Source organism: Pectobacterium sp. IFB5596, from assembly GCF_021432585.1.
GTDB lineage: Bacteria > Pseudomonadota > Gammaproteobacteria > Enterobacterales > Enterobacteriaceae > Pectobacterium > Pectobacterium punjabense.
Genome location: NZ_LXFY01000031.1, coordinates 1 through 57,671, shown reverse-complemented (window position 1 = coordinate 57,671; position 57,671 = coordinate 1). Strand labels below are relative to the sequence as shown.

The 57,671-nt window shown below is 51.3% G+C and carries 53 protein-coding genes and 2 pseudogenes (1 of these 55 running past the window's edge); 32 read left to right on the top strand and 23 right to left on the bottom strand.

Annotated features, from left to right (window positions below):
- The 4 genes from A6301_RS19215 to A6301_RS19200 all read left to right on the top strand — a co-directional run.
- Positions 1-173 carry the final stretch of an MFS transporter gene (locus A6301_RS19215; protein WP_255764878.1) on the top strand. 1,012 nt of this gene lie to the left of the window's left edge, so only the last 173 of its 1,185 coding nucleotides appear in the window; its start codon lies beyond the left edge, outside the window; the stop codon is at positions 171-173.
- Between the two features lie 198 nt (positions 174-371).
- Positions 372-995 carry a hypothetical protein gene (locus tag A6301_RS19210; RefSeq protein ID WP_234258512.1) on the top strand — a complete coding sequence of 208 codons (624 nt, stop codon included), beginning with the start codon at positions 372-374 and terminating at the stop codon, positions 993-995.
- Positions 996-1,162: 167 nt separating this feature from the next.
- Positions 1,163-2,341, top strand: coding sequence for a dienelactone hydrolase family protein (locus A6301_RS19205; protein ID WP_234258557.1), 1,179 nt, complete (start codon positions 1,163-1,165; stop codon positions 2,339-2,341).
- Between the two features lie 113 nt (positions 2,342-2,454).
- Complete coding sequence (locus A6301_RS19200) at positions 2,455-4,161, top strand: hypothetical protein (RefSeq protein ID WP_234258511.1); 1,707 nt, start codon at positions 2,455-2,457, stop codon at positions 4,159-4,161.
- A gap of 106 nt (positions 4,162-4,267) precedes the next feature.
- On the opposite strand, the gene A6301_RS19195 is transcribed toward A6301_RS19200, so the two are convergent.
- On the bottom strand, positions 4,268-5,596 hold the full coding sequence (locus A6301_RS19195; protein ID WP_234258510.1) for an MmgE/PrpD family protein: 1,329 nt from the start codon (positions 5,594-5,596) through the stop codon (positions 4,268-4,270).
- 109 nt (positions 5,597-5,705) lie between these two features.
- Positions 5,706-6,689, bottom strand: coding sequence for an AraC family transcriptional regulator (locus tag A6301_RS19190; RefSeq protein WP_205540253.1), 984 nt, complete (start codon positions 6,687-6,689; stop codon positions 5,706-5,708).
- A 427-nt stretch (positions 6,690-7,116) separates the two neighbouring features.
- Here A6301_RS19190 and A6301_RS19185 point away from each other — a divergent pair.
- A pseudogene (locus A6301_RS19185) lies at positions 7,117-9,422 on the top strand (TonB-dependent siderophore receptor).
- 105 nt (positions 9,423-9,527) lie between these two features.
- Here the strand turns inward: A6301_RS19185 and A6301_RS19180 are convergent.
- Complete coding sequence (locus tag A6301_RS19180) at positions 9,528-9,839, bottom strand: metalloregulator ArsR/SmtB family transcription factor (protein ID WP_234258509.1); 312 nt, start codon at positions 9,837-9,839, stop codon at positions 9,528-9,530.
- A gap of 116 nt (positions 9,840-9,955) precedes the next feature.
- Complete coding sequence (locus A6301_RS19175) at positions 9,956-10,462, bottom strand: DUF3060 domain-containing protein (protein WP_107168111.1); 507 nt, start codon at positions 10,460-10,462, stop codon at positions 9,956-9,958.
- Positions 10,463-10,905: 443 nt separating this feature from the next.
- Here A6301_RS19175 and acnB point away from each other — a divergent pair, with 443 nt between their 5' ends.
- Positions 10,906-13,503 carry a bifunctional aconitate hydratase 2/2-methylisocitrate dehydratase gene (gene acnB / locus A6301_RS19170; protein ID WP_107168015.1) on the top strand — a complete coding sequence of 866 codons (2,598 nt, stop codon included), beginning with the start codon at positions 10,906-10,908 and terminating at the stop codon, positions 13,501-13,503.
- A gap of 249 nt (positions 13,504-13,752) precedes the next feature.
- On the opposite strand, the gene A6301_RS19165 is transcribed toward acnB, so the two are convergent.
- The 3 genes from A6301_RS19165 to A6301_RS19155 are packed head-to-tail and all read right to left on the bottom strand — an operon-like array spanning position 13,753 to position 16,068.
- The gene (locus tag A6301_RS19165) at positions 13,753-14,328 is read right to left on the bottom strand and encodes a GNAT family N-acetyltransferase (RefSeq protein WP_215483213.1); all 576 of its coding nucleotides are present in this window, start codon (positions 14,326-14,328) and stop codon (positions 13,753-13,755) included.
- Positions 14,329-14,330: 2 nt separating this feature from the next.
- On the bottom strand, positions 14,331-15,143 hold the full coding sequence (locus tag A6301_RS19160; protein ID WP_215483212.1) for a TSUP family transporter: 813 nt from the start codon (positions 15,141-15,143) through the stop codon (positions 14,331-14,333).
- Between the two features lie 10 nt (positions 15,144-15,153).
- Positions 15,154-16,068 (bottom strand): TauD/TfdA family dioxygenase, encoded by a 915-nt coding sequence (locus A6301_RS19155; protein WP_215483211.1) that lies wholly within the window; start codon positions 16,066-16,068, stop codon positions 15,154-15,156.
- Positions 16,069-17,049: 981 nt separating this feature from the next.
- Between A6301_RS19155 and A6301_RS19150 the strand changes: the two are divergent.
- The 10 genes and pseudogenes from A6301_RS19150 to A6301_RS19105 all read left to right on the top strand — a co-directional run.
- Positions 17,050-17,792 (top strand): annotated as a pseudogene (locus A6301_RS19150) (IS3 family transposase); the annotation flags it as partial.
- 165 nt (positions 17,793-17,957) lie between these two features.
- On the top strand, positions 17,958-18,317 hold the full coding sequence (gene yacL, locus A6301_RS19145; protein ID WP_025919395.1) for a protein YacL: 360 nt from the start codon (positions 17,958-17,960) through the stop codon (positions 18,315-18,317).
- A 558-nt stretch (positions 18,318-18,875) separates the two neighbouring features.
- On the top strand, positions 18,876-19,706 hold the full coding sequence (locus A6301_RS19140) for a DeoR/GlpR family DNA-binding transcription regulator (RefSeq protein ID WP_107168017.1): 831 nt from the start codon (positions 18,876-18,878) through the stop codon (positions 19,704-19,706).
- A gap of 24 nt (positions 19,707-19,730) precedes the next feature.
- Positions 19,731-20,714: a substrate-binding domain-containing protein gene (locus A6301_RS19135; RefSeq protein WP_215483210.1), complete on the top strand. Its 984-nt coding sequence runs from the start codon at positions 19,731-19,733 to the stop codon at positions 20,712-20,714.
- A gap of 4 nt (positions 20,715-20,718) precedes the next feature.
- A complete protein-coding gene (locus A6301_RS19130) occupies positions 20,719-22,239 on the top strand; it encodes a sugar ABC transporter ATP-binding protein (RefSeq protein ID WP_107168019.1) in 1,521 nt (506 codons plus the stop codon).
- Positions 22,232-23,221, top strand: coding sequence for an ABC transporter permease (locus A6301_RS19125; protein ID WP_107168020.1), 990 nt, complete (start codon positions 22,232-22,234; stop codon positions 23,219-23,221). The genes A6301_RS19130 and A6301_RS19125 overlap by 8 nt, the downstream gene beginning before the upstream one ends.
- A gap of 17 nt (positions 23,222-23,238) precedes the next feature.
- Positions 23,239-24,285 (top strand): ABC transporter permease, encoded by a 1,047-nt coding sequence (locus A6301_RS19120; protein WP_107168021.1) that lies wholly within the window; start codon positions 23,239-23,241, stop codon positions 24,283-24,285.
- Complete coding sequence (gene alsE, locus A6301_RS19115) at positions 24,285-24,977, top strand: D-allulose 6-phosphate 3-epimerase (protein ID WP_234258508.1); 693 nt, start codon at positions 24,285-24,287, stop codon at positions 24,975-24,977. Before A6301_RS19120 ends, alsE begins: the two co-directional genes overlap by 1 nt.
- Entirely contained in the window at positions 24,974-25,867 is an 894-nt protein-coding gene (gene alsK, locus A6301_RS19110) for an allose kinase (protein WP_107168023.1), read from the top strand. The genes alsE and alsK overlap by 4 nt, the downstream gene beginning before the upstream one ends.
- Positions 25,864-26,850, top strand: a complete 987-nt coding sequence (locus tag A6301_RS19105) for a ribokinase (RefSeq protein ID WP_234258507.1) — start codon at positions 25,864-25,866, stop codon at positions 26,848-26,850. Before alsK ends, A6301_RS19105 begins: the two co-directional genes overlap by 4 nt.
- 21 nt (positions 26,851-26,871) lie before the next feature.
- On the opposite strand, the gene A6301_RS19100 is transcribed toward A6301_RS19105, so the two are convergent.
- The 6 genes from A6301_RS19100 to A6301_RS19075 form a co-directional block, all read right to left on the bottom strand.
- Positions 26,872-27,561: an SDR family NAD(P)-dependent oxidoreductase gene (locus tag A6301_RS19100; protein ID WP_234258506.1), complete on the bottom strand. Its 690-nt coding sequence runs from the start codon at positions 27,559-27,561 to the stop codon at positions 26,872-26,874.
- A gap of 45 nt (positions 27,562-27,606) precedes the next feature.
- Positions 27,607-28,074: a YhcH/YjgK/YiaL family protein gene (locus A6301_RS19095; protein WP_014916607.1), complete on the bottom strand. Its 468-nt coding sequence runs from the start codon at positions 28,072-28,074 to the stop codon at positions 27,607-27,609.
- 171 nt (positions 28,075-28,245) lie between these two features.
- Positions 28,246-29,433, bottom strand: a complete 1,188-nt coding sequence (locus tag A6301_RS19090) for an exo-alpha-sialidase (RefSeq protein ID WP_215483207.1) — start codon at positions 29,431-29,433, stop codon at positions 28,246-28,248.
- A 3-nt stretch (positions 29,434-29,436) separates the two neighbouring features.
- Positions 29,437-30,852, bottom strand: coding sequence for a sodium:solute symporter family protein (locus A6301_RS19085; protein ID WP_107168027.1), 1,416 nt, complete (start codon positions 30,850-30,852; stop codon positions 29,437-29,439).
- Positions 30,853-30,889: 37 nt separating this feature from the next.
- Positions 30,890-31,774, bottom strand: a complete 885-nt coding sequence (locus tag A6301_RS19080) for a dihydrodipicolinate synthase family protein (RefSeq protein ID WP_234258505.1) — start codon at positions 31,772-31,774, stop codon at positions 30,890-30,892.
- A gap of 206 nt (positions 31,775-31,980) precedes the next feature.
- Positions 31,981-33,117, bottom strand: coding sequence for an iron-containing alcohol dehydrogenase (locus tag A6301_RS19075; RefSeq protein ID WP_234258504.1), 1,137 nt, complete (start codon positions 33,115-33,117; stop codon positions 31,981-31,983).
- Between the two features lie 235 nt (positions 33,118-33,352).
- Between A6301_RS19075 and dtnK the strand changes: the two genes are divergently transcribed.
- From dtnK to A6301_RS19055, 4 genes are all read left to right on the top strand, one after another.
- On the top strand, positions 33,353-34,681 hold the full coding sequence (gene dtnK, locus A6301_RS19070) for a D-threonate kinase (RefSeq protein WP_215483205.1): 1,329 nt from the start codon (positions 33,353-33,355) through the stop codon (positions 34,679-34,681).
- Complete coding sequence (locus A6301_RS19065) at positions 34,674-35,654, top strand: D-threonate 4-phosphate dehydrogenase (protein WP_107168031.1); 981 nt, start codon at positions 34,674-34,676, stop codon at positions 35,652-35,654. The genes dtnK and A6301_RS19065 overlap by 8 nt, the downstream gene beginning before the upstream one ends.
- A 261-nt stretch (positions 35,655-35,915) precedes the next feature.
- Positions 35,916-36,737: a DeoR/GlpR family DNA-binding transcription regulator gene (locus tag A6301_RS19060; protein WP_107168032.1), complete on the top strand. Its 822-nt coding sequence runs from the start codon at positions 35,916-35,918 to the stop codon at positions 36,735-36,737.
- Between the two features lie 15 nt (positions 36,738-36,752).
- Positions 36,753-37,436, top strand: coding sequence for an HAD-IB family hydrolase (locus A6301_RS19055; protein ID WP_107168033.1), 684 nt, complete (start codon positions 36,753-36,755; stop codon positions 37,434-37,436).
- A 44-nt stretch (positions 37,437-37,480) separates the two neighbouring features.
- On the opposite strand, the gene A6301_RS19050 is transcribed toward A6301_RS19055, so the two are convergent.
- The 6 genes from A6301_RS19050 to A6301_RS19025 all read right to left on the bottom strand — a co-directional run bounded on the left by A6301_RS19050 (position 37,481) and on the right by A6301_RS19025 (position 42,045).
- Positions 37,481-38,056 carry a TerD family protein gene (locus A6301_RS19050; RefSeq protein WP_014701349.1) on the bottom strand — a complete coding sequence of 192 codons (576 nt, stop codon included), beginning with the start codon at positions 38,054-38,056 and terminating at the stop codon, positions 37,481-37,483.
- A gap of 74 nt (positions 38,057-38,130) precedes the next feature.
- Complete coding sequence (locus A6301_RS19045; RefSeq protein ID WP_107168034.1) at positions 38,131-38,709, bottom strand: TerD family protein; 579 nt, start codon at positions 38,707-38,709, stop codon at positions 38,131-38,133.
- A 52-nt stretch (positions 38,710-38,761) separates the two neighbouring features.
- Positions 38,762-39,805: a TerC/Alx family metal homeostasis membrane protein gene (locus A6301_RS19040; RefSeq protein WP_107168035.1), complete on the bottom strand. Its 1,044-nt coding sequence runs from the start codon at positions 39,803-39,805 to the stop codon at positions 38,762-38,764.
- A gap of 25 nt (positions 39,806-39,830) precedes the next feature.
- Positions 39,831-40,286, bottom strand: a complete 456-nt coding sequence (locus A6301_RS19035; RefSeq protein WP_005975059.1) for a tellurite resistance TerB family protein — start codon at positions 40,284-40,286, stop codon at positions 39,831-39,833.
- A 23-nt stretch (positions 40,287-40,309) separates the two neighbouring features.
- Positions 40,310-41,464, bottom strand: a complete 1,155-nt coding sequence (locus A6301_RS19030; protein ID WP_234258503.1) for a TerD family protein — start codon at positions 41,462-41,464, stop codon at positions 40,310-40,312.
- Positions 41,464-42,045, bottom strand: coding sequence for a TerD family protein (locus A6301_RS19025; protein WP_107168037.1), 582 nt, complete (start codon positions 42,043-42,045; stop codon positions 41,464-41,466). The genes A6301_RS19030 and A6301_RS19025 overlap by 1 nt, the downstream gene beginning before the upstream one ends.
- 322 nt (positions 42,046-42,367) lie before the next feature.
- Between A6301_RS19025 and A6301_RS19020 the strand changes: the two genes are divergently transcribed.
- The 12 genes from A6301_RS19020 (at position 42,368) to A6301_RS18965 (ending at position 54,737) form a co-directional block, all read left to right on the top strand.
- Entirely contained in the window at positions 42,368-43,432 is a 1,065-nt protein-coding gene (locus tag A6301_RS19020) for an ATP-grasp domain-containing protein (protein WP_234258502.1), read from the top strand.
- A gap of 6 nt (positions 43,433-43,438) precedes the next feature.
- Positions 43,439-44,581 carry a phosphoribosyltransferase domain-containing protein gene (locus A6301_RS19015; RefSeq protein ID WP_205540241.1) on the top strand — a complete coding sequence of 381 codons (1,143 nt, stop codon included), beginning with the start codon at positions 43,439-43,441 and terminating at the stop codon, positions 44,579-44,581.
- The gene (locus tag A6301_RS19010; RefSeq protein ID WP_107168040.1) at positions 44,574-45,356 is read left to right on the top strand and encodes a hypothetical protein; all 783 of its coding nucleotides are present in this window, start codon (positions 44,574-44,576) and stop codon (positions 45,354-45,356) included. Before A6301_RS19015 ends, A6301_RS19010 begins: the two co-directional genes overlap by 8 nt.
- Positions 45,349-46,431 (top strand): cysteine protease StiP family protein, encoded by a 1,083-nt coding sequence (locus tag A6301_RS19005; RefSeq protein ID WP_107168041.1) that lies wholly within the window; start codon positions 45,349-45,351, stop codon positions 46,429-46,431. The genes A6301_RS19010 and A6301_RS19005 overlap by 8 nt, the downstream gene beginning before the upstream one ends.
- Positions 46,431-47,384, top strand: a complete 954-nt coding sequence (locus tag A6301_RS19000) for an HpcH/HpaI aldolase/citrate lyase family protein (RefSeq protein WP_107168042.1) — start codon at positions 46,431-46,433, stop codon at positions 47,382-47,384. The genes A6301_RS19005 and A6301_RS19000 overlap by 1 nt, the downstream gene beginning before the upstream one ends.
- A gap of 340 nt (positions 47,385-47,724) precedes the next feature.
- Positions 47,725-48,192, top strand: coding sequence for a tellurium resistance protein TerW (locus A6301_RS18995; RefSeq protein ID WP_107168043.1), 468 nt, complete (start codon positions 47,725-47,727; stop codon positions 48,190-48,192).
- 147 nt (positions 48,193-48,339) lie between these two features.
- Positions 48,340-48,978 carry a VWA domain-containing protein gene (locus A6301_RS18990; protein WP_107168044.1) on the top strand — a complete coding sequence of 213 codons (639 nt, stop codon included), beginning with the start codon at positions 48,340-48,342 and terminating at the stop codon, positions 48,976-48,978.
- Between the two features lie 27 nt (positions 48,979-49,005).
- A complete protein-coding gene (locus A6301_RS18985) occupies positions 49,006-49,650 on the top strand; it encodes a TerD family protein (protein WP_234258501.1) in 645 nt (214 codons plus the stop codon).
- Positions 49,651-50,289, top strand: a complete 639-nt coding sequence (locus A6301_RS18980) for a VWA domain-containing protein (RefSeq protein ID WP_107168046.1) — start codon at positions 49,651-49,653, stop codon at positions 50,287-50,289. It begins immediately after the preceding gene.
- A 129-nt stretch (positions 50,290-50,418) separates the two neighbouring features.
- Positions 50,419-51,459, top strand: a complete 1,041-nt coding sequence (locus A6301_RS18975) for a TerY-C metal binding domain-containing protein (RefSeq protein WP_005975029.1) — start codon at positions 50,419-50,421, stop codon at positions 51,457-51,459.
- On the top strand, positions 51,459-53,207 hold the full coding sequence (locus A6301_RS18970; protein WP_234258500.1) for a PP2C family serine/threonine-protein phosphatase: 1,749 nt from the start codon (positions 51,459-51,461) through the stop codon (positions 53,205-53,207). The genes A6301_RS18975 and A6301_RS18970 overlap by 1 nt, the downstream gene beginning before the upstream one ends.
- 30 nt (positions 53,208-53,237) lie before the next feature.
- Positions 53,238-54,737, top strand: a complete 1,500-nt coding sequence (locus tag A6301_RS18965) for a helix-hairpin-helix domain-containing protein (protein WP_107168048.1) — start codon at positions 53,238-53,240, stop codon at positions 54,735-54,737.
- A gap of 116 nt (positions 54,738-54,853) precedes the next feature.
- Here the strand turns inward: A6301_RS18965 and A6301_RS18960 are convergent, their stop codons facing one another.
- From A6301_RS18960 to A6301_RS18945, 4 genes are all read right to left on the bottom strand, one after another.
- Positions 54,854-55,732, bottom strand: coding sequence for a metal ABC transporter substrate-binding protein (locus A6301_RS18960; RefSeq protein ID WP_107168049.1), 879 nt, complete (start codon positions 55,730-55,732; stop codon positions 54,854-54,856).
- Between the two features lie 40 nt (positions 55,733-55,772).
- Complete coding sequence (locus A6301_RS18955) at positions 55,773-56,627, bottom strand: metal ABC transporter permease (protein WP_215483196.1); 855 nt, start codon at positions 56,625-56,627, stop codon at positions 55,773-55,775.
- Entirely contained in the window at positions 56,624-57,334 is a 711-nt protein-coding gene (locus A6301_RS18950) for a metal ABC transporter ATP-binding protein (RefSeq protein ID WP_107168051.1), read from the bottom strand. The genes A6301_RS18955 and A6301_RS18950 overlap by 4 nt, the downstream gene beginning before the upstream one ends.
- A gap of 140 nt (positions 57,335-57,474) precedes the next feature.
- A partial coding sequence (locus tag A6301_RS18945; protein WP_234258499.1) for a hypothetical protein occupies positions 57,475-57,671 on the bottom strand: 197 nt, incomplete at its 5' end.

Genomic DNA, 57,671 nt, shown 5'->3' with positions numbered 1-57,671 from the left:
TGCTGGTCACCGCCTGGAATATGGCGATCGCCGGGGGCGGTATCATCGGCGGTGTTTTGCTGGAGCACATCGGTGTTGCCGCATTTTCTCCAGCAATGTTCGTCTTGTTACTAGTGACACTGATTGTGGTGTGGTTCGCCAGACCACACGGTTTCCCTGCGGCACGGCGGTAAGGTGCCGGATTTTTTGTTCACGTGAGCCTGCGATGAATCAACCTATTTTCCTGTTTCGTCTGGCTGCAATGTTTATGGGGAGCGCCACGGCGTAAATTGGCTAAAATGTGCATGATGTTTGGTATGATAGTCACCAACGACGAGCAACAGGCTATGCTTACAATGTCACCAGTACTCAACGATAGCGGGAGTTTTGATATGGCGATTCTTCCAATGTCATATAGTCCCGCCACTATGGCGCGGGAATATCGGAAAATTGGCGAAACGAGTGTGAACGGTCGCGCGGTGGATATTTATATCCATAACGAGCGGCATCATGCCGTTGCTATATACGGAGAACCTGATGACGTTAACGGAGATTTACGGCATGTTGTCGTCGCAAAGATTGACCTAAAATCTCGTCACAGCAATGATGAAACCGAAACTATTTTGGCGGTTATCGGTTATTACGAAAATCTGCAACTGGTAGGTGACAGTCTTGCTCAGGTTGAAGGTGTGATTGTCACTAAACGTGAACGAAACGCCAATGTCGCGAGCGCCATGTATAAGGCGCTCATTAATGACGGCATTGTGCTGGTGAGTGATAACGTTCAATTCCCAGGTGGGAAAGCGTTGTGGGCACGTATGGCGCGTAAAGAAGTGGGTATTCAGGTATTTGTATTCGACTCAGAACAGCGTGCGTTTTGGCCGTATGACGGAGAACGAATCCGATATGATGGTCGCAGTATTCCCGAAGGCGATATCTGGAGCCTTGCACCGAATGAATCGCGAAAAGGGGTTGTGCTGGTGGCTGAACGTAAACGAGGTGAATCCGTAGCCTGATGTCATTTTGCGCCTACTGCTACGATGAATCATAATCCGGCACCGTAAAGGTGTCGGATTTTTTTGCCGGGCGCTTCGCAGAATGCGCGTTCCGTCCGTTTATTTTTAGCCGCGTCAATTACAATCAAACCTCAAAAAAGAAACGATGTTTTGTTTTTGAGGTTATGATGAATCTGAATACCTTACGCTCCTCTGTCTGGTTATTGGCGGCGTTGCTAGCCAGCCCTTCACTGATGGCGAACGATATGAACCCTTCTCCTCAAATAGCGGCGGATCAGGCGGTGACGGATGAAGGTCTGCCTTCATTTTATCCGCAGCTTAAGCAGCAGATGACCTACTCTGATTCCTGGCTATCTGGAAACTTTACGGATTTTAGTCAGTGGCAATCCCAGTCGAGAAAAACGCTGCGTTCGCTGCTTCTGACGCCAGACTCGACTAAAGACTTTGCGCCGCAGGCGATTGAAAAACAGGATCGTGGCAGCTACACGGCAGAAAAGGTCGCTTTTAATCTCACCGATGAAAGTCGCGTAGACGCGTTGCTTCTGACGCCAAAAAGCGCGGGGCCGCATCCAGCGGTCATCCTGCTGCACGATCACGGCGCGAAGTTTGATATCGGCAAAGAGAAGATGATCAAGCCGTGGGGCAATGACGAACAGCTTGCTTCCGCACAGGCGTGGGCCGATAAGTTCTTCACAGGGCGCTTTGTCGGCGATGAGCTGGCGAAGCGAGGCTATGTGGTGCTGGCCGTAGATGCGTTAGGTTGGGGATCGCGTGGGCCGATCAAATATGAACAGCAGCAGGCGCTGGCGAGTAATTTCTTTAATCTGGGACGCTCGCTCGCGGGTCTGATGGCCTACGAAGATATGCGGGCGACGGATTTTCTGGCATCGCTTGAGCAGGTCGATAAGCAGCGTATTGGTGTCGTTGGCTTTTCGATGGGGGCCTATCGTGCCTGGCAGCTCGCTGCGCTATCCGACAAGGTAGCGGCAACGGCAGCGGTGTCTTGGATTGGTACGTATGACGGTCTGATGACGCCGGGCAATAACGTGTTGAGAGGCCAGTCAGCATTCTATATGTTGCATCCGGGGCAACCGACACGCTTTGATTTCCCCGATGTAGCGAGTGTCGCCGCGCCAAAGCCGATGCTGTTATTTAACGGCGGCCAAGACAAGCTGTTCCCGACGAAATCGGTCGAAGATGCTTATGCCAAAATGCATGAGGTGTGGCAATCCCAACGAGCGGACAACAAGCTGCAAACCAAGATCTGGCCTGAGTTAGGGCATGTTTTCTATCAGGAACAGCAGGAAGAAGTCTTTAGCTTTCTGGAACAATGGCTGAAACCCTAGCCGTCAGTGCCTGAATTGTAATATGTTTTTTGATAACATCAGCTTACTGATGCATTATTCGCCTCTGCGTGCTGTAGCATTCAGGGGCTTTTTAATTTTACAGGGATGAGGCGATGAAGAAATATCTGGGCATTGTCATGATGGTGCTATGGCTGTCGGGTTGTAATGGCGAAGAAACACTTAGCGAGGGGAAATATCTGGTTGAGGACGTTCGCTTTGTGTTTGATAACAGTAAAAATCCTGAAGCCAATAAAAACAGAGATGATCTTCAGGAACATATTACGCAAAGTCTTAAACACATTAAAAACGACATCTATTTTAACCTGACACCAACGCAGGTGAGTTACTACAGTGTGGATGGCGAACATACCGAGGACATAAAAGAGAACCGAGTACAGGTAAACGGTTCGTGGCATACGCTAAAAATTACCGGGAAAAATACGGTTCAGTTCGTATCGGATAAAAGCGCTGCCTGCGGGTTTTATTACTGTGAGATCACCATGGTCTTGAAAAAGACGGAAACGCAGTCCCCCGATTTACTCAAAATCCAGCAGCGTTTTGACGATAGCAAAAAAGCCTATCAGGCGTGGCTTCTTGAAGAGAAAGAAATATTTAACCGTACGCCGATGGACGATTTCCCTGGTATCCCTTTTTATCCTGAAGACGACTTTACGATTAAGCTGCCGTTTGCCATGTTCGACAAGCTGAGTTTGTGGGAGCACGGGACTTATATTCGCAGGATGGGACGCCTGCTTATCGACCGGGAAAATAAAGACACGCAGATCTATTCCTATCGAGATAAGCAGAATAAAACTGACTTTGACCTGTTTACCGTGAGCGCGGCAAAAGAGGATTTTAATCTCGCATCGTGGCTGGAAGGGCAAAAGGGCGTGTTGTTCCAGTCGGAAAACGGCGCGGCATACGATAATCGACAGGGCACATTGGAAGCGGTCTATTTTCAATATGATGAGGCTAAGCAGCGCTATTTTATTGGGTTAGCGAATGCTGAAGACACCGAATCGCTAGCCAAGGCATTTACCGTACTGCGTACGATGGATGAACGCTATCGTGGTAAGCAGGCACTGTCGATGTACGATCTGGCATTATCTCCACAGGCGTTGGAAGCGAAGTATGGTGTAAAGATTGCTGATACATTTAATATCGCAGAAATGCATCAGCAGATATGGAAGGACATAAATAAAAATCTGGAAAAGCCCGAACGTTTTATCGATCGGGGAATGAAACGTATACGGATAAGATTCCCGTCAGAAGTCTTTATGTATGACATTTATTTTCAGGTCTCTCCCCAGTCAATCCCTGAACTTATGGCTGAAACTAAGGAAATTGTTCCTGAAGGTAAACAGGTGGATGACGTCTTTATTTATGGTGATAGCGCGTTTGCCGGCTATGAATATGACGCTCATGTCGGAAATGGGCTCATATTGCAATTCTTGGTGCCGAAGGATTCAGGAACACCGCTGGAACGGTTAATGTTTCTGCATGTATTACGGCAGCTTGATATGACACATTTCCCCATGATTTCTGAGCAGGAAGGAAAAAATCTATCTAAGTATGAGCGTGCGCCACTTTTCGGATCTAACCTTGGCGATCGTTATTTCAATGTGAAAGAAGGTCTCATCGACAGCGTGGGCAACTTGATTATTGCTAGCCCTACTGATGGCTATTTTGAGTTTAAATACAACTCACCCCATATCTTGGCGACCCGTTATAAATCAGAGGGGGAAGGGAATTATTCCAGAGTACCGGGTGTGATGGTCTTTGATGAAAAAGGAAAATTGATTTCCCATCAGAAAGACTAATCGGAGCTGACGGCGTGGTGGTTGTCGGTAATGGTATTGTGGGGAATAGCGCTGTCGATAATGATGGCTATCGACAGCGCTTCGTATCCCGTTAAAACCAGCATTGTTAAAATAACAGCCCAAGTAAATAGCGTAGATCGCCGTCCTGCCGTAATGCGCAACGATCGGCGATCTGGTTACTGTCGAGATGCGCCAGAGAACCGATGGTTTGCTGCAATTTGGCGCGCAGATCGGTGGGACGTGCTGAGGTTTCCTGACGTGTGGTACGCTGGATCAGCATGCTGCCGTTACGCAAATGCAGGGTAACCTCATGAAAACGTGCCTCTGGGTCAAGCTCATCAGGTGGCGCGGTTTCATCGGCGCGGCGTATGACTCGACTCGCTAGCGCGGCGATCGTGGTTTCAACCGGTGCTTCCGAAAAATGCGCCAGCTTCAGTTCCCCTTCAATCAGCGCGGCCGCAATGACATATTCCAGACTGAAGCGTGCCTCTACGCCGTTGGTCGCGTTACGGATGAAAGGAGCAACGTCACCGCCCGGCGGGAAGGTCACCGTGATATGCTCGATGGCGTCAGCCAGATCGGCATCCGCCCCATTTTGCTCATGCCACCGTTCCCGCAACGCAAACGCAGCCTCGGCGGCGCTGTGGGTTCCGCCACAGGTTGGATAGCGCTTGAACTCCAGACCGGGAGAAAGCATGCGCCACGGGGCTCCCCAGTTTTCTACCAGCAGCGCTGGTTGCTGTTTTTGATCGCCATGCGCGGCAAGAAAGGCATCAATTACCCGTTGTGGGTTGCCCTCGAAGCCCGCTAACCCCAGCTTGACGGCGGTTAATCCCGCTCTGGCAGAAAGCCCTGCATGTAGCGGTTTGACCGCGGAACCAAACTGCGCCCGTAGCCCTGCGGCCTGTGTAGCGGCCAGGCCAAGAATAGTTTGCGTTTGCTCCACCGAGGCTCCAGCCAGACGTGCCGCCGCCGCAGCAGCAGCGATAGCGCCGAGCGTAGCCGTGTTGTGATAGCCGAGGCTGTAATGACGCGGGCCGCATGCCAGCCCGATTCTGCCTGCGGCTTCTACGCCGATCACATAGGCCGTCAAAAATGCCTCTTCTGTAACGGATGGCTCTTCTGCGGCAAGGGCAAACAGTGCAGGCAGGATGACGGTGCTGGGGTGGCCGCGAAACGCCGGATGATAATCGTCAAAGTCCAGTACGTGACCGGAGTAACCCAAAATCAGGCTACGCGTCAGGCTGTCCGCACCGCTGAATACCTGCTTTAACGGCGCGAGCCCGCTATCAACAATCGCACCCTGTGCGATCGGGAGCGCGGTAGAGATGAAGTCAGTCACCCCTTCACGGGCGGCATCAATCGCTTCCCGATTGGGTTCGCTATGGATGATGTGGTGGGCAAGCGTTGCGGTGATATCAGTCTGATTGGTCATGGGTAGTCATGTGTGCTGGCAGATAAAACACTAATTTACTGTGCATCGCTGAAGAGCGATTAATAACCAAACAGAATAACAAATTCCATTTGGTTATTAATGGTGGAGATCAGAAGCGGTCTTTTAGCTGCCCTGGCGTAATCCCGAATGCTCGTCGCAGCGCGGTGGCAAAGTTAGCGGGACTGTTGTAGCCAGCAATGCTGGCTGCCTGAGCGATACCGATGCCGTCCTTCTGCAAAGCCAGCATGGCGCGCTGCAAGCGACAGTTACGCAGGTATTCAAAAACGCTCATATTGAACGTCTGACGAAAATGGCGTTGTAGCGTGCTTTCACTCATGTTGACGCTTTTGGCGATTTCGCTCATCGAAAGATGGTCAGCGCTGCCGCTTTCCAGCATATCTCTGATTTGTTGAATACGATGGTAGCCGCGCAGGGTGACACCGCTGTTTTTCTCTTGCGCCACGCTGGCGGTTAGTGACGTAAACGCCTCGATAATCAGGCTCATGCACTGCGTTTCCAGATAAAGGCGCTGGAGCGGCGTTTGGCAAGGTTTAGCATCCAGCGTTTGTAAAGCAATCGCCAGCGCCTGTCGGGACGGTGTCCATAAGTGTGTTGCAAGATGGGTCTGCGTGAAATCGTGGATGGCCTGCCAGTCACCGACGGTGTCCATCATATTGCCGTACAGCCATTCTCTGTCGAACGTCAGCGTAATGGTTCGTTCATATTCATCACGCTTGCCGATGCGGGTAAACATCGTCGGTTCCGTCAGCGAAATCAGCGAGGCTGGCTGGCTCTCTCCCAGATGCAGTTCCTGATGGGCAAATGAAATATGCGCATTGCCGCTCACTACGATGGCGAGCTTGATCGCGCCATCCAGCAGGTTTTGGGTTTTCATGTTGTGACGATTAATCACATCAGCGGTATGCAGGATCAGATGCGGATTGAGCTGCACGACGGTGAACGAACCGAATAACACGGCTGTGTTATCGATCAGCCGAGGGCCGATAAAACGGTAATTATTCGCGACCAGACTCGATTGCTGAACGATGTGATCTTTATAGATCGGCTTTGATGACTGAGTGAAGCTGCGCACGTGATTACCTACCTGATTAAACCCTTCGACCTGCGCCTTCCATTTTGATGCTTTGGCAAAACATTTTGCTGCTAGAGCAAACCCCGTCCTGAATGACAAATGTAACAATGACCGCGCCAAAATGGTAATGCAAATACTTCTCAATAGCATTTTTCGTTGAGGAGGTCACATTGCACGATAAATGCATTTTCCATTTCCGGCAATGCGGAGAAAGAGGGCTGATTGATGACAAACAGTATTTCATAACAATGCGACGTGATGCCCCCGTTTGCATGACGCTTCTCTCCTGATAACCGTACGTCTGCGCGTTTTATCTCCGCCGTTATTCAGCACTGTTGCTGATTGTCATTAGGTGTCGCTGTACCGGCTGCGATGTTGATCCTTTTTCAGGCTACTTATTCATTTCTTACAGGGCAGGATAATTTTGATGAAACTACCACAATCGCGCCGTTATCTGGCGACGCTCATTGGCGTTAGCTGCGGGATGACGTCGTTTCTGAGTGCGGCGCAGACCTCGACCATTCCTTCAACAGAACCTGCCTCTCAGGTGCAGAATCAGGCCGAAAATAGTCCATCGGGCGATACGATGGTGGTGACGGCTGCGGAGCAAACGCGTCAGGCTCCGGGTGTGTCGGTAATCACGGCTGAGGATATCAGCAAACGTCCGCCCGCTAACGATCTGTCAGAACTGATTCGCACCATGCCAGGCGTTAATCTGTCCGGTAACTCAACTAGCGGCCAGCGTGGCAACAATCGTCAGATCGATATCCGCGGCATGGGGCCGGAAAACACGCTGATTCTGGTGGATGGTAAGCCAGTGTCAAGCCGTACGGCAGTACGTTACGGTTGGCGCGGTGAGCGTGATACCCGCGGCGATACCAACTGGGTACCTGCCGACATGGTTGAGCGCATTGAAGTGCTGCGCGGTCCTGCGGCAGCGCGCTATGGTAACGGTGCCGCAGGCGGTGTGGTCAACATCATCACCAAACAGCCGACGCAAGAATGGCACGGTACCTGGAATACTTATCTGAACGCGCCGGAACATAGCTCGGAAGGTGCAACCAAGCGTACCGATTTCAGCCTGATGGGCGGTCTGACCGACAGCCTGAGCTTCCGCCTGTTTGGTAATGTGAATAAAACCGAGGCTGATGCACGTGATATTAACCAAGGGCATCAGTCCGCGCGTGCGGGCAATCAGTCAGCTTCACTGCCTTCCGGGCGTGAAGGGGTACGCAACAAGGATATCAACGGCCTCCTGCGTTGGGATATGACGCAGCAACAGTCGCTGGAGTTTGAGGCTGGTTCCAGCCGTCAAGGCAATATCTATGCGGGCGATTCGCAAAATACCAACACTAACCCGCTTGTCGTCAGCAATTATGGCAAGGAAACCAACCGCATGTACCGCCAGAATTTTGCGGTCACACATCGCGGCTATTGGGACAGCGGCGTTAGCTCTACGTCGTATCTGCAATACGAACGTACGCACAACACCCGTATCCTTGAGGGACTGTCTGGCGGTTTAGAAGGGATTTTTGATACGGCCAATCCAAACCAATATGGCACGATAAAACTGGATAACTTCACTGCGCACAACGAAGTGAATATTCCTCTGAATGTCTGGGTCGATCAGGTACTCACGTTTGGGGTTGAGTGGAACGAACAGAAGATGAAGGACCCAGTTTCAAATGCGCAGGATACGGATGAAGCAGGGAGTATCGGTTCGTTAAGTAGCCGTGGTCGTAGCGAGCGATCTTCCGCCCGTCTGGCTTCTGCCTTTGTGGAAGATAACGTCCAATTGACGGACAGCACCATGCTGACGCCTGCACTGCGTGTCGATCATCACAGCACCGCGGGAACCAACTGGAGCCCGTCGCTCAATCTGGCGAGGAGCTGGGCGACGACTATACGCTGAAGTTAGGCATCGCCCGCGCTTATAAAGCACCGAACCTGTACCAAACGAATGAGAACTATATCCTCTATAGTCGTGGTCAGGGCTGTTCCGGCGGTACTCCTTGCTACCTGATTGGCAATGAAGATCTGAAAGCGGAAACCAGCCTGAATAAAGAGATTGGTCTGGAGTTTCACCGCGATGGGTTGATCGCGGGCGTCACCTACTTCCATAACGATTACCGTAACAAAATTGAAGCAGGCAACAATGTTATCGGTAAAGCGGTGGGCGGGAGCGATTTAAGATATGCCAACGCCAATATCTTCCAGTGGGGCAATGTACCTAAGGCCGTTATTCAGGGGCTGGAAGGTAACCTGACCGTTCCTGTTACGGAGACCATCAACTGGCGTAACAACCTGACCTGGATGCTGGAATCGAAAAATAAAACCACAGGCGATTATCTGTCGATTACGCCGGAGTTTACCCTGAACTCATCAGTGGACTGGCAGGCAACGGAGAACCTTTCCTTCCTGGCCGATGTGACTTGGTATGGTCGCCAGAAGCCGAAGAAATATAACTACAAAGGTGAGCGCGTAACGGGTAGCGCAACCAATGAGTTAAGCCCTTATGCACTGTTCGGGTTAAGCAGTACCTATAAGTTTAACAAGAACCTGAGCGTGACCGGTGGTGTCGATAACCTGTTTGATAAACGCCTGTTCCGCGCGGGTAACGCGCAGGATGTGGTGAACACGACCAATAATACCGTCACCATCGCGGGTGCCGGTGCGGCAACCTATAACGAACCGGGACGGACTTTCTTTGTCAGCGTGAATACGTCGTTCTAAGTTTTATCTCCGTCATACTGAATCGCGAGCGCCACGGTGCCATTGTGCCGTGGCGTTTTTTATTGCGTGCCATCACTGGCCGCCACCTGCGTGCCGTTGCCGCTATCAAGGACAGAAAATGCCTTTTAAGGTGGCGACGATTTTCTCCACGTCATGATTCTCGATGCGGTAGTACAGCGTTTGAGATTCACGACGATAGCTAATCAACCCTTCCTCACGCATTTTCGCCAGATGTTGCGAGAGAGCGGACTGGCTAAGCGGGATATGCTCAAGCAGCGCACCCACTGACATTTCACCGTGTTCGATAAGCAGGCAAAGCACCAGCAGCCGGTTTTCGTTGCCAATCGCGCGCAGTAGCGCTGCGGCTTTTACCGCGCCGTCCCGCATGAATTCCCGATCTGAATTGCTCAACGTCATCTTCACTCCACCCTGCGTTACTGGCTAATTTAGTGATGCCTAATGTATTGAGTCTACCATATCATTGCCGCATTCCTCCCCCGACTTGACTGATAACATCAGAGAAAAAATGCACGCTAGGGTTTTTGTTTGATGACGTTATTGGCACCGCTAGAGGAGAGTCGGGGTTCTGTTCCGCCCCATGTGAGGTGGTTACTAATGCCATTGAAAGAGACAACCGCAGGTCCGTTAAAATCCAAATCGAGATGATGTTCCGTACCCGTCACCGTCACCTTTACTGGCTTATCTTCAGTAATGATATGAGTGTGAATGGCGTTCTTATATGCGGCGACGGTCAGGTCACCGGTTGACTGGCCTGTAACGGCTATCTCGGAGCCAGTCACGGTAAGGGATGTGGCGGTATCAAATGTGACATTGTGCTCGGAACCATTGATGTAGATATTGGCACATTTCCCTGTCAGCACGATGCGGTTGCCATTGCCCGAAATAGTGACATCATTGCCATTACAAGGAATATCGCGCGTTAAAGCGAGACCCGCCAATTCGATAGGGGCGGCATAGACCGATGCGCTTAACGCCAAAAGTGTGGCAGAAACCACGCGTAGATACCGTTTCACCCTCATGGCGTCCTTCCTATTATCAATGAAGCAATCCAGCATCGTTGCCGTGGGAGCTCCTATCATCTGTTAACACTTATTCAGACTCTATTGCGAACATTCTGATTATCGCGGCGTTTTTAGACGATGCTTAATCACGTTATGTTGTTAAAAGCCCAGATATTTTATGGTTAAATCAGCATAGTTAGTGTGCGCCGTCAGGGACATGCTATTCTGCTGATGTCGGTATTTTTCAGCGATAGTGATATTTGGCACATAGCGCAGTTGAATAAAAATTAATGTTGCTATTATGTGAACGAATTAACAATCAATTCAAATCCTGATATGCTGACGAGGCTGGACCGGACACTCTACTACCTTACATCCACACGCTGACACCCAGGCATGGACACCACAATTGGGAACAAGAGCGCCGGCATAATGAAGACAATGAGAGCGAGGAGAACGTCGTGCTAGAAGAATATCGTAAGCACGTAGCCGAGCGGGCTGCGCAGGGGATTGTTCCTAAACCGTTAGATGCCACGCAGATGGCCGCGCTGGTTGAGTCACTCAAGAATCCCCCGGCAGGCGAAGAAGAAGCATTGCTTGATCTGCTGATTAACCGTGTCCCCCCCGGTGTTGATGAAGCCGCCTATGTGAAGGCCGGTTTTTTGGCTGCCGTCGCGAAAGGCGAAGCCACTTCCCCCTTGGTTAGCCAGGAAAAAGCGATCGAGCTGCTGGGTACCATGCAGGGTGGTTATAACATCCATCCGCTGATTGATGCGTTGGATAGCGACAAGCTGGCTCCGATTGCCGCTGAAGCGTTGTCCCACACGCTGCTGATGTTTGATAACTTCTATGATGTGGAAGAAAAAGCGAAAGCAGGCAATGCGCACGCCAAGAAAGTCATTCAATCCTGGGCTGATGCCGAGTGGTTCCTGTCCCGCCCGAAACTGGCGGAAAAAATTACCGTTACCGTCTTTAAAGTCACTGGTGAAACTAATACTGATGACCTGTCTCCGGCACCTGATGCCTGGTCGCGCCCTGATATTCCGCTGCACGCGTTGGCGATGCTGAAAAACGCCCGTGAAGGTATTGATCCCGATCAGCCTGGTGCAGTAGGCCCGATCAAACAGATCGAAGAACTGAACAAGAAAGGCTTCCCGCTGGCGTACGTCGGTGACGTTGTCGGTACAGGATCGTCGCGTAAATCGGCGACCAACTCCGTGCTGTGGTTCATGGGTGAAGACATTCCTCATGTTCCAAACAAGCGCGGTGGTGGTGTGGTGCTGGGCGGCAAGATCGCGCCAATCTTCTTCAACACCATGGAAGATGCAGGTGCGTTGCCGATCGAAGTCGACGTTAACGATCTGAATATGGGTGATGTGATTGACATCTATCCGTATGAAGGTGAAGTACGCCGTCATGATACCAATGAAGTACTGGCAACGTTTGCGTTGAAAACCGATGTACTGCTGGATGAAGTGCGCGCGGGGGGTCGTATCCCGCTGATCATCGGACGTGGGCTGACGTCTAAAGCGCGTGAGTCACTGGGCTTGCCGCACAGCGATGTTTTCCGTATTTCCAAAGCGGTTGAAGCCAGCAAAAAAGGCTTCTCACTGGCGCAGAAAATGGTGGGTCGTGCCTGTGGTGTCGCGGGCATTCGTCCTGACGAATACTGCGAGCCGAAAATGACCTCTGTGGGTTCACAGGATACCACTGGGCCGATGACTCGTGATGAGCTGAAAGATTTGGCTTGTCTCGGTTTCTCCGCCGATCTGGTGATGCAGTCGTTCTGTCACACTGCCGCCTATCCGAAGCCGGTTGACGTGACCACGCACCACACGCTGCCTGATTTCATCATGAACCGTGGCGGCGTATCGCTGCGTCCGGGCGATGGTGTTATCCACTCCTGGCTGAACCGTATGTTGCTGCCGGATACCGTCGGTACGGGTGGTGACTCCCATACTCGTTTCCCAATCGGTATTTCTTTCCCTGCGGGCTCCGGTCTGGTGGCGTTTGCTGCCGCGACGGGCGTGATGCCGCTGGATATGCCTGAATCCGTTCTGGTGCGTTTCAAAGGCAAAATGCAGCCGGGCATTACTCTGCGCGATCTGGTTCACGCGATTCCGCTGTACGCGATCAAGCAGGGTCTGCTGACCGTTGAGAAGAAAGGTAAGAAGAACATTTTCTCTGGTCGTATTCTGGAAATCGAAGGTCTGCCGGATCTGAAAGTCGAGCAGGCGTTCGAATTGACCGATGCCTCCGCGGAACGTTCTGCGGCTGGTTGTACGATCAAGCTGGATAAAGCGCCGATCATCGAGTATCTGAACTCCAACATCGTGCTGCTGAAGTGGATGATCTCTGAAGGTTACGGCGATCGCCGTACGCTGGAGCGCCGTATTCAGGGCATGGAAAAATGGCTGGCCGATCCGCAACTGCTGGAAGCGGATGCCGATGCTGAGTATGCGGCGGTGATCGACATCGATCTGGCTGACATCAAAGAGCCGATCCTGTGTGCGCCGAACGATCCAGACGATGCGCGCTGGCTGTCTGACGTGCAGGGCGAGAAGATCGATGAAGTCTTTATCGGTTCCTGTATGACCAACATCGGACACTTCCGTGCGGCAGGTAAACTGCTGGATAGTCACAAAGGCCAGTTGCCGACCCGCCTGTGGGTTGCGCCGCCGACCAAAATGGATGCCGCGCAGCTGACAGAAGAAGGTTACTACAGCGTGTTTGGTAAGAGCGGGGCGCGTATTGAGATCCCAGGTTGTTCGCTGTGTATGGGTAACCAGGCGCGTGTGGCTGACGGTTCTACCGTGGTTTCTACCTCGACCCGTAACTTCCCGAACCGTTTGGGAACCGGTGCCAACGTGTATCTGGCCTCTGCTGAACTGGCTGCGGTTGCTTCCCTGCTGGGTCGCTTGCCGACGTCAGAAGAGTATCAGACCTACATGTCGCAGGTGGATAAAACCGCGCAGGACACCTATCGCTATCTGAATTTTGACCAGTTAGGTCAATATACCGAGAAAGCAGATGGCGTGATCTTCCAGACGACTGTCTAACTCGCTATAGTTCGCATCTCTACACCGAAGGAGGCCTTGTGCCTCCTTTTTTTGTGGTGCTGCACCTTGATAGGCGTTGTCTGCTAACCCCAAAACATTCAGTAGTACGTTGTGTTGCACAAGATAGTGATTGACTACACTTAGTCTGGTTTCAGAAGAATATTTACGTTTTTCTATAAAAAACTGCACGTTACTAGGCTGGGTGTCCAACTTGGCAAGATGCAGTCCAAATATCTCGGAGCCTAAATATTACGCTAGGGTAGGTAATGCCATCATATGGTACTTATTACCATTAAATTCGAAAAATCCAATATCTTCAAATTTATTACGTACATGGAAGGCATAAGAACGAGGGTTGAGTACGTTTACAAATGTAACAATAACAGAATACCGATCTGCAAAAATTTGTCGTTGATAAGCTAAGAGCAACTCACCAATACCACAACTACGATATTCTTCAGTAATGCAAATTGGACCATACTGATATGAGATTTCAGCATCTAGCTTTTTCCCCTGAAAAGTAAAGTCATTCAGTATACTAGCCATAAAATCGAACATAGGCCACGGTTTCAGGAATTGCCATGATGCTCCTAAGAGGAGTCCAACAACTTTTTTGTTAGTCTTATCTGTCGCAATAACAACACCTTGCTCAGTTTCGCACAGTTTGCTCAGTTGTTGCTCTGTCATATCTGTCGTTACGAAACCATTTTCCCGTTGCTTACCTTCAAGGTTTTTGGCGTGATAGCGTTCAAGTAGTTCTTTTACTTCCGGAATATCGGATTCTTTTGCAAGATGAATATTTATATTTTCAATTTTAATAGTCATAGTTAAATACCTATAAAATATTTTGCTGAAAGTGTCAGCATCATTGCTCCAACAGTGACAAAAAGAACCTTACGTACTATTTCTCCATTTGTCTTGATAGCATGCATACTACCGAGGTGGTTACCAAGAAGGCTGGCTAGAATCATCGGAATACCAATTAGATAAGCCATTTTCCCTGCAATAGCAAAAGCAACAAACGCCCCAATATTTGATGAGAAATTGAAAATTTTACTTGTTGCTGAAGCTTGTAGTAATCCGAATTTATTTACCACAGTTAGGGAAATGATAAAAAGGCTACCTGTACCTGGCCCAAAAAAACCATCATAGAAACCAACAATAAAACAGATGGAAAAAATTGCCAAAAAATTGGTTTTAGCTTTTCTTTCTGTTGATTCTTTTATTCTCCCTTTAATTGTTGCTGCTATTAATCCAACTGGTAATAAAGCAACAATTATTAGAGAAAGAGTTTCTGCAGGAAGTAATAGAATTACCTTCGCACCAACATACGCTCCTGCCAATCCTGAGAGTAGCCCTGCAGGAACGACTGACCAGATAACAGATTTGTTCTTTACGAAATTTTTAATAGCGGCGATTGTTCCAATTGTACTCACAAGTTTTTCTTGACCTAATGCAAGCTGGGGTGGCAAGCCTGTGAGAATAAAAGCAGGTATCAGAATTAATCCAGCCCCGCCTGCTATTGCATCGATATATCCAGCAATAAATGAGGCGACAACTAACAGGAATACTCCAAGAATAAGATATTTTGCAATCACGCTTCCCTCAATAAACATTGAGGTGTTAGCTAAATCAAACATATATATACCATTATAGAGTGCGTAAATGATGAAGGCAATTAGTGGGATTAAGTAGTTGTGTTTCTGGTGGACGCGTTTTCATGCCAAATATTCTAAGAAGCCATCGATCTGTACCGTCAAAACGTGGCTCAAAAGCATTTCGTGTATGCATAGTTCTTTGGTTTAAGAAGGTAACAGCATCACCAGGTTCTAGTGGGACATCAAACCAGAGATCGCGCTCAAGTGTAATAAATCGTAGCTTTTCCAAAGCAGCTTCAGCTTCCAGTGTCATACCTATAGTATTATGCCAATCGAAGCGTGAATACCAGACTCCTTTTTCATTTACAGTGATAGGAACGCCTTCGACCGAAGAAGATTTTGAAAAACTTTCTGGTCTCCTGACTTTAAAAAGCGGTTTGGCTAAAATATCTCTGATATCAGGGGGAAGTATAGAAAGAATTTGGTCGAGTTTGAGTAAACTTGTATTGACGCCATGTTCTTTACGTAAACACAGCAAGGTTAAAGTATCTGGGCAATTACCTAGTCTTTTAGATGACTTTTCTCCAGTTATGGAAAGATCTGGATTGTCTACATGTGGGTAAAAGTCATATTTTGCTCCCTGTGAGCTAATCTTATTTCCTGATGATATCATTGGGCAAACGTGACGAATTAAATGTCCATCATTTTCACCCTGATAAACCACAGGCCATAAACCAGCTTCAAAATGCGCAGAGAGATAGGCGGCATATAAATCTATATTTTTTGACTCTATATAATCTACATCAGATGGAGTCATGGGAGTTTCAGTAATATTTCCTACATTGAAATATGGTAATTTCCATATAACATAACACTTTTCATTCAGCTGTTTCCTAAATTCATCAGGAGGTATAGGTAGTACATTGCGAATTTTGTCAGCTCTTGAGAGTATAGGTCCATTTCTCATATTATTATCCGTATTAACTCTTCCATTAAACTATCGCTATGCTTCCTTAGTGTACATAAAAATAACATGTACAGAATATCCCATGTTCGGATCGATATATAAATAATATTCGCATTCGTACAGAGATATACGCGATAATTTATACCTTATAGATTTAAGGCTTATCAAGTAGTCCTGAGAAATCCAGTATAAATCACTTAAATTAAATTGTTAATGAGATTTTAATTTTTCTTACACAAAATACACAAAGTAAATTTTATGTAAGCATGAATGGTTTGTTTTTTATCCCATTGTCAATGAATTGTATATATTGTTATGGAATAAATAACTATTATGAATATCAGATAGGTTTGATCGCTATTTTGAAACTACCTGTGGTTTTCAATTTTTCTCTCAACACGCCTACCAGAAATAGCGGATTTTCTGATGCCCCGAATTCACGATCTCTTTCAGATGTTGCGAAACCTGAGCTTTGAGGTTAACTAAGTAGACACAACGAATGCTGTAGAAGTCACTTAACCCTGTGTTCCGAGCCACTATAAAAAACGCAAGGTGTTCCCGACGGGGAAGCCGATGCGAAAAGGCTGTTTATCTGGTGACACCAATAGCCTAGAAAAAATGGAGCAAGAAGCAAGAACTGTCGGCTTGTATAAGTCGTTTTAGTATCGAGTTAGGTGGTCGCCTGAGCGATCATCTTTAATACGATCACAGTTATGCAGAATTATGGACAGCCTCACTCCCGTAGAGTTTATTACTTTTCATATACCCGTCACGTCATACGTCAAGTTGTGTGCGTCGGCAGCGCTGTTCAAAAACGCCTTGGCTTTTTTGTCCTGAAACTCGAATTATTTGCGGCAAACGTTTCATGACGTTATCGACAAGTAGTCCGACGGCTTCATCACGAATCATCACGCCTTTAGGTTTTGATGTCGTACCTGGCGTATGAATAATGGATACAATCCCTGGCGCGATGTGTTCACCCATCAGGTTAACTCGCGTCAGCGATTCCGGCTGGTCTGCGATGATGCCGTCAGCAAGGCATTCAATAACGCCAAACAGCGGTACGATGCACCACGACTGGCTGATGAACTACCGGAATATAATGTGAAAACCATTGCTGCCAGCCTGCGCCGTCAGGGGCTACGGGCAAAAGCCACCCGGAAGTACAGCCCGGTCAGCTACTGGGACCACGGCCTGCCAGTGTCTGAAAATCTGCTAAAGCAAGATGTTATCGCCAGCGGTCCGAATCAAAAATTGTCATTAAATATCAAGTGCTTACGTATAGGTGAAGGTTGCTGTATCTGGCGGTGGTGATTGACCTGTGGTGGCGTGCCGTTGTCGGTTGGTCGATGTCATCGAGAATGGCGGCGACGCTGGCATGTAATGCACTACACATGGCACTGTGGCGATGAAAACGTCCTCAAAACCTCATTGTTCACAGTGGCGGTCAGTATTGTTGTTCAGCAAACTATCAGGCCATGCTGAAAGGCCATAATCTACGAGGCAGTATGAGCGCAAAGGGATGGTGTTACGACAATGCCTGTGCTGAAAGCTTTTTCCACTCGCTGAAAGTGGAATGTATCCACGGTGAGCACTTTGCCAGCGGGGAAATAATGCGAACAGCGGTGTTTAATTATATCGAGTGCGATTACAATCGCTGGCGTCGCCACAGTGCCTGTGGCGGACTCAGCCCGGAACAGTTTGAAAACCAGAACCTCACTTAGGGCTGTGTCCACATTACGTGGGTAGGATCACTATGCTATATCCGCCATGCTACAAATTTGAGATGTGTTGGCTGCATTTATGTTGTGGGTCGTTATCTGAAATAAACGTTGATTGATATAGGCGACTAAACTGAACAGAAGAAACATCACAGTGAGGATGGCATCATGGACTATGAATTTTTGCGGGATGTGACGGGCCAGGTCATCGTTCGTATGTCGATGGGACATGAGGCGATCGGGCATTGGTTCAATGAAGAAGTGAAAGGCCAGCTAACGGTATTAACTGACGTTGAAGAAGCGGCGCGTTCTGTTGCTGGCAGCGAACGGCAGTGGCGGCGCGTGGGTCACGAATACACGCTGTTGCTGGATGAAGAAGAAGTGATGGTGCAGGCGAATCAGCTGTCTTTCACCACGGATGAGCTGGAAGAAGGCATGAGTTATTACGACGAAGAGAGCCTGTCGCTATGCGGCTTGGATGACTTTTTGACGCTGGTGGAAAAGTACCGCGAGTTTGTCCTGCATTGATGGTTTTAGCTACGAGATCGTTTGGTCACATGATCGTTTTTGTAAGACGATATTATTGATAAATCGAACGTTTATAACACCACCCGCCAGACGAGTGGTGTTTTTCCCCCTGCTTATAAAGCGACACGTTCTGTCGGGGTGACTGGCGGGCACGCTTTCCTGTCTTATTACCAATGATTAAGTTCCGCGATCTCATGTTCCCCTTTCCTGGCCTCCTGCACGTACCGCTTTCTCCGGTGAGAAAACTGAGATTGGAAAATAATTTGTTAACAGAACTGAAACAAGATGAAACGGTCAAATACACAAACTCGGTCATATTCGGTCATTGTGGTGCGCTGTCGCTATTTTTTCTTGATTCGGATGTCGGTAAAAAAAATGGCGTATAACGGCATTAAATGTGAATTTAATCACAATAGTTAATGGTTGTTTTTATCTGGTTTCATTTTTATTTGATTCATGTCACTTAATTAAAACTGCCAATTTTACCCCTTGTTACTCTCGCGCAGTGCACATTTTTCGATCCCTCTATCCATTACTTTATTAACACAGGAGGTCATCATGCTACCGATTGAACGTCAGCGGCGGATAATGGAAATATTAACCCTGAATAGCCGCGTGCTGGTGGCAGAATTAGTGAGTTTGTTACAGGTTTCTCAGGAAACGATTCGCCGTGATTTAGCCAGTTTAGAAAAGAAAGGTATGTTATTGCGGAGTCACGGCGGTGCAGTATTAGCGCAAAAGCACCAGGGAAATATAATAAATAATATAAATAAGAATAATGAGTATGAATTAACTTTTCACCAGCGCACGAATGAAAATATTTCGCAAAAAATGCAGATAGCTAAACGTGCGCTGGATTTTATTAGTGTGGGAGACTGCTTATTACTCGACAGTAGTACCACATGCTGGTTTCTCGCTCGACAATTACCCGATATAGAATTAACGGTAATCACTAATTCACTACGAACGGTACAGACGTTGGCACCGAAAGGGAATATTCGCACAATCTGTCTGGGTGGAGAATATTCCGATCGTGATGAAGATTTTAATGGTGTAGTGGCAGAACAGCCGTTAAAAGAGTTTTTGATTAATAAAATTTTCTTTTCCTGTAGCAGTTTGGGTAATGATGGTTATTTACGTGAAGGAAATGAAAATAAAGCACACCTGAAACAGCAGATGTTATTGGCTTCAGAAAGGAAATATTTGCTGATGGATGCGAGTAAATTTTTGCATCCTTCTTTTGCACGTATTTGCCATTACCGTGATGTGGATTTTCTTATTACCGACAAAATGGACGACAAAGATCTAACACAGGAATTGGCCTGGAACGGCGTCAATATTATTGATTGTTCGCAACGTCCCCAGTCCATGCAGTTAATTAATAACTAACAAGATCATCACCCTGGAGAGATTATGAAAAAAACATTCCTCGCCTGTACCCTCTTTGCCTTATTGAGTTCAGCCCACGCCGATGCCGCCGAGAAATTACGTATGGGCGTCGTCGTCAAAATTGGTGGTATTCCCTGGTTTAATGCAATGGAAGCGGGCATTAAAAGCGAAGCGGCCAAACTCGGTATTGATGCCTGGCAGGTTGGCCCTACTGCGGCTGACCCCGCTCTACAGGTTCGTGCCATTGAAGACTTAATCGCACAGAAAGTGGACATCATTGGCGTCGTGCCGAATGACCCGAAAGTGCTGGAACCGGTTCTTAAACGTGCACAAGAGGCGGGCATTAAGGTTCTGGTGCATGAATCTCCTGGTCAGAAATATGCAGACTGGGACTTTGAGCTGGTGGATGCGCCGACCCACGGTATTAACCATATGAAAGCCTTGGCTGCCTGCATGAAAGAGGAAGGCAAATACGCCATGTATGTAGGGAGCCTGACGGTGCCTTTACATCAGGAATGGACCGATGCCGCGCTGGAATATCAAAAAACACACTATCCAAAAATGCAGTTGGTAACCGATAAGTTTGGCGTCGGTGAATCGCTGGATGGGTCTATCCGTACCAGTAACGAGCTGATGTCTAAATACCCCGATCTTAAAGGCATCATGGCCTTTGGTTCACAAGGGCCAATTGGAGCAGGACGTGCGGTGATGAACCGTAATAAAACCGATCAGATCTGCGTGATTGGTGCGTTTAGCCCTGGACAAGGTGCCACGTTGGTAAACCGGGGTGCCATCAAAGGCGGCTATATCTGGAACCCGAAAACGGCGGGCGAGGTGTTTGTTCGGTTGGCCGACATGATGCAGAAGAATCAGCCGATTACAGACGGTATGACGATTGAGGGATTGGGTAAGGTCAATGTGGATGCACAGGCGCGTACCATTCTTGGCAACAATACCGAAAGCCTTGATAAAGCCAATCTGCCAAAACTGATCGAAATGGGGCTGTAGACCAATGACGCTGACCGAACCACAGACGTTGATTGCGCTCGGCTCTGTCTCCAAGACGTTTGGCGGCAACCGCGCATTGCACGAGGTCGATCTGTCATTGGCTGTCGGGGAGGTTCACTGCCTTGCTGGTACTAATGGCTGCGGCAAAAGTACGTTGATAAAGGTGATTTCCGGCGTGTACGCGCCGGATGCCGGTAGCCAGATTTCGCTCTTTAACGGTGAGACGGCGGCGGAAGTGCAATTTCCCCGCCTGACGCCCAAGCAGGCACGCGAATTTGGGATTCAGGTGATCTATCAGGATCTGTCGCTGTTTCCCAATCTCAGCGTGGCGGAAAACATCGCGTTTGAACACAACCTGAAGGGGTTGCTTGGCTGGTATCGCGCAGGAACGCTGAGAGAAACGGCGCAGCGAGTCATTGGTGAACTGAATTTTGATCTGGATCTGGATGAAAAGGTGTCGGCGCTATCCATCGCCCAGCGCCAGCAGGTTGCCATCTGTCGCGCGCTAGTCGCGGATGCCCGACTGGTGATCATGGATGAACCGACGGCATCGTTGACGCGGACTGAAGTGAACCAACTGCTACGTACCGTGCGTTACCTGAAAGAGAAACGTATCTGTGTGGTGTTTGTCAGCCACCGTCTGGATGAGGTGCTGGAGATCTCCGATCGCGTCACTGTAATCCGTGACGGGCGGAAGATTGGAACCTGGCCTGCCAGCGAGATGGATGGTCATCGTCTGACTGAACTGATGACGGGGTTAACGCTGGATTATCAGCGTAAAACGCCAACGCTAAATCCAGATCGTACGCTACTGGAGGTGGCTGGTCTGACCCGTGCAGGTCAGTACCACGATATCAATTTCACTCTGCGCGAGGGGGAAGTGCTGGGGCTGTGTGGGCTGTTGGGCTCCGGGCGAACAGAACTGGCGCTTTCTTTATTCGGTATGACGCGTCCCGACAGCGGAAAAATCTGGCTGGATAGTAAGCCGGTGACCTTCCGTAACCACGAAGACGCGATTAAGGCGGGTATTGGCTACGTTTCTGAGGATCGTCTAACGCTGGGGCTAGTGCAGCAGCAGTCGGTTGCAGACAACATGGTGTTGACCATCCTCGATCAGCTTCGCAACCGATTCCACCTGATTGATGAGTATCGTAAAAATAAACTGATCATGAGCTGGATCGAGCAGCTAGGGGTGCGGATGGCCGATCCGCAGCAGGCGATTTCTACCTTGTCTGGGGGTAATCAACAGAAAATCGTGCTGGCGAAATGGGTGCTGACTCAGCCGAAAATCCTCATTCTGGATTCGCCCACGGTGGGGGTAGATGTGGGGGCGAAAGCCAGTATTTACGCGTTGATCCACCAACTTGCGCAGGAAGGGCTTGCCATCATTCTGATCTCTGACGAGGTGCCGGAAGTGTATTACAACTGCGACCGGATTTTACACTTTCGCAATGGTGCTATTCATGCGGAGTATCAGCCAGAACAGCTGGAACAACAGCAACTTGCCGAGGTGATCAATGCCTGATTTCTCCTTTTTCAAACCTAAGAGTAGCCAAGGATGGCTGGCCTGGGTGCTGCTTGTCGCTATCGTATTTTTCTCACTGACCAGCGATCAATTTTTGTCGATGCAAAATCTGCTCGATCTGGCGGAAAGCTATGCGGTGACAGGGATCTTCGCGCTGGGGTTGTTCGTGGTGCTGGTGACCGGGGGGATCGATATTTCGTTTGCTGCGGTGGCGTCGGTCGTGCAGTACCTGATCGCCACGCTGTTCATTCAGTTTCAATTTGATAACGCCGCGCTCAGCATTGTGCTGGCGATTGCCTGCGGCATCGTGTTTGGCATGGTCAACGCGGTGCTGATCTATTCGCTGAGAATCGTCTCGATCATTATCACGATCAGTATGCAGTCGCTGCTGTTCGGCCTCCTGATGTGGTTGACCGACGGGCGTAGCCTTTACACGCTGCCCGAATGGTGGGTCACGCTACGGCAAGTCTTGCCGTTCACGCTGGGCGGCCTGCCTTTTCAGGTGGGGCTACCGCTGGTCACGCTGCTGGTGATTACCGGGCTGACCTGGGTTCTCCTGAATAAAACGCATCTGGGGCGTCAACTCTATGCGGTTGGTGGCGATCAGGAATCCGCTCGCCGCATTGGTATTCGGGTGGGGCTAATCCATCTCTTCGCCTATGGCTATTTAGGGGCAATGGCCGCGATAGGTGGATTAGTGCAGACCTATCGTATGGGCGAGGTGGTGCCCAATGCGCTCGTGGGCGGTGAACTCGACGTGCTGGCCGCTACCGTACTCGGCGGTGCCAGCCTGATGGGCGGTAAAGGGACGGTTCTGGGGACGCTGATGGGGGTCTTTCTCATTGCCATCTTGAAAAACGGTCTGAATCTGATCGGTGTGTCGAGTTACTTCATGAATATCGTTATCGGCGTGGTGATTATGCTGGCCATCGCCGTCACACATTACAAAAAACGCAAAGAAACCGACGTCAGCTTTGTGTGACCGACCGGAGGGTCCTGATGAAACGACACATCTTCAAACCGAGCGGCGCTGACGTAGGGCTATTGTTCCTCATCGCACTGTGTTGTGCACTGTTTAGCGTGATGCTGCCCGGCCGTTTTTTTACCACCTCGACGTTCATGAGTATGGCGTTTCAGCTTCCCGAACTGGGGCTGCTGACGCTGGGTATGTTTATTGCCATTCTCAGCGGTGGACTCAACCTGTGCATTATTGCGACGGCGAACCTGACCAGCTTGTTTATCGCTTGGGTGTTGCTGCACTTTCTGCCTGAAGGGGCAGGAACGGCGATGCAACTGCTGTGGCTAGGAGTTGGTCTGCTGGGGGCATCGGTTATTGCCGTGGTGATTGGTGCGTTAACGGGCTTTATGGTCACGAAAGTGGGGGCGCACCCCATTCTGGTGACGCTGGCGAGCATGATGACGGTTAACGGAATCGGCATCTGGTTAACCAAAGGTGCGGCCGTTAGTGGAATGCCGGATGTTTTGCGCACGCTGGGGTCCGGCACGTGGCTTGGCATTCCGTTGCCGCTCTGGTTGTTTATGGCCGCCGCGGGCGCACTGGCTCTATTCCTCGGCAAAACGCGGGCAGGAAAGTGCATTTATATGGGCGGCAGCAACATTAATGCTACCTGGTTCAGCGGCATCAATACGCACCGAATGCTGATGCTGGTGTACGTCATTTCCAGCCTGATGTGCGTGTTGGCCGGGCTGGTGATGATGGCGCGTTTTAACTCGGCCCGCATGGGATACGGCGATTCTTACCTGCTGCTCACGGTGTTGGCGATCATTCTTGGCGGCACCGATCCGAACGGTGGATTTGGTCGGGTGACCGGTGTGGTGCTGTCGCTCATCGTGCTCCAGATCCTCTCCACGGGCTTTAACCTGATGAATATCAGCCAGCACTTCAGTCTGGCGATGTGGGGAGCCGTGTTGATTGTCGTTCTGGCGCTGAAATTCTTTAAAGCTCGCTACTCCGATTACCGTGCGGTGCGCCTTAGTGCCTTACGCGCCCGCACCGATCATTTAACTGAAAAAAAGGAAGTCTGATGCGTACTAAAATTTCTCCCTCGCTGATGTGCATGAATCTGATGGAGATCAAGCAGCAGTTGGCGGTCTTAAACTCGCGTGCGGATTTTTTACATGTCGATATCATGGACGGGCATTACGTGAAAAATATCACGCTGTCACCGTTCTTCATTGAACAGATTCGGCCACATACGCCGCTGGTGATAGATGTACATCTGATGGTGGAAACGCCTACGGATTTTATCGATGCGATTGCGAAGGCGGGGGCAGACTACATTTGCCCTCACGCTGAAACCATCAACCGAGATGCGTTTCGCGTGATCAATCAGATCCGCGCACTAGGCAAAAAAGTGGGTGTGGTGCTTAACCCTGCAACGCCAGTCGAATTTATCCAGCACTATATACATCTCTTGGATAAGATTACGGTGATGACGGTCGACCCAGGCTATGCCGGTCAGCCGTTCATCCCAGAAATGCTGCAAAAGATTGGGAAGCTGAAAGCGTTAAAACAGCAGCATGACTATTCTTACCTGATCGAGATCGATGGTTCTTGTAATCAGAAAACCTACAGTACGCTTCTGGCGGCGGGGGCGGAAGTCCTGATTGTGGGGACATCGGGCCTCTTCAACCTGCATGACGATCTGGCAGTATCATGGGAAACCATGACGGGACACATCGCGCAGGCTCAGCGCCTGATACAGGAGTCGGCATGACCGAATGCTGGCTGGGGATCGATATTGGCGGCACCAGTACACGGTTAATGCTGATGGATGCACAGCACCAGTGGTCGGGGTTTCGCAAGATAGCAACGGAGAGCTGGGCACAGCAGCCTGATGCGCTGGCCGCCTTGACGGAGGTGATCGCGCAGACGCTGGAACCGCAGACGGTGAATGGCGTGATGCTGGGGCTGCCGGGGATTTTGAGCCGCGACCGCCAATCTGTGCTGTCGCTGCCGTTTATTCCGGCGTTGGATGGTCAGCCGGTTGCCCAGAAGATCAGCGAACGTCTGGGTATCCCCGTGGCGATGGATAAAGACGTCAACCATCTGATGCTGTGGGATTTAATGCAGTTGAAAACGCTGCCGGACACGGCAATTGGTATTTACCTTGGTACAGGGATTGGCAATAGCCTGTGGCTCAATGGCCGTTTTTATCACGGTGAGCACGGCGGTGCGGGTGAGCTGGGGCATATACCCTGGCCGGATAATCAACAGCCTTGCCCCTGCGGTAACCTTGGCTGTGTGGAAACCCTGACGTCGGGGCACTGGTTGAAAAACTGGGCAATCCAGCAGGGGGACTCAGCCATGTCGTCACTGTTTACGCGCTGGGGAACGCACCCGGATTTACAGGCGTTTATCGATCGACTGGCGAAGGTCGTTGCGATGGAAATGAATATTTTCGATCCCGACTATCTGGTCCTTGGCGGCGGCGTGCTGTCGATGGTCGATTTTCCGCATGCGGCGCTACGCGACGGGATTTGGCAGCATTTACGCCCGCCAATGACACGAGAGAAGCTAAACATGGTGTTCAGTGAGGCGACAGACTATACCGGCTGTCGCGGGGCTTGTCTGGCAGCGGAGCGTCAATTCGGGAGAAAGGCATGAAAGGCAAGGTTTGCGTATTTGGCTCGTTCAATCTGGATATTGTGGCGGGCATGTCCCGTTTTCCGCAGCCGGGAGAGTCGCTGATTGCTCATCGCAGCATGATGGGGCCGGGCGGAAAAGGAGCGAATCAGGCGACGGCGGCGTTGCGTGCGGGCGCGCGCGTACACTACATCGGTAAAATTGGTAATGATGACTTTGGCCTGTTTGCTCGGCGTCATCTCGAAAAGACCGGCTTTGATGCCATTACGCTGTTTACCTGTAAGGAAAAACCGACGGGGAATGCGCTGATCTATGTGGCCGGCAATGATGCGGAAAATATGATCTCCGTTTATCCTGGTGCCAATTTGATGGTGACGGCGGCGGAGATCGCGCGCTGCCAGCCGACGGTCGCCGCGGCGGATATTTTATTGATTCAGTTAGAAAATAATCTGAGTGCGATTCAGCGCATTGTGGATAGCGCGCAGGCGGCGAATACCTTCATCATTATGAATCCTGCTCCCTGGCAGAAAGTGAGCGACGCTTTGCTCAGTAAGATCGATCTGCTTACGCCGAATAGCACCGAAGCAACGCTGTTGACGGGCATTTCAGTCACCGATATCGATAGCGCCCGGCGTGCCGCAGCGGTGCTGCATCAAAAAGGAGTGCGACAACTGGTGATCACGCTCGGTATGCAGGGCGCGTTTTTATCCACCGGTGAGACTCAGGCGCATATCCCTGCGTTTCCTACGCAACCCAAGGACACCACGGGCGCGGGCGATGCATTTAATGGGGCGTTGGCCGCGAGGCTGGCGGCGGGCGACACCCTGGAACAGGCGGCGCTCTTTTCCTCCGCTTATGCCTCACTTTGCGTTGAGCGCGAAGGTGCCGCGCACGCGATGCCGCGTTATGAAGAAGCGCTGGAACGGATGCAGCAGCATGCAGAGCGGTTGCATGATGTGGGAACTGCTGGTCGAATGGTGGAGACCGACCAGCAGGCCGATTAGGGAAAGTCAGCGTCTGCTAGCTTACAGCGAGGCACCGCCGCACATCACCAACTGTTGGCCGGTAATAGCTGCCGCAGAAGGGGAGAGCAGATAGCCTACCAAATCGGCTACTTCCTGTGGCTGAATGAAACGGCCAATCGGCGGTAGCTTTGGTGGAGAGCTCTGGCGCCCCGGCATCGTCAGCATTGGCGTTTCCGTTGCGCCCGGCGCAACAATGTTCACCGTAATGCCACGTGGTGCCAGCTCCGCCGCCCAGCTTCTCGCCATACCAATCATCGCAGATTTTGTGGTGACGTACTGGCTGCGTCCCGCAGCACCGCTGGAGGTACGACTGCCCAGCAACACAATCCTGCCGCCTTGTGGCAGCTTATCAACCAGCCGATCGGCAAGTACTTGCGCTGCCTGGATGTGCAAGCGCCACAGCGTTTCTCCGTCTTCTAACGACAGATGGCCGAGCGGGGCCGATTTCATAATGCCAGCAGCATGGATAACGGCATCAACCTGTGCAATCTCGTCCAGAATTGCAGTCAGCGCGTGCGTATCCATGATATCTACTGCACGGTGGGTAAAGTGTGGATGTGAATAGTCACCCGGTTTGCGTGACAGGCCCGTTACTCGCCAGCCTTCCGCCAGTAATTTTTGTGCGATGGCGGCACCGATCCCTGAGCTGCTGCCGGTAATCAGGGCATGTTTAGGGGCTGTAGCTGACATGTGTCTCCTTAATCAAACTTAACGGCTTTGATGCACCATTCTTAATTACAACAACGTAACGGGGATTTTAAACACGGCTTTTTTGACGGGGGCTGGACTGTCGTTGATGGCACACAGCGCCTGGTGGGCTTCTCCCGGATAAAACGTGACGAAATCGCCTGCCCGCAGATGGATCTGATGCGGCACCTGCGGGTTATCCAGAATATAAAGATCCGGTTTACGCTCGGTTGCAGGCTGACCATGCACATCATTCAGACCGTAACCGATAATCTCCTCGCCTTCCAGAATCAGTTGAATATCGAGATAGTTGCTGTGAAATTCGGTATGTCTCGTCGCGCGCGGTGCGGTGTTCACGGTGCCGATGTTGTAGAACCAGTCGGCACCTTCTGGCTGATAGCGGCCTTCTGGCAGCGCATTCAGTTCAGCTAACGACATGCCCGGTGCGGAGAGAATGGTCCACAGTGCATCGGGCAGCGTGGCGAGTTTGAGGGCGTTGAGGTTTCCTGCAATCATTATCGTGTCCTGAAGGAAGATAGCGGGGGAGAGCCCCCGCTGGAAAAGAGAAAAAAGCAGCGTGGTTTAACCTAAGCCTATTTTTAGGAGAAACACGGGGATGAGGTTCCCGTAGGGAAGCCTCGCCCCGTGGTCGCTCCGTGTATCTCAGGCTCTAAAGGCGAGACAGCCTTAACCCGCCTTGACCCACTCCTCGCTTACCACGACATGCTTGATCGCCTGACGGAAGTAGGTGAAAGCAAGATGTAGCTTACCGTCCTGCGCTTGCTTGACGCTGGGGTAAGAGAACTCGCGGTTCAGCTTCTCCGTTGAGTTATTGGTCATGCAGTAACCGTCACCCACTTCGACATTGCGCTGCCACGGCCAGCTTTTACCGCCGTCTTCCGAAATAGCGAGCGTCATCGGTGCGCGCGGTGCGCCCCAGAAGGCGCTACGACCACCGGCTTGCACTTCCGGCATTTTTGCATTGCTGGCTTTGTCTTCTTCATCCTCGATTTCATCGTACAGTGACAGACGGCGCTCGGTAGCATCGGCGGCGCTCATGTGGTTGAACACCAGTGCCAGATGGCCGTTTTTCAGCGTAGTCACCTGAATAGACGAGTTGTTATTCGGTAAATCGGTCGGTACGGGCTCTGACCAGGTTTTACCGCCGTCGGTTGAACGGCTCTGATAGATAAAATCGGCCCAGCGGCTGCGGTACAGCGCCAGCAGCGTGCCGTCCTGCAACGGGGTGATGTTCATGTGTACACAGCCCGTGCTGTTTGGCACCGGATATTCCCGCCAGGTTTTACCCCGATCGCTGGAAATTTTCACGGCGCTATCATCATCGTTACCGACCCACTTCTCGCCAGGCTGAACGCGGCAGTAGAACACCGGCAGCAGCCAGTCACCGTTTTCCAACACGGTGATGGGTTGGCGGATAAAGGTGCCCGGCTGATCGAGCAACGTGCCGATCTCACCCCAGGTGGCACCCAAATCGGTGGACTGGCGATAACGCACAATTGCGGTGTCCTGATTACCGGATTTCTGTGCGGTGTACAGCAGCCACAGCACGTTATCCGGCGCGAGGAACAGCACGGGATTCTGTTCAGAACGCGTCGCATCCTCAGACAGCTTAACGGCTTTACTCCAACTATCGCTGCCTTTCACCAGACGGGACAGGTAGATAGAGATATCTGCAATCCCTTCTTGTGTACCGCCGAACCAGACGCACAGCACATCGCCGTTTGGCAGATGGAGCAGGTTGGCTGCATGATTCTGCGGGCATTCCGACGGAATGTAGGCATCCAGACGCGCGGCATCGCCTTCTGCGTGATGAACTTTTCCGCTACGTTCCACGGTAATGGTTTCGCTACTCATGACTCAGGCTCCTGATTTATTTTCAGTTTGAGAAATTTTGATTTTGTGTTCTTTATTCGGAATCATGCGATCGAGCAGCATGACGATAGCCGGGGTAACCAGTGCGACGTACATGTTGTCGATACCGTATGGGTTGCCGAGTATGTACCAGACGGAGGTGGCCACGCAGGCTGAGATCAGACTGGCGTTGGCGCCGCGGGTGCTATTAAAGAACGGCAGATAGAATGCAATCACCGCAACTACGGAAATCGACAGGCGAATGGCACGGGTAAAGAACGACAGCTTCAGAACTTCAGGCACCAGCAGGACGAAAACTAACGGCAGGAATCCGATAATGAGCGAGAATACACGCGTCATTTTCATCTCTTTTTCTGGCGTCGGATTGTAGTACGGGACGTAAAAGTCTTTCACGATCAGTGAGGCGATCGCCAGTGCTACGGTACTCACGCTGATGAAGATTGATGCGACCAATGAGGTTGTCACCAGTCCTGCTACCCACGGGTTCATATCTTGCAGGAAGACTGGCATGGCGTACAGGCTGTTGATTTCTGGGTGAGCAAACTTCGCCGCGACGCCGATAACCGCGATAGCAATTGCAATCGGCATACAGAAGAAGAAGGCAACCCAGGTCGCGCGTTTGGCGGAAGTGGCATCCTTGGTGGCTGAAATGGCTTGAATGACGAATTGGGTACAGAAAATCGATCCAATGGTGCCGATCAGCCAGGCAAAGATAGTGCTGGCACCAATTTTACCGTCCCACGTCCAGTAGTAATCCGGCATTTTTTCAATCATCGGTGTGATGCCACCGGTCATTTTCAGTGCCACGTACAGAATGATCATAACGCCGACATATTTCACGGCGCTGTGAATCAACGTCACGTAAGCAACACCTTTTAAGCCGCCAAAGTAAAAGTAGAACGTACTGACGATAGCGGTGATCAGGGCTGCAACGGGCAGAGAAATTTTCAACACGGTTGAGATGGCTGCCGCGCCGCTGACGTAGTTGCCCACGTTAACCAGCAGCAACGCATAGATCATGATGATTGAGATGATGTTCTTGGTCGATGTACCGTATTTCTCAGCGATCGCACCGGAAATGGTAACTTTGCCCGTGTTGTAGATTTTTTTGACCAGAATCATCCCGAACAGCAGGAAGCCGATGGCGGCACCGATCACTGACCAAGAGGCGGCGATACCATTTTCAAAAGCGGACTGCGCCGTACCTACTGTGGATTTGGCACCGATAAACTCGGTCATCAGTAGAACACCGACGATAAATGCCGGTAGCGCACGCGATCCTTCCATGAATTCGGTGTTCGATTTACTGCGTAGTTTGAGCGTTAACCACGAGGTGAATGCGATATAAAATACAATCATCCCGATGATTATGAGGGTGTCGGTAAAATTAAAATGGTTCATATCTTCTCGGCCTTAAGTGGAAATTGTAATTTCTCTGTTACTGCGAGAATTGATTAAGGATGTTGCGGATGTTGTCTTCATCCTGTGTGGAAAACTGGATCGGATAGCGGCTGACGCCGACATCTTCACCCATGATCGCCAGCGCTTTCTTCACCACAGCCGGTGAAAACGCGATGGCGTACAGCGTCTTACGCAATTCGGCAACCTGTTCTTGTGCCTGACGGGAGCCTTCGATGTCACCAGCATGGAAACGGTGCCAAATCTGGCTGATCGGTTCCGGTGCCACGTTAGCCAGCCCGGAAATACAGGCGGAGCAGCCGTCAACAAAGCCCTGGTGAATGAGCGAGTCTGGGCCATTCAGTACGTCAAAACCCTGTACGCCTTTCACCGCTTGCACATAGCTGCTCAGGCTTTCATAGCTGCCTGCGCTGTCTTTGATGCCGATGATGTTCGGGTGATCCGCCAGCGTGCGGACGGTTTCCGGTGCCAGCGTATTCCCCGTGCGTGCAGGAATGTTGTAGAGGAACACCGGCACGGTCAGCGCATCGGCGACGGCGGTGTAGTGGGCGATCAACTCTTCCTGTTTTAATGGGATGAAATAAGGGGTGATGACCGAAACGGCATCGACACCCAGCGCGGCGATGCGCTTGCCGAGCTTAATGGTTTCCCGCGTGGAGATTTCACCGATGTGGCCGACAACGGGCACTTTTCCGGCAACTTCATCCACGCAGGTTTCGGTGACGGCGACTTTCTCATCGGTGTGTAGAACAAAGAACTCACCGTTGGTGCCGTTGCAGAAAATACCGTTGCCATAGCGCATCTGGCGCTGAACCTGAAGGCGCATGGCCGCGGGGTTAAATTCGCCCTGATTATCAAACGGCGTGACGATGGCGGTCAGTACGCCAGCAATTTTCTTACTCATTGTTATTCCTCGTGACACGTAATCAAAAAGTGAAAACCTAAAACGGTCCTACTCAAAATGGTGTTCTTTAACGCCTAATACTGTTCACTTAAGCCCGTTGTTAGGGGAAACACAGGGGAGGTTCCCGCAGGGACGCCTCACCTCTGTAGTCGCCCCGTGTATCTCGATGCTTGAACGGTCGGCATCAGTTCTTTAACGCTGTGCGGTTAAAACAGGGTCAGATAAACCTCACGCACATCGTCAGCACTGACCTGCGTCGGTACATTTTTCATCAGGCGCTGAACCTGTAATGCGGCATCGACCAGGTAGGGCAGGTGATCTTTTTCCACACCGAGCTGCTGTAGGGTGTTGGGCAGATTGAGTCGTTTGACCAACTCTCTGAAGTAGGCCACCAGCGCCTGCGCTTTTTCCGCTGTACTGAGGGTTAGGTCGGCATCCGGCACCAGGTCATACGCCTGTGCGAATTTGTCCTGTGCGGCGTCCTGCACGAAACGCATGCAAGGGGCGAGCAGGATGGCGTTCGCTACGCCGTGTGGGATGTGATACTTGCCGCCGAGCGGGTAGGACATCGCATGAACCAGATGTGTACCTGAGTGGGCAATGGCGGCACCGCCATAATAGGATGCCCACAGCATGTTCAGCTTAGCTTCCATATTGCCTGGCTCGCGCACGGAGATTTCGAGGTTGGCAAACAGCTTTTTCAAGCCAATCAGCGCGTAGTTGTCGCTGACCGGGTTGGCAATTGTTGACGTGAAACACTCGATCAGGTGGCAGAGTGCATCAATACCGGTGGAAGCGGCGATATGCGGCGGCATGCTGACCGTCAGCTCTGGCACCAGCGCAACGTAGTCCGGCAGCATCACTGGCGTAATAATGCCGACTTTCGTCTCTTTCTCTGGGATCGCCAGAATGGCATTTGGCGTGGCTTCAGAGCCGGTTCCCGCCGTGGTTGGGATGAGCAGTGATGTTGTGCGGCGGGTGGGTTTCTCCCCTGCCAGCAGGCTATCTAACGTCACGGTTTCATCGCCCGCACACAGTACGGAAAGCAGTTTGGCAACATCCAGCACGCTGCCGCCGCCTACGCCGATGACCAGATCGGTCTGGGTTTGTGTGAGCTGGCTCAGTATCTGGGCAACGTCATGTTGGCTCGGCTCGGCAGGCACGTTATCAACCAGCAGAACCTGCGGAACGGCTTGCTTAACTTGTGCGATCAGCGCCTGAACGTCAGGCAGCCCGACAATGTTTTTGTCGGTGACAAATAAAACGTGCTGTTTACCTGACAACAGATGACTGATGTCCTGAAGTACCCGGTAGCCGCTGAGGATAGTGCTATTGATGTTCATGCTTATTACCTTGCCTTTTCTCTTCTTCGCCAGAGCGTTATCGCGATGATAATGGTTGCGATGGTGATTATTTTCAGTCAAATGGCATGTTTCTCATCACGACTGAACGCCATTTGCCACATCGTGGTGATAATTTATAGGTGAAATTCCTTTTAAATAATTTGATGTTGCTCACATATAATCAAATGTGATTCAATATAATCATTACCAGATAACCATGAACCGGGAATGAGGTATGCCAAACATGCAGCAATCAGCAGAGCAGGTCGTCGTTGTCGCTGATGACTTTACGGGTGCCAATGATGCGGGCGTCGGGTTGGCGCAGCATGGCGCGCGGGTTAGCGTCGTATTTGACGTTAATAAGCTGCATACGGATTTGCTGGGTGATGCGGTGGTTATTAACACCGATAGCCGGGCGGCGCGTAGCGATGTCGCGTCTCAACGCACCGCAGAAGCGATAGCTACCTGGCAGGCTGCTGGCGGGAAAGGCTGGGTTATTAAGAAGATAGACTCGACGCTGCGTGGGAACCTGGGGGCGGAAGTCGCCGCTGCGCTGTCTGCGGCAGCGGTGCCGATTGCACTGATTGCCGCTGCATCGCCGACGCTAGGGCGCATTACCCGAAAAGGCGAAGTCTGGGTTAATGGCCGTTTGCTGACCGACACCGAATTTGCCAGCGATCCGAAAACCCCGGTGGCGTCGGCCTCTATTGCGGCTCGTCTGGCGGAACAGACCGCGTTGCCAGTGGCAGAACTCCATCTTGATGAGGTACGCCAGGCTAATTTAGCCCAGCGTTTGCAGCAGTTGGCAGACGGAGGAACGCGTCTGATTATTCTTGATACGGATGAGCAAGACGATCTGACGCATATCGTTAATGCCGCGAAGGCGCTGCCGTTTCGTCCGTTGCTGGTTGGCTCGGCAGGTTTGAGCGACGCGTTGGCAAATGTGCTGGATTTTACGCACAAAACGGAGAAACCGCTGCTGGCCGTCGTCGGTTCAATGAGCGACATCGCTCAAAAGCAGATTGCAATCGCTCGGCAGCATCGTGATGTCACGCTGGTTGAGATCGATATCAGCGCACTTTTTTCACCCCATTCATCCACCGACATGGCGTCTCAGTGCCAGGACGCGGTGAACGCACTGATGCATGGGCATCACTGCATTATTCGTACTTGCCACAGCGAGAATCAGCGCTTCGAGATCGACGCGCGGTGTCAGCAGCTTGGACTTAGTCGCCAGCAGCTTGGCGAAACGATCAGCCACTATCTGGGGGAACTCACGCGCCGCATTGTTCAGACACTAGATAGCCAGGCTGCGGACGGCGCTAGCCGACGCTTGCCGGGAGGTTTGTATTTATCTGGGGGCGATATCGCGATTGCCGTGGCAACCGCACTGGGTGCTACCGGTTTTCAGATTAAGGGACAAATCGCATCCTGCGTGCCTTGGGGATACCTGCTGAATAGCGTTGTCGGCATGACCCCTGTGATGACTAAAGCGGGGGGTTTTGGCAACGAAACTACTCTGCTCGACGTTTTACGTTTTATTGAGGAGAAGGTCAGTGAGTAAAATTATTGCAGTAACGATGGGTGATCCGGCAGGGATTGGACCGGAAATTATTATCAAATCTCTGGCCGAAGGCGAGCTTTCCGGCGCATCTGCCGTGGTGGTGGGCTGCGTACAGACGATGCGGCGTGTTCTGGCATTGAATGTGGTGCCTGCCGTAGAGTTAAAAATCATTGATAAACCGGCTGACGCCGTATTCGCACCTGGCGTCATCAACATTATCGACGAGCCGCTGGAAGATCCGCAGGCGCTAGAGCCTGGCGTCGTTCAGGCACAGGCGGGCGATTTAGCTTATCGCTGTATCAAGAAGGCCACCGAGCTGGCAATGGCAGGTGAAGTGCATGCGATCGCGACTGCGCCGCTAAATAAAGAAGCGCTGCACTCGGCAGGCCACCTCTACCCAGGCCACACGGAGCTGTTGGCTAAGCTGACCAACAGCCGCGACTATGCGATGGTGTTGTATACCGACAAGCTGAAGGTTATCCATGTTTCAACGCATATTGCGCTGCGTAAATTCCTCGATACGCTGAACCGCGATCGCGTGGAAACGGTGATCGACATGGCGGATGTCTTCCTTAAGCGTGTCGGTTTTACCCACCCACGTATCGCCGTTGCCGGGGTTAATCCGCACGCGGGTGAGAATGGTCTGTTTGGTGATGAAGAGATTAAAATTGTCTCGCCATCGGTTGAAGCTATGAAGGCCAAAGGCATTGATGTGTATGGCCCATGCCCACCGGATACCGTCTATTTGCAGGCGTATGAAGGCCAGTACGATATGGTCGTGGCGATGTATCACGATCAGGGGCACATCCCGCTCAAGCTGCTGGGCTTCTATGATGGGGTGAACATTACCGCTGGGCTGCCGTTTATTCGCACGTCGGCTGACCACGGCACGGCCTTTGACATTGCCTGGACGGGTAAAGCGAAGCCTGAAAGCATGGCGATCTCTATTCAACTCGCGATGCAACTGGCCTAATTTGCGGTGACTACGGCTGCTGTCCGTACGGTTTTTTAAGCTACAGAGCACATTGCAGGATATCTTCCTTCCCGCCTTCGGGAAGGTTTCTGGTATCCTGCAACCAAGAATGATTACGCATTACATTGCTGATAACGTTTGTTGGGTAACGTGTAAAAGCGTTCCTGGCGAAAACGCTTCACTCCTCTATCATCCCATTATCATTGTTTTCATTCTTTATATCGATTGACCAACAACTTAAAATTATTTTATGACTGTCAGATGGATATCGCCGTGGACCCTACATTAACTGATGCTTTCCGTATGAGCGGGGATAAAGTAAAAGGACAAAGCCGCCTTGATCAGATTATGGATTATCTGAAAAGCCATAATCTGGTGACGGTAGAGGAACTGGTGTCTGTGATCGACGCTTCCCCGGCGACAATTCGTCGTGATTTGATTAAGCTGGATGAGCAGGGCGTGATTAGCCGTAGCCATGGTGGTGTAACGCTTAATCGCTTTATTCCTTCCCAGCCGACGACGAACGAGAAACTGCATCGTAATCTTCAGGAAAAGCAGGCGATCGCACGTTATGCCGCAACATTGGTGACGCCGGGTAGTGCAGTAGTTCTGGATGCGGGAACGACGATGCTGGAATTGGCGCGTAATTTAACGCATCTGCCGCTGCGCGTGATTACCGCCGATTTACAAATTGCGTTATTTCTTTCTGAATTCAAGCAGATCGAAGTGACGATTATTGGCGGGCGTATTGATGACAGCAGCCAATCTTGTATTGGTGAGCACGGTCGCCGCCTGTTACGCAATATTTACCCCGATATCGCGTTTATTAGCTGCAACTCATGGAGCCTCGATAAAGGGGTGACCACACCGACAGAAGAAAAAGCCGGTGTGAAGCAAGATCTCGGCGCGAATGCCAGCCGGCGCGTGTTGCTGGCCGATAGCAGTAAATATGGTGCGTATTCCCTGTTCTGCGTGACACCGTTGTCAGAACTGACCGATATCATTACCGACAGCGCGTTAGTGCCCGACGTACAGGCGCAACTGAAAGGTAAAACATTCAATCTTACGTTGGTTGGTGGCTGACAGGAGAGTTTTATAATGAGTACTGAGTTCAATGGGACTCGTCAGGTTCTGTCGGTTTTCGATTTCGATGGAACGTTGACCTACCATGACAGCTTTATTCCTTTTTTACGTTTTGCCTTCGGTAAGCGTGTTTTTGCCCGGCGCATGATGCATCTGGTGCTGCCTTCTGCACGTTGTGTTCAGCGTAAGCTGACGCGCGATGAACTCAAAGAATACCTCATTGCCACGTTTCTTTCTGGCATTGAAGCAGCCTGGATACAGGAAAAAGCAGAGGCGTTTTGTCAGCGTAAGTGGAATACGTTAATGCGTAAGTCTGGGGTGCTTGGCGTCGCTGCGGAACTGCATTCCGGGGCTGAGGTGACGCTCTGCTCGGCATCGCCGGAGATCGTGCTACGGCCTTTTGCCGAACGATTAGGTGTAAAACTGATTGGGACGCAGCTTGAGGTAGAAAACGGAATACTGACCGGAAAGATTAACGGGCATAATTGTCGGTGTAGCTATAAGGTACAGCGTTTGGAAAGCGTGTATGGCCCGCTAAACCAATACCATATACGTGCATGGGGCGACACCCGCGGCGACTACGAGCTGTTGGCATCCGCTCACGATGCGCACTGGCGTCATTTCCATCCGCGCTGGCTGCGGCGTAAACCACTTTCGGAACGACTACTTCTATCGGGTGTGATTAAGGTTCATCCTTAAACATCAGGAAACTTCCCCGACCTAAGTCGGGGAGACGGTATCAATCACACATTAACGCCGTGTTGAGCGGCAAGGGCTGACAATCCGCCCGCAAAACCTTGGCCTACTGCCTTGAATTTCCACTCGGTGCCATTACGGTACAGTTCGCCAAAAATCATGGCCGTTTCGGTGGATGCATCCTCAGACAGATCGAAACGCGCAATTTCAGCACTGGTATCGTTGTTATAGACGCGCATGAAACTGTTGCTGACCATACCGAAGTTTTGTTTACGGCCTTCGGCATCATAAATCGTCACGGAAAACACCAGCTTTTTCACTTCAGCCGGCACTTTCGCCAGATGAATTTTTACTTGCTCATCATCGCCGTCACCTTCTCCGGTACGGTTGTCGCCTTGGTGCTCAACGGAGGCGCAAGGGCTCAGTTTGTTATTGAAGAAAATAAAATTAGCGTCAGACAGGACCTTGCCATCTTCTCCCACCATAAATACTGACGCATCCAGATCGAATGCTTGCCCGTCGGTGACGCGAGCATCCCATCCCAGGCCGACCATGGCAACATTCATGGTTGGTGCTTCTTTCGTTAGGGATACATTACCGCCTTTTACCAGAGAAACTGCCATTTTATAGCTCCTGCTTTAGAGTGGATTACTGGGCAGTGCGAGACTGCCCAAAGGGAAAGACAAGGTGAGGTTTATCAGGATGCGTTGATACCATATTGTGAGCAGACCGATGCCAAACCACCCGCATAGCCCTGACCGACGGCACGGAATTTCCACTCCGCATTATGACGATACAGTTCACCGAATAGCATGGCGGTTTCAGTTGAAGCATCTTCAGTCAGATCGTAGCGTGCGATTTCGGCTTGGGTGTCATCGTTTACCAGGCGAATGAAAGCACCGGATACCTGACCAAAGCTCTGGTTACGAACCTGTGCATCATGGATAGTGACAACGAAAACGATTTTGTCGACCTCAGCCGGAATCAGATCCAGCTTAATTTTCAATGATTCGTCATCTCCATCACCCGCGCCTGTACGGTTATCGCCGGTGTGGGCCACTGAGCCATCAGCAGACTTCAAGTTGTTGTAGAAAATGAAGTCAGTATCGCCACGGACTTTGCCATTCGCATTGAGCAGGAATGCCGAAGCATCCAAGTCAAAGTCCTGACCATCCGTCGCGCGTGCATCCCAGCCAAGACCGACTAAGACATTTTTCATCGTCGGTGCTGCTTTACTCAGTGAGACATTACCGCCTTTAGAAAGAGAAACGCTCATTAAATTAACCTCTTAAGTTGATATTTCAGAATGTAGTGTAAGGAGCAGAAGATTAACTCTCCTTGTTCTCCTCAGCATCGGGTTTGGCTGGGAACAGTACGCTGACGATAATACCTAGCGCCAGTACGCCCAGAACAACAAACAGGCTGGTGGTTGCCGAGATGCTGTAGCCATGGTGCCATATGTGATCGGTTGCATTCAGGCCAAGCTTGGCAGCGATGAAGAACAGCAACACAATAACGGCTTTTTCCAGATGAACCAGATATTGTTTCAGTGCTTCCAGTACAAAGTAGAGTGTACGCAAACCTAGGATAGCGAACATCATCGCACTGTAGACAATCAGCGGTTCACGGCTCACGGCAATAATAGCGGGAACCGAGTCAAAGGCGAACATTACGTCAGAAAGTTCTACTACCGCGACACAGAGCATCAGTGGCGTGGCGTAGAAGGCGGCTTTGGTTCCACGGCCAATCGTGACGTCTTTGTTTTCCGGCTTGGCCAGTTCTTCGTCCACTTCTTTCTGGTTTAACAGAAATGCGTGACCTTTCAATTTTGGCCAAATAGGGAAGAAGCGTTTCACTAAACGGTAAGCGAGATGCTGTGAGTAATCTTCGATCTCGTCGTTATCGTCGCCGCTTCTCAGCATCATGACGGCGGTCCAGGCAACGATCAAAGCAAAGACGATTTCGACATACGGCCCCAGGCTGAGCAGCCCTGTACCGATTGCGACGAAAATACCACGGAACACGATGGCTCCGATGATCCCCCAGTAGAGTACGCGGTGACGGTAACGATCGGGAACAGCGAACCAAGAGAAGATCGCCATCATCACGAACAGGTTATCCACCGATAGCACTTTTTCCAGCGCATAGCCGGTAATGAACAGGCTGGCGACCTCAGTACCGTGATGAATATAGAGGAAACCGGCAAAAGCCATTGCCACAATGACCCAGAATACAGACCACAGCGCGGCGCTTTTCAATGAAATCGGCTTGTCATGGCGGTGCATGAACAGGTCGATAAAAATGGCCCCGACGGCCAGTGCTATAAAAACAATGACGGTTTCTGTCGGGAAGCCGATATGAGTGGATACCATAGATAACCCTTAGAGGATATTGACATCAAAGGCCGAAGTCGGCTGGTTGAAACCCAAGCGCAGTCGCGATCTCTCGCACGGCATGTTGCTCTGCTGCATCGAAATCACCGTCACTTTTAGCAACAGCAATACCGACTCGCAGCGCCAGCTGTGCGGCTTCAGGCTGATCTTTGAGCGCCAGGATATATTTCATGGTTTCACCTTTTCCGACTTCTTCATCGAAATCGAAACTGGCAACCAGTTTGTTAAAGAATTCAATAACTTCAGCAGTATCAAACACTTTCAACTCTTCTGATGATTTGAGAAAACCAATCATCTTCTGTTTTTCTTCCGTACTCACGCCACCGCTGGATACCGCGATGCGGACACAAACGGCGACAGTACCTTGCAGAAACTTCTTGTTCTTGAAGCGTCCGACCTGTTTGGTCAACTCTTCTCGGCTGGCATTGAAGGCGCCTTTAACCTTATTAAGAAAACTCATGCTGAACCCCTCGTAAAATGAAACTATTTTGAGCCCGCTTTCCAGCGGAACCCCCAGCCAAGTGCGTTATCCATCTCGCTGTGGTCACGGAAGAACTGATTGATACGTTCTACCTTGATGTTCCCGCCTTCATTGACCAGACGCGCAACCGCACACATGCTGCGGCTATCTTGCCCTTCCGTCATGCGGGTTTCGATCGGTGGTTGATCGGGGATGTGCAGCGTGACCACGCCGTCGGTTTTATTCCAGCTAGGTACACCTTCGTAAATAAAGGCGTAAATCAGTACCTGGCGCAGGTTTTTCCATTCGCGGCCATTGATATGCAGCCATTCGCCTTCTGAGACATCGCCAGTGCGGTCGTCACCTTTGAGCAGGACAAAGGGTTCGTCCTGATAATCGCCAAAGCGGCTGCCCAACGCCTGAACCACGGTTTTGTGACCGTCTTGCATTTCGACAAAGGCACCGAGGTCGAGATCGACGCCGTTACTGCCCCCAAACATCCCACGCAGACCGGATGCTTTGGCCTCGCGATGCCAGTTTAGGTTGATGCGAATCTCACCGAAGTTATCGCGTTTTTCCAGGCTAATGGCTGGTTTTTCTTTGGTGAGTGACACCTTGCTCAGATTGATGCGGTTTGTCGCTGGTGGTGCCGGAGGCGGTGTAGGTTCAGCGTGTGCGGCAGGTGCGGCCACTTCGATGCCGAAGTGCTCGGCAAGGGGCTGTAGGCCGCCGTTGAATCCTTGCGCAATAAAGCGAAACTTCCAGTCATTGTTACGACGATAAAGTTCTCCCAGGATCAGCGCGGCTTCCTGACGCCCAGCCAGTTCGACATTGCCGTTAACCAGAACCTCATTATCAGCCTCAACCTGAATGTTGAGCCGCTGTAAATTCGCGATGGTTTGGCTACCTTCACAAGCAACGGTAAAGGCGACCTTTTGTACTTCTGGCTTTAGTCGAGTGACGTCAACGGTGAAGAGGGTGTTGTGCCCTTCATGCATCAGACTGATGCTGCCGTCATCATTGCGTGGCTGACCATAAAACACCATATCTGCGTCGCCCTGTACCTTGCCTGTTGCAAACAGACGGAAAGCACTGGCATCAACGGCGGCACCGGAGAGGACGCGAACCTGCAACGCTTTGTTAGGGACGGGCGCATTGCCGCCTGGGGTCAGATTCATTAGCGCACCACCGTGGTAACGATATCGGCGTGCATATCACTGATGGTGCGGCCGCGACAGGCCTGCCCATGAGCGGTGAAATCCCACTGGCCATTATTGCGGCGCAGTGAAGCGATAACGATCCCGGTATGAGAGCCTTGTTCGGTCAACTGATAGCGAGCCTGTTCTTTATTGGCTTGATCAACGACGCGGCAGAAGGCATTTTCAACTTCATTAAACGTTTGGCCACGGAAGCTATTGACGGTAAATGCCAGGAACTCGACGTTTTGTGGCAATCGGTTCAGGTCAACGCGGATCACTTCGTCATCGCCGTCTCCCTCGCCAGTCAGGTTGTCTCCGCTGTGTACCACCGAGCCACAGGATGATTTCAGTTTACGAAACCACACGGTGTCGATCTCATTACCTGCTTTGTCGAGCAGAACGCATCCGGCATCAAGATCGATTGACGCATTACCGCCAAATAATCCCCCTAAGAGGCCTTTCTTTTTCACTGGGTCCCAGCCGAGCCCAAAGTGAAGATTACTGATAGCAGAAGACTGTTTGCTGAGAGAAATTGTCTGGTTTTTACTTAAAGAAACCATAGCCACATTCCTTATAAAGGTATTGAAAAGAACAACGCTTTTTTACACCAAACCCCATTCTTTAAAAAATCATATCATGATGTAGTTTGTGAGCAAGTGACTTTTTGTCTTTTATTGTTTTAAAATTCATAATTATATGATTTTTATGTGAAAAGTGTGTTTTTTGTTGTGATTTTACGTTTTTACTTAATATTCATAAGCTTTTTCATCATGTTTTTTCTTTACTTAATGTAAATCATCATATGATTGACATATTATGATGGCGTCAATAGACTCAATGCGCTTAACTCAATCTGGCAATACAGCACGGGAATGCATACCAATGACACAGAGAATTTGGCTAATGGAAGGCTTGTCTTCCCAGCGCGATATGATTTTGGCGATTAAATCTTTTGCTGAAATCCGCGGTGTGGACGTCACCATTTTTGCTTCTCATCGTAATGAGCGTAATGAAATCCTGTCGCTTGCCGATCGTGCATTCCTGGAGCCAAAGGACGAGGCTGAACGTCTCTCATTTATCCTGACTACCGTCAAAACGCAGGGGATTCATGCGATCCATGCCGGTCGACACGGCCGCTGGTGCGAAAACCATCGACATGAAATTGAATCGCTTGGTGTGAAACTGACTACCGGCACCGTTAATGTCGCTTCTCTACTGATAGCCGATGACAAAGTCTCTTTTGCTCATGAAATGGAGAAATTAGGGCTAGCAGTCGTGCCTTCGATTCGCGTGTCCTCCGTCGATGAACTCCGACAGCAGATCGCCGCGGCACCTTTTTCCGGCGCGCCACTGTGTGTTAAGCCAGTAACGGGTATTTATGGCATGGGTTTTTGGCGTTTTGATGATAGCGCCTCTCCGATGGCGGTATTTACCCATCCAGAAAGACGTGTGGTTGCTCCAGCTCACTATTTACGTGCACTGAGCGAAGCGGGAAATGTTGCGCCGCTGGTGCTGATGCCCTACCTGCCTGGGCCGGAATATTCTGTCGATATGCTGGTAGAAAAAGGCAAGGTGTTAGCCGCAGTGGCACGGCGTAAGGCCGGTGCGCTGCAATATCTGGAAAATAGCGGCGAAGCTTACCAGCTCGCCATTGCCTGTGCGGAGTCGATGCAAGCGGATGGGTTAGTCAACGTGCAGACCCGCCACAATGATGATGGCGTCCCTCAACTGCTTGAGATTAACATGCGTCCTTCCGGGGGGATTGGCTATACCCGTTTTAGCGGCGTAAACCTGCCTGGGCTCTTCGCCCTGCGCCAGTTGGAATTGCTGAGTGTACAACAGGTGGTCGAACTGGCGGCGGAAGCCTTTGAGCCCGCGACCGTGCGTACCATCACCGATGTTGTCCGCTACCAGACTACGTTGTCTAACCGACTTCAGGAAGGGTAAGCCGCAATGTCACCGATTCCACAACAGCCCGTTTATACTCGCCACCTTTCCTGCGGCACGCTCAGCGTAACGCCAACTGGCGGCGTGGCGGCGCTGGATACCTTGTTTGATATTGCTGAACGTCGTAACCCTAAGCGTGCTTTCCTGTTTGTTAGCAAAGTACTGGGACGACACATTCCCGTATCTCCCGCGACGATGCGCGGTGTGTATCGCCAGCTTGCTGAGCAGATCCCCGCCTCTATTGAGGGACCGGTGTTGTTTATCGGCATGGCCGAAACGGCGGTCGGTTTAGGCGCCGGTGTTTTTGATGAAGTGAGGCAACGGGTCAGTGAACCCGTTTATTTGACCTCCACCCGTCACCCGCAAGACGCTGAACTGCTCTGTGAGTTTAAGGAAGCGCATAGTCACGCCACCGATCACTTAATCTATCTCCCAGAAGATGAGCTGTTACGTCGCCGCGTGCGTGAAGCACGTACTCTTATACTGATTGATGACGAAGCGACGACGGGCAATACGTTCATTAATTTACTGGCCGCCCTGCGAGAAACCGCATGGCTGACGCACTTGCAGCAGGTGTTTGCGGTAACGCTGACTGACTGGAGCGGTAGTGCGCTCGCACAGCGTTGTCCTTTACCTCTTCAGTCCATTTCTCTGGTTCAGGGCGACTGGCAATGGGTGCCTAAACCGGATGCACCTCTTCCTATTATGCCGACGGTGAACGTCACGGCGCGCGGTAACGTTGCCATCACGGGAAAACAGAGCTGGGGACGCTTGGGTATGGCCGAACCTGCCGGGGATTTAGGGCGTAATTTGTGTGTAGCGCCGAGTGAAAAAATATTGGTTCTGGGCAGTAGTGAGTTTGTTTGGGAACCTTTTTTACTGGCGGAGCGTTTGCAAGCGCAGGGGGCTGACGTTAAGTTCGGCTCTACCACGCGATCCCCTATCGCAACTGGATTCGCCATTCAGTCGGCGATAACGTTCAATGACAATTACGGGCTAGGCATTGCAAATTTTGTCTACAACGTGATGCATCAACGTTTCGATCGCATTCTGCTCTGCGTGGAAACGCCGTCAGAGAGTGTCGATCCCCAATTACTCGATGCGTTGGCGACGGTAGCGCCCAGCGTGGAGATTATCAGCTATGACTAAGCCCGTTATTTTTTCCGATCTTGACGACACGCTGTTTCAGACGCGACGTAAGATGGTGAATGAGTTGGCGCTTGAACCTTATCGTACGGGGGCGTTGGACCCTAGCCTGACGCCGCGCAGTTTCATGACCGAAGAACAGGCCATGCTGGTGGACTGGATGCTGGAATACGCGGAGCTGATCCCCGTGACGGCACGCGGCACGGAGGAAATTGCCCGTGTGACCATCCCTTTCCGTTCCTGGGCCGTTACCACGCATGGTGCTGTCATTCTTACCCCGCAAGGGGAGCCTGATCCTGTCTGGAAAGCACAGATACTGACTGCGTTGGCTCCGTATGCCGAGCAGCTTCAGACCATGCAGCATGGCATCACCGAACTGATGGCAGAGCGCAATATTAACGGCTGGGCGCGGATTAATTACGAATATGGCGATACGCCGATTTATCTGGTGATGAAGCACCGCGATAGCACCAGAATCGAGGAACTCTACGCCATTGCTGATGAAATAGAGCAGCGCTATCCGACACAGGGTTTCTATCTGCATCGCAACAGCAACAACGTGGCCTGGTTACCTGACCCGGTAGAGAAAGGGCGCGCAGTGACCTATTTACTCAACAAATTACGGGCGGAACGCGGCACTTTTCCCGTGATTGGTTTGGGCGATAGTCTCAGCGATCACCGCTTTATGACGCTTTGCACCTGGTACGGATTGCCTCGGCAAAGTCAGTTTGCCGAGGCAATCGCTCACCGCATTTTCGGAGATGCCCAGGATGCATGACGACATCACGCCTTTCTCTGGCTCCTACTTGCCACACGATATCCATTTTTTGCTTCAGCCTGTCGAGATAGACGTGACGCCCGTGGAAGAGAAGGAGCGACTGATTCAGTCGGGCGCTAAGCACTATTCCGATATGCTGAGCCAGGAGCCGGAACCGACGGTCTGGCACCTTGAGCTTTTCTCCCGCGCGCTTGAACAAGAGGGCGCACGTTTGGCGCGCGAGGTGCAGATGCTTGCGCAAACGCTGGCACAGCGTTTTGGCGATACGCCAGTGATATTGACCAGCTTGGTGCGGGCCGGTGTTCCTCTGGGTGTGATGTTGCATCGCGCCCTACGTGCTATGGGGAAAACGTCTTACCATTATGGCATCAGCATTATCCGCGATCGGGGCATCGATAAAACCGCGCTGGAATGGATTGAGGCGCGTCACGGCAGTAAGGGCATTGTGTTTGTTGATGGCTGGACCGGTAAAGGCGCTATCACGGGCGAGTTGATCAAATCTCTGAAGGGAAGAGAAGGGTATCCCGAACAGCCACGTCTGGTGGTACTGGCGGACCCCTGCGGCTGTGCCTGGCTGTCAGCGAGTAATGATGACTGGCTGATTCCGTTTGGGATTATGGGAGCCCCTGTTTCGGGTCTGATATCCCGATCGCTGTGGTCGGCGGAAGGGTTACACGGCTGCGTGATATGCGAGCACCTTAAGCGCTATGAGTGCAGCCAAATGCTGGCAGATACCGTCGAGGCGCTGCGTCGAGCCTCCTCTCCCGTGGATTTGTCATGTAGCGAATTACTGCCTGAACGGCAACGCGATCTTCAACAACAGAGTGAAAGGGTGATCCGTACTCTGGCTGAACGCTATGGCATCGATAGCATCAATAGAATCAAACCAGGTATTGCTGAAGCGACCCGCGCTGTGCTACGTCGGGTGCCGGATCATGTTCTGGTACAAACGATGGACGACCCGGATGTTGCGCTGTTGGTTTATCTTGCGAAGGAAAAGGGCATCACGATTACTGAAGTTGGCGATGAAATCGGTCAGTACCGCGCGGTTACCATTATCAAAAAGGTGCACTGATGAATAAAAGGCTTTCTCCCTGGAATTTAGGTGCGACGCTCTATATGCCCGCGACGCGTGCCGATATCGCTGACGTTATTTTGACCGATAAAATTAGCGGGCTGCGCTCGCTGGTTATTTGCCTTGAAGATGCCGTCGCGGAAAGTGATGTCCCTCTGGCGTTGTTGCGCCTTCGTGAGCTTTTGACGACATTGGCGCAGGCGAAACAGGCTAATGGAAAAGCCGACTGGCCGTTGGTTTTTGTTCGGCCGCGCGACGCTGAGATGGGCCGCTGGCTTGCGCATGAGATGGACTTGAGTCCGCTGGATGGGCTGGTGTTGCCCAAATTTACTCTGGCTTCTTTGCCACAGTGGTGGGAGGTGGTGCGGAACAGCGAGCTTTGCATGATGCCGACACTGGAAACTGAAGACGTTTTCGACGTGGTGCAGATGCGTGAGTTAGCTACGCAGCTCCAGTCTCATCCCTGCCATGCGCGCATTATTGCCTTGCGTATTGGCGGAAACGATCTGATGAATGTGATCTCACTGCGGCGCTCACGCCACCTGACTTTATATGATGGACCGATGGGATACGTGATCAAAATGTTGGTCTCGATCTTTGCAGCACGTAATTTCGCGTTGACCGCGCCAGTCTGTGAACATATTGATGACCATCACATCATGTCGCGTGAGCTGGCGTTGGATATGGCGCACGGATTGGTCGGAAAAACGGCTATTCACCCCAATCAAATCGATATCATTGAGCAGGCGCTGATGGTGTCCGCGACAGATTATGCGGATGCGTTGCGCATTCTGAATTCCAGCCAGGCGGTCTTTAAATCTCAGGGATCGATGTGCGAGCCTGCCACGCATCGCCGCTGGGCATCGGGAATTTTGGAACGGGCGAAGGTCTATGGCATTGCATCAGAACAAAACCAGGGAGCTCGCCTTATCGTTGCGACCCATAATCACTGAGGCGGTTGATAGGCTATGCGCCATATTTTGTCCGGGTACGTTGTTCGATAGTGTTTCTGGTTTATCTCACGTTGAAAATTTGTCTGTTAGAGTGAAAAACGATTAAAATTTTACTTAAGCATGCGGGAGCGCGCGTTTATTCGCTATCACCTACATTATTTTTCCACGCTTGGAAATGACGGCGATGCGGCAATTACCCCAGCATAAAGGGCTGCGGGACGATTGATAATTCTTTAATTAACAACGATTAGCATGAGAGAGTCCTCAGAAGAATGTTAGTGAACACACTTATTTTTCAGCCCATACGATCGTTGTCCTGGAATACAGGGTGTGATTTCTTATGCAACTAAGCACCCGTCAGGTTCGTGTTTACCGTCTTGCCAAAATTCTGGGGGCAGGAAAACCCGTTGCCGCAAAGCAGATCATCACGATGTTGGACTGTTCGGAACCCACATTGACTCGGGTACTGAAAGAGTTGAGAAGTGCCTACTCCGCTGAGATAAAGTACAGTAAATCTCTGCATGCTTATCAGATGATTCATCCCGGCCAGCTTGATAAAAAAGAACTGCGTCGTATGGCGCAAGCGCTTGATTCCAATGCCGAGTTGAAAGAAGAAGAAACGGTTAGCCGGGTCTTTCTGGATAAAGAAAAAAAGAAAGCCGTTTCCCTGTCATTAAGGATGTCGGTGCTGCGTAAAATCGATACGCTGGCAGGTCTTAAAGACGTTACGCGCAGCGAAGCGGTGGAAATGCTGATCGGTAAATGTGCTGATGAACTGATTCGTACGTCTTTACCACCACGGAAATAAGCTCCACGTCTTCCCGTCCCCCCCTACAACATCCCATTCAACCCTCTCAATTCTGCGGGTTGGTGGTGCGCATTTTTTGTTGAGATAACAACCAGAAGGATTATGATATCTCCATCATATTATGCATAAGATAAACGGATTGATGATATGCGAAGACTACCCGTCTATTTGTTGTTGGATACCTCTGGTTCTATGCACGGTGAGCCAATTGAAGCCGTCAAAAATGGGGTACAGACGTTACTCACGACGTTGCGACAAGATCCCTACGCGTTGGAAACCGCTTATGTTTCCGTCATTACCTTTGATACCTCCGCCCGCCAAGTTGTACCGCTAACTGACCTGCTTACTTTCAAATCCCCCGATCTGGTTGCGAATGGCACGACTGCGCTGGGTGAGGCGCTATCGTTGGTGGCACAGGCTATTGAACGCGAGGTTCAGAAAACCACGGCGGAAACGAAGGGTGACTGGCGTCCTCTGGTCTTTATCATGACTGATGGTGCGCCAACGGATGACTGGCGTAAAGGTGTCGCTGACTTTAAGTCGGCACGTACGGGCGTCGTTGTTGCCTGTGCCGCTGGGCAAGTCGCGGAAACAAAGGTTTTGCAGGAAATTACCGAAATCGTTTTACAGCTTGATACGGCGGATTCGAACGCCATCAAAGCATTTTTCAAGTGGGTATCGGCGAGTATTTCTGTTGGAAGCCAAAAAGTGGAGTCGGGTAAAAAAGACGTTATCGGTCTTGACGATCTCCCCCCACCGCCGCCAGAAGTGAATGTCGTGCTCTAATTCTATTATCAAAAACAAGGAGACTGTATGTCAGTCAGTTTGCGTAAAGGACAAAGTGTTAGCCTCAAGAAGAATGAATTTGATCTCTCCTCTGTCACCATCGGCCTGGGTTGGGACATTAGCGAAGAGAAAAAAAGCTTCCTGGGGGGAATATTTGGTAAGAAAACAGAAGATGAGTATGATCTCGATGTTATTGCTTTCCTGTGCAATGCCGAAGGAAAAGTAGTTGATTTGGGGCAAATAGAAGATGGCCGACCCACTTTGGATAACGGGGATGTGATCTTTTTCAATAACCAGCGTCACCACTCAGGTCAAATCTGGTTAACTGGCGACAACCGCACCGGAGCAGGAGATGGCGACGATGAACAAATCATCGCTAATCTGAATACGCTGGATGCCAAATACGAAAAGATTGTTTTTATCGTCCAAATTTATAACGGCCAGGAACAGCAACAGCATTTTGGTAAAGTGAAGAACGCGTTTATTCGCGCTGTCGATGCCAAAAATGTAGAAATGGCGCGTTTTGATCTTTCCGGCGGGCCTGCATTTAACCAACAATGCTCTATGGTATTTGCTGAACTGGTGCGCGAAGGCTCGGGTTGGAAACTCTGCGCTATCGGTGAGCCTTCCGATTCAGATAGCTTTATTACACATTTAAAGAGCTACCTGTAAATGAGGCGGCTACCTGTTTATCTCTTGATTGATACTTCAGGCTCAATGCGCGGCGAGTCCATTCATGCGGTCAATGTGGGGATTCAGGCCATGCTAAGCGCACTGCGTCAGGACCCTTACGCGCTAGAAAGCGTCCATATCTCGATCATCACCTACGACAATGACGCGCGAGAGTTTATCCCCTTGACGCCGCTGGAAGATTTCCAGTTTACCGATATCGTGGTTCCCAGCGCGGGTGGCACCTTTACGGGGGCGGCCCTTGAGTGTTTGATCCAGTCCGTCGATCGTGATGTTAAACGCTCCGATGGCGATCAGAAAGGCGACTGGCGTCCTCTGGTATTCCTCATGACGGACGGTAGCCCTTCTGACGCCTACGCGTATGATGAAGCGGTGACCGAAGTCAAAAAGCGCGCCTTCGGTTCGATCATTGCCTGTGCGGTTGGGCCGAAAGCCAAGCATGAACACCTGAAAAAACTGACCAACCAAGTGGTGGCCTTAGAAACGCTGGACTCTACGGCGTTTGCTGGTTTCTTCAAATGGGTTTCTGCGAGCGTCGCGTCCGGCAGCACCAGCTCCGGCGTCACGGCGGGTCAGGATAACCTACCGCCGCCGCCTCCCGAAATACAGCTGGTTCTGTGACGTCAAGGCAGGGCTCCCGACAGGGACCTTGCCTTTTATTTAGCGACCACGCTCACATTTAAACCCATAGACGTGCTTGCTGCGAAGGCGATTCGCTTACAGGCTATTGGCTTAATAAAGGTGTCTGTTATGAGACGACTACCCGTTTTCTTCGTTCTCGACTGCTCGGAGTCGATGATCGGAGATAATCTGAAGAAAATGAACGATGGTCTACAGGCTATCGTTAGCGATTTGAAAAAAGATCCTCACGCCCTCGAAACAGCTTGGATTTCCGTCATCGCTTTTGCCGGTGTGGCGCAAACCATCGTTCCCCTAGTGGAGGTGGTATCATTCTATCCACCGCGTCTGCCGTTAGGCGGCGGCACCAGCCTTGGTGCCGCGCTGCGGGAATTGACTAAACAGATCGATGAACAAGTAAGAAAGACGACGCAAGAGCGTAAAGGTGATTGGAAACCCGTGGTCTATCTGCTGACAGATGGCCGCCCGACGGATGATACCGCACCGGAGATTACACGTTGGAAACAGCACTACGCTAATAAGGTCAACCTGATCGCGATTGGTCTGGGAGCCTCTGCCGATTTGAATACATTGCGCCAACTCACCGAAAATGTATTGCTGTTTACTGAGGCGCAAGAAGGGGATTTTACCCGTTTTATCAAATGGATCACCGCGTCTGTCACTGCCCATAGCCGTAGCGTCGGGGAAGATGCGCCACCGTTGTTGTCGAATAATGAGTCTATTGTTCGGCTGGCTAAGGATGAGGTCGCGCGGGCGTATGATGAGAACTGTGTCATTCTGGTTGGTCGCTGCAACAAATCTCGCCGCCCCTATCTGATGAAGTATGAGCGCCCCAACGTTAACCTGTCGTCCCTCAATTTTAAGCTCAATATCAACGGATTTAATCTGGCGGGCTGTTTCCCGATAGATGAAGATTATTTTGCCTGGAGTGATGCCAGAGCCTCTGCATTGCAAGTAAACACGAGCGAGCTACACGGCGCGCCGGGTTGCCCCCACTGCGGTAATGCCAGTGCTTTTGCGATGTGTTCCTGCGGAAAACTCCTGTGCATCAATGGGCCAGAAACTGTGATATGCCCTTGGTGCAATCATAACATTAGCTTTAGTGAAAACGGCGGTGTGGATGATTTCGATGTCAATCGCGGGAGGGGCTAATGGATATTGATGTCCGTCCGGATCTCCAGATCTTCGCGCTGATCTTGCAGCAGGCAGGAAAAACGCTTCCCGACGCTGACGTTAACGCGTGGGACGATGATGCTGAGCTGCGCGCACTGTTAGACAAACTGCGTGAACAGGTAGTGCTCAAAGTGGAAAGTATCGCGCAGCCTCTTTCTATTACAGAAAACGGTGACGCTACAGAAAACCGTAGTGCTACAGAAAACGATGATGCTGTAGAGAGTAATGATGCTCAGAGCGTGAAGCCTGACTCTGTTGAAGCCTTAGTGGCATCGGCGGACGCTGTCATTACGCCGCCGGATGCCGTGGAGATATCACAGGATATGGCCACTGTATCGGTACAGGGCGAGGTGACCTCCCCTGAGATCGCTGCACCAGAAGCAGTCGATCCACCGCCGGTGCCTGTGGAACAGGAGAAAGTGGAAAAAGCACAATGGGAAGCGATGTCGTTTGCAGAGTTGAATGCCGCACAAGCTCGCCCAGCTACGGTAAATGCGCTAAAACCTGGGCAAGTTCCCACGCCGAGCCAGAGTAATAAAACACCTCCCGCGGCGGTGAGTCTGCCACAGGCAAAAGTGAATATCGCTAATGCCCGCGTCGGTACACCCTTTAATTCACCCATTGAGATTAGCCTTGATAACGGGATGACGCCTGATGTGCAGGAGGTGGTGTTTAGCGAGGCGATCGGGCTGCAATTCGACCGAGAGGCTGCTGCGTTGGTGGGAGTGCCGACACGAAGTGGTGATTGGGAAATCGCCGTCCACTGGTCATGCGGAACTGCGACGGTGGGCGTCACAAAGGTACTTTTGATCGTGAATCCCGATCCGCGCAGCCTATGGAAAATCATCGATCCCCCCGCTGACGATCGTTATTTTAAAGCGAATATCGCGCAACAAGCGATCCGCCAGCCGGGTGTGAACATCGCGGCGGCCAGTCGTCGAGGGCGTTCGCACGAGCACGTCGGTTCGTTTCGTGATGATGACTATTTTATCGAACACGACAATGACAGCGGCTGGAGTGTCCTGTTGGTTGCTGACGGTGCTGGGAGCGCGAAAAATTCTCGGCAGGGATCGCGGCTGGTCACGGCGGTGGTTGGCGACTATTTAGCGCGTCAGCTGGCAGGGGAATCGGCGTCAGGATTAAAGCGCGCGATCGCCGATTGGACGCCGGAAGATCAGCGGGAGGTCGGCACCTTCTTTGTCAGCCAATTTCATAAGGCCGCACAGCTTGCGGTGCATAAGATCCACGGCGAAGCGCTGGAAACGAACGAAAGCATCAAATCCTACTCCACCACGCTGTTAGCGACGGTGGCGTTACGCACTGATGATGGGTTATTTGCCGCGTCGTTCTGGTTAGGAGACGGTGCTATCGCCGCCTATGGGCCCGCGGGGAAAGTCCGTCTATTAGGCATGCCGGATAGTGGTGAATACGCTGGGCAAACCCGCTTTCTGGATCAGGATGCCGTACAGGACACCCAGTTTAGTAAGCGCGTTATTATTGGTAAATGGAGCGAGATCTCGCACCTGATCCTGATGACCGATGGGGTTTCCGATCCGTATTTTGAAACGGATAACGGGCTACAAAATGCGGCAAAATGGGATGCACTGATTGCCGACATCGCTCCTTGCCTGAATGACGGCGAGCAGGCGGCAGAACAACTGACTGAGTGGCTAAACTTTTTCTCGCCCGGAAACCATGATGACCGGACGATTGTCGTGGCATGGTGAGTCTCAGAAATGGATTGCTGGTGATAATAAATGGCTAATATTATTAGTTGTACCACCCGAGATGGCGAGCTCGTCCAGTACGTTGACGAAGTCATCGGTTCGGGTTCGATGAAAGATGTCTATTTCTCTCCTGACAAGACCTACGTGGTGGCGTTCTATAAAAAGCCACAGAATGAGCAGGCGAAAGAGCGAATTGCGATGATCACCGGTCGCTATCGGCAAAGTATTTTTGAGCAGGCGGGCGGCGAGTATTGGCAAGACCTGTTCTGCTGGCCGACCAGCGTGGTTGAACACGAGGGGCGAATCGGCATTGTGGTGCCAACCTACCACAGCCACTTTTTCTTTAAGTATGGTTCCAAGAATAATGATTTTCTTGGCATCAAAGGACGAGAAAAAGAAGGAAAATGGTTCGCCAGTGCGAATAACCAGAACAAATTTCTCGATCCGCGTGAGCGCGGTAACCTGCTGAATTACCTAAAAGTCTGCTTGCTATTGACCCGGGCAGTGCGCCGCATGCACGCCGCTGGTCTGTGCCACAGCGATCTGAGTTATAAGAACGTGCTGGTTGATCCCGAAGCGGGTCATGCCTGTGTGATCGATATCGATGGTCTGGTGGTACCGGGGAAATATCCACCAGACGTCGTGGGTACGCCGGACTTTATTGCGCCCGAAGTGGTGAAAACGACTCACTTGGCGAAAGAAGATGCCAATCGGATTTTGCCTAGCATCAGTACCGATCGTCACGCGTTAGCCGTATTGAACTACATGTATCTGTTTTACCGGCACCCGTTACGGGGCGGTAAAATTCATGATATGGATGATGAAATGCGGGACGAAGCGCTGTCCATGGGGGAAAGGGCGCTGTTTATCGAACATCCGACAGACCGCAGCAATGCGGTTAAGCTCAGCCAAGTCAGCCCGTCATCTTTGCCGTGGGCGGATACGGATAAGATCCCCTATACCATTCTGGGACCTTATCTTACGCCTCTGTTTGAGAAAGCATTTATTACCGGTTTGCATGAGCCAACCCAACGTCCGACGGCGGATGAGTGGGAAACGGCACTGGTGAAAACGGTCGATCTTATCCAGCCGTGCCAGAATTCGGCGTGCGAACAGGAATGGTATGTCTTTTCGGGTAAGACTCAGCCCTCATGCCCGTATTGCGGTACGCCATATAAAGGCAAGCTGCCGATACTCAACCTGTATTCTTCGCGTAAAACAGGGAGCTATCGCCCTGATGACCATCGTCTGATGGTCTGGAACGGCCAGTCTTTGTATGCCTGGCATGTTAATCGCCTGATTGCTCCAAATGAGCGCACGACGCCAGAGCAGAAGAAACGTGTGGGTTATTTTGTCTTTCATAATGACCAATGGTGGCTGGTGAATGAAGGCATTGAGGAGTTGATGTCGTTACCCGATAAACAGAGGATCGCCATCGGGGATAAGCTGGCGTTGACGGACGGCGCACAGTTTGTCCTTTCCACCCAAGAGGGGGGAAGGCTCGTGGTGGTACAACTGGTATCCAATTAACGTTCGACTGTACCAACCGTGTGCATGACATTAAGGGCAGCGTCTGGCGGGAAGTTTCCCGGCATTGCTGCCCTTGTCTATTTCTCTTGGTCGCCTGGCGTTAGCCGGTGTGGGGCTTATTTCATGCTGGCGACGAGGGTATCAACGTTGTGCTTAAACGCGGCCGTATAGGTCGCTGCCGGGCCGGATGCGTCGGTCAGGGCTTCCGGGTACAATTCACCGCCGGGCTGTGCGCCGCTGGCATTGGCGATTTGCTTCACCAGACGCCCATCGGTCTGGTTCTCAATGAAGTAGCTTTTCACCTTCTCTTGCTTGATTTGCTTAATCAGCGAGGCCACTTTTTTGCTGCTGGCTTCAGATTCGGTAGAGTAGCCCACCGGCGACAGGAACTTCACGCCATAGGCCTGACTGAAGTAGCCGAACGCGTCATGGCTGGTCAGCACCTTGCGTTTTTCTGGAGGAATGGCGGCAAAGGTTTTCTTCGCGTAGCGATCCAGTTCCTGTAGCTGCGTAATGTAGGCTTCGCCCTGCTGACGATAGTAATCGGCATTGGCAGGGTCGGCTTTTGCCAGCGCATTGACGATATTGTGTGCGTAGATCACGCCGTTGCTCATGCTGTTCCAGGCATGCGGATCGGTTTCCGTTTTGCCGTCTTCTACCATTGAGCGTGTTTCAATCCCGTCGGAGGCGGTAATAACGTTGCCATGATAGCCAGATGCGGTGACCAGTCTGTCGATCCAGCCTTCTAAACCTAGACCATTAACGAAAACCAGATCGGCGCTAGCCAACGTTTTACTGTCTTTTGGCGACGGTTCAAACTCATGTGGATCGCCATTCGGTTTCACCAGATCGGTCACGGTAACGCGATCGCCGCCGATGTGGCTGACCATATCGCCAAGTACGGAAAAGCTGGCGACAACATCAAGGTTCTTTGCCATCGCCAGTGGACTAAGCAGCAGGCCGGATAACGCGATAGCTAATAGTGAACGTTTCATTTTTCCCTCACAGAAAGTTGCAGATAACAAAATTTATCGATCAACGACGCAGGCGTAGCAGCCCACCGTGGTGACCAACACAGACGGAGAAACAGAAAAACAGCGTCATCGTCAGGATGATGGCGGGGCCGGCAGGCAACTCGGCATAGTAAGACCACAGCAGCCCAATCAGGCTGGCAACCATTCCTTGCAGCACCGCAATACCGAGCATGGCGGGCAGGCGCTGCGTCCAGAACCGTGCGCTGGCGGCTGGCAGCATCATCATGCCGACCGTCATCAGCGTGCCTAGCAGCTGGAACCCTGCGACCAGATTGAGCACCACCAGCGATAGAAATAGGCCGTGGATTAGCGCCCGATAGCGGCCTGAGCTGATGCGCAGAAAGGTTACGTCAAACGATTCAATCACCAGCGCCCGATAGAGAGCGGCCAGCACCAGCAAGGACGACGATCCGATCAACGCAATGTCGATCAGCGCGGCGCGATCCACCGCCAAAATCGATCCGAACAGGACATGCAGTAGGTCAATGCTGGAGCCACGCAGTGAAACCAGCGTGACGCCAAGCGCCAGCGAACCGAGGTAAAATCCGGCGAAGCTGGCGTCCTCTTTTAATTCCGTGTGGCGGGTGACGAAGCCGGAGAGCATGGCGACGGATAGCCCGGCAATAAAGCCACCGATTCCCATTGCCAGCAGTGACATCCCGGAGATGAGATAGCCGATTGCCACGCCGGGTAATACGGCATGCGACAGGGCATCGCCAATCAGGCTCATACGCCGTAGCAGCAGGAAACAGCCCAGCGGCGCGGCGCTCAATGTGAGTACCAGACAGCCGACCAGCGCGCGGCGCATAAAACCGAATTCGGCAAAAGGGGAAGTAATCAGGTGGAATAGCATCATGACGTGACGATCCTGAGCGTTGGCGTATCACTTTCTGCCTTGCGCAGGCTATGTAATATGGGTTGGGCATCTCCCCAGCGATGACCGCCCTGGGTGAGCTGCAAGATAGTTGGAAAGTGCTGCCCAACCAGTTCCAGATCGTGCAACACGGTAAGAATGGTTCTGCCTTCGGCGTGAAGCTGCTCGATAATCTGCAAGAGTGCCTGCGTGGTTTGGCTATCGACGCCGGTAAGAGGCTCATCCAGCAGAATGATGGGAGCCTGCGTTAGCATCAGACGAGCGAAGAGCACGCGCTGTAGCTGCCCGCCGGACAGGACGCCAATATGACGATCGGCGAAATCTCCCATTGAGACGGCGTCGAGGGCATCAATGGCTTTGCGGTGCCAGTTGGCGTTAATACTCCGTAACAATCCGCGATGGGGCAGTGACCCCATCAGCACCAGGTCGCGCACGTTAATCGGAAACTGCCGATCGAATTCGGAGAGCTGTGGCAGATAGCCGACAGCATTCTCTTTGCTACCAGCCCCTAGGTTGAACGTACCGTAAAGCGGTGGCAGCAAACCCGCCAGCGTTTTCAGCAGGGTGGATTTCCCCGTACCGTTCGCGCCAATAATTGCCGTCAGCGATCCCTGATGAAAACACCCGCTGAGCGTACCTAATGGTGGTTGACCACGGTAGCCAAAAGCCAGTTCCTGTAAAGTGATCATGGCAGCATCACCGCCCATCCGACTAATAGCCACAACAGGGCTAACAGCAGGGAAACCAGTAACACGCGCTTCAGCGCGGAGAAGGAGTAAAAACTTGTCATTATCGTCGGTAAAAAATTAAATTGTTATATTATAACGTATCACTTTTTAATGATGACGATAGCGGCAATAGGTAAAAAAGTATGTAAGACGATTAAGGGGGAATTTGGTGTGATTGCTGACAGGTATGGGGGGATTTCGTGCGCCGCACTGCTGACCAACCCCAGCCAACTCATATCGCGATGGCGCTTCTTTTCACGGCGTAAAAAATTATGCTGAGGGGAACATGAACGCCGAG

Coding starts and splice junctions, on each gene's coding strand:
- A6301_RS19210 (WP_234258512.1), top strand. CDS start 372: ATGGCGATTCTTCCAATGTCATATAGTCCCGCCACTATGGCGCGGGAA.
- A6301_RS19205 (WP_234258557.1), top strand. CDS start 1,163: ATGAATCTGAATACCTTACGCTCCTCTGTCTGGTTATTGGCGGCGTTG.
- A6301_RS19200 (WP_234258511.1), top strand. CDS start 2,455: ATGAAGAAATATCTGGGCATTGTCATGATGGTGCTATGGCTGTCGGGT.
- A6301_RS19195 (WP_234258510.1), bottom strand. CDS start 5,596: ATGACCAATCAGACTGATATCACCGCAACGCTTGCCCACCACATCATC.
- A6301_RS19180 (WP_234258509.1), bottom strand. CDS start 9,839: ATGACGTTGAGCAATTCAGATCGGGAATTCATGCGGGACGGCGCGGTA.
- A6301_RS19175 (WP_107168111.1), bottom strand. CDS start 10,462: ATGAGGGTGAAACGGTATCTACGCGTGGTTTCTGCCACACTTTTGGCG.
- A6301_RS19165 (WP_215483213.1), bottom strand. CDS start 14,328: ATGACTATTAAAATTGAAAATATAAATATTCATCTTGCAAAAGAATCC.
- A6301_RS19160 (WP_215483212.1), bottom strand. CDS start 15,143: ATGTTTGATTTAGCTAACACCTCAATGTTTATTGAGGGAAGCGTGATT.
- A6301_RS19155 (WP_215483211.1), bottom strand. CDS start 16,068: ATGAGAAATGGACCTATACTCTCAAGAGCTGACAAAATTCGCAATGTA.
- yacL (WP_025919395.1), top strand. CDS start 17,958: ATGGACTATGAATTTTTGCGGGATGTGACGGGCCAGGTCATCGTTCGT.
- A6301_RS19140 (WP_107168017.1), top strand. CDS start 18,876: ATGCTACCGATTGAACGTCAGCGGCGGATAATGGAAATATTAACCCTG.
- A6301_RS19135 (WP_215483210.1), top strand. CDS start 19,731: ATGAAAAAAACATTCCTCGCCTGTACCCTCTTTGCCTTATTGAGTTCA.
- A6301_RS19130 (WP_107168019.1), top strand. CDS start 20,719: ATGACGCTGACCGAACCACAGACGTTGATTGCGCTCGGCTCTGTCTCC.
- A6301_RS19125 (WP_107168020.1), top strand. CDS start 22,232: ATGCCTGATTTCTCCTTTTTCAAACCTAAGAGTAGCCAAGGATGGCTG.
- A6301_RS19120 (WP_107168021.1), top strand. CDS start 23,239: ATGAAACGACACATCTTCAAACCGAGCGGCGCTGACGTAGGGCTATTG.
- alsE (WP_234258508.1), top strand. CDS start 24,285: ATGCGTACTAAAATTTCTCCCTCGCTGATGTGCATGAATCTGATGGAG.
- alsK (WP_107168023.1), top strand. CDS start 24,974: ATGACCGAATGCTGGCTGGGGATCGATATTGGCGGCACCAGTACACGG.
- A6301_RS19105 (WP_234258507.1), top strand. CDS start 25,864: ATGAAAGGCAAGGTTTGCGTATTTGGCTCGTTCAATCTGGATATTGTG.
- A6301_RS19100 (WP_234258506.1), bottom strand. CDS start 27,561: ATGTCAGCTACAGCCCCTAAACATGCCCTGATTACCGGCAGCAGCTCA.
- A6301_RS19095 (WP_014916607.1), bottom strand. CDS start 28,074: ATGATTGCAGGAAACCTCAACGCCCTCAAACTCGCCACGCTGCCCGAT.
- A6301_RS19090 (WP_215483207.1), bottom strand. CDS start 29,433: ATGAGTAGCGAAACCATTACCGTGGAACGTAGCGGAAAAGTTCATCAC.
- A6301_RS19085 (WP_107168027.1), bottom strand. CDS start 30,852: ATGAACCATTTTAATTTTACCGACACCCTCATAATCATCGGGATGATT.
- A6301_RS19080 (WP_234258505.1), bottom strand. CDS start 31,774: ATGAGTAAGAAAATTGCTGGCGTACTGACCGCCATCGTCACGCCGTTT.
- A6301_RS19075 (WP_234258504.1), bottom strand. CDS start 33,117: ATGAACATCAATAGCACTATCCTCAGCGGCTACCGGGTACTTCAGGAC.
- dtnK (WP_215483205.1), top strand. CDS start 33,353: ATGCCAAACATGCAGCAATCAGCAGAGCAGGTCGTCGTTGTCGCTGAT.
- A6301_RS19060 (WP_107168032.1), top strand. CDS start 35,916: ATGGATATCGCCGTGGACCCTACATTAACTGATGCTTTCCGTATGAGC.
- A6301_RS19055 (WP_107168033.1), top strand. CDS start 36,753: ATGAGTACTGAGTTCAATGGGACTCGTCAGGTTCTGTCGGTTTTCGAT.
- A6301_RS19050 (WP_014701349.1), bottom strand. CDS start 38,056: ATGGCAGTTTCTCTGGTAAAAGGCGGTAATGTATCCCTAACGAAAGAA.
- A6301_RS19045 (WP_107168034.1), bottom strand. CDS start 38,709: ATGAGCGTTTCTCTTTCTAAAGGCGGTAATGTCTCACTGAGTAAAGCA.
- A6301_RS19040 (WP_107168035.1), bottom strand. CDS start 39,805: ATGGTATCCACTCATATCGGCTTCCCGACAGAAACCGTCATTGTTTTT.
- A6301_RS19035 (WP_005975059.1), bottom strand. CDS start 40,286: ATGAGTTTTCTTAATAAGGTTAAAGGCGCCTTCAATGCCAGCCGAGAA.
- A6301_RS19030 (WP_234258503.1), bottom strand. CDS start 41,464: ATGAATCTGACCCCAGGCGGCAATGCGCCCGTCCCTAACAAAGCGTTG.
- A6301_RS19025 (WP_107168037.1), bottom strand. CDS start 42,045: ATGGTTTCTTTAAGTAAAAACCAGACAATTTCTCTCAGCAAACAGTCT.
- A6301_RS19020 (WP_234258502.1), top strand. CDS start 42,368: ATGACACAGAGAATTTGGCTAATGGAAGGCTTGTCTTCCCAGCGCGAT.
- A6301_RS19015 (WP_205540241.1), top strand. CDS start 43,439: ATGTCACCGATTCCACAACAGCCCGTTTATACTCGCCACCTTTCCTGC.
- A6301_RS19010 (WP_107168040.1), top strand. CDS start 44,574: ATGACTAAGCCCGTTATTTTTTCCGATCTTGACGACACGCTGTTTCAG.
- A6301_RS19005 (WP_107168041.1), top strand. CDS start 45,349: ATGCATGACGACATCACGCCTTTCTCTGGCTCCTACTTGCCACACGAT.
- A6301_RS19000 (WP_107168042.1), top strand. CDS start 46,431: ATGAATAAAAGGCTTTCTCCCTGGAATTTAGGTGCGACGCTCTATATG.
- A6301_RS18995 (WP_107168043.1), top strand. CDS start 47,725: ATGCAACTAAGCACCCGTCAGGTTCGTGTTTACCGTCTTGCCAAAATT.
- A6301_RS18990 (WP_107168044.1), top strand. CDS start 48,340: ATGCGAAGACTACCCGTCTATTTGTTGTTGGATACCTCTGGTTCTATG.
- A6301_RS18985 (WP_234258501.1), top strand. CDS start 49,006: ATGTCAGTCAGTTTGCGTAAAGGACAAAGTGTTAGCCTCAAGAAGAAT.
- A6301_RS18980 (WP_107168046.1), top strand. CDS start 49,651: ATGAGGCGGCTACCTGTTTATCTCTTGATTGATACTTCAGGCTCAATG.
- A6301_RS18975 (WP_005975029.1), top strand. CDS start 50,419: ATGAGACGACTACCCGTTTTCTTCGTTCTCGACTGCTCGGAGTCGATG.
- A6301_RS18970 (WP_234258500.1), top strand. CDS start 51,459: ATGGATATTGATGTCCGTCCGGATCTCCAGATCTTCGCGCTGATCTTG.
- A6301_RS18965 (WP_107168048.1), top strand. CDS start 53,238: ATGGCTAATATTATTAGTTGTACCACCCGAGATGGCGAGCTCGTCCAG.
- A6301_RS18960 (WP_107168049.1), bottom strand. CDS start 55,732: ATGAAACGTTCACTATTAGCTATCGCGTTATCCGGCCTGCTGCTTAGT.
- A6301_RS18955 (WP_215483196.1), bottom strand. CDS start 56,627: ATGATGCTATTCCACCTGATTACTTCCCCTTTTGCCGAATTCGGTTTT.
- A6301_RS18950 (WP_107168051.1), bottom strand. CDS start 57,334: ATGATCACTTTACAGGAACTGGCTTTTGGCTACCGTGGTCAACCACCA.